Source organism: Paraburkholderia phenazinium, from assembly GCF_900100735.1.
Taxonomy (GTDB): domain Bacteria; phylum Pseudomonadota; class Gammaproteobacteria; order Burkholderiales; family Burkholderiaceae; genus Paraburkholderia; species Paraburkholderia phenazinia.
This window is the reverse complement of the sequence record NZ_FNCJ01000025.1, coordinates 1-57,671: the sequence shown is the minus strand read 5'-3', so window position 1 is coordinate 57,671 and position 57,671 is coordinate 1. Positions and strand designations below refer to the sequence as shown.

Below are 57,671 nucleotides of genomic sequence, written 5' to 3'. Positions count from 1 at the left end.
GATCCGGGTGCTCCGTCTCGATCTGTTGCAGCTCCTTGAAGAGCTTGTCGTACTCCGCATCCGGCAGATCCGGCTGGTCGAGTACGTAGTACGCATAGTTCGCGCGTTCAAGTTCCGCGCGCAACCACGCGGCGCGTTCGGCCGGGCTGCTCATAGCTGGGTTTGGGACGGTGGTTCGGGTCATGCTATCGGAAGATTCGCCGGTGAAATTCAGACGTCAGATTATCTCAGGAACGGCCCGCCGTGGACATTGGCCGGAAGGCCAGTTTCGTATGCAGTGTCATCCAGGCGCTGCATCGATCATGCAGGCAATGCAGACGACGGCGGCGGGTTCAACGAGCAACGGTGTCGCTCCGGCACAGCCCGGGTTAGCCTTGGCCGAACGGCTAACGTTTGCGCCGTCGCATTGACACTCGTGCGGCGCAATGCGACTGTGAGCGCATGTCCCACGTGCCGCATCCGCAGAACTACTAGAGGAGGATTCATGGCAAGCTTCGTCGCGCTCAAGCAAAGCGGCCTCCGCCGCCTCGCCTCGCTAGCCATGGCAGTGTTCGTCACCCTGTTCGTCTGGCACGCCGCGCCGGCCTGCGCGCTCGAACAGGTGGTCAGCTTGCCGGTGGCTGACAACGCCACGATCTCGTACCTGCTCACGCAAAAGGACGGTAGCCACCCGGAATGGATCCTGGTGATGTTCGCGGGCGGCGACGGGGCTTTGCAACTTGCACAGGCGAGCGACGGTGCGATCAGCATGCGCCTGAAGAACAACTTCCTCGTGCGTGCCCGTACGCTGCTGGCCGACGAGCGCTTTGCGACCGCCCTGGTCGACGCGCCCTCCGACCAGCCCGGCGGCTACTCGGACACGTTCCGCGCGTCGCCGCGTCACGCGCAGGATATCGCGCGCATCGCGGCCGACCTGCGCACGCGCTTTCCCGAGGCAAAGCTGGTGCTGGTCGGCACGAGCCGCGGGACGATTTCATCGGCGTTTATCGGCCGCGCGCTGCCCGATACCTGGGACGCGGTAATCCACACATCGACGCTTAGCAGTCCGGCACGCGGTCAGGCGCTGCCGCTAATCGGCTTCAACTACGGGGAGATCCATGCACGGCAACTCTTTGTGCATCACGTCGATGATGGCTGCTTTCTATGCTCGTTCAGTGCAGCGAAGCGTATCGCGGACGATGGGCATGACCTGATTGCCGTCAGCGGGGGAAGCGCAAAAGGCAACCCGTGCGAAGCCATGGGGCATCACGGTTTCTATGGACAGGATGAAGCGGTGGTGGCCGCGCTCAAGGCGTGGATCAGCGGCGCGCAATGGCCGAAGGAGATTGATTGAGCTACGTACCCGCGATGGCGGCGAGATTGGCCTAACTGAGCAGCCGTACCAGAGGAGAGATTGACCAAGCCAGGCACCCGCAACAGTGGGAAGATTGACTGCGCTGTGTACTCGCAACAGCGGCGAGATCGGTTGTCGCTGTGTTTAGCCCTACCGCGCGCGCCCCCTGTCACGGAGGCCCGGCGCGCGTAGCGCAAAAACAGCTTACTGGCTAAACAAGCGCCGCGTGGCCGGCGAGCCCGCCGGAATCCCCGCCTGCTCGAGCTTGGCGTACAACGTCATGAGTTGCTTTTCGATCGCCAGCAGCGCGGTCTCCGGCAGCGGACGACGGCCATCGTCGACCACCCGGCCGCCGATCCGCTCGGACAGCGATTTCGCGTAATCGCACATCAGCCGGAACGGCAGGATGTCTTCGTCGGCCACCGGCACGTCGAGCACCAGCGTAATCATCTGGCCGCCCTTGTAGGTGAGGTCGTCGCGCAGGAAGTTGGTGTCGCCGAACTGCAGCATGAACACCGGGCTTTGCCTGGCGTCGAGCTTCACGAACCGGGTGCCGTCGCGCGAGAGCAGCAGGCCATCCTGCGAGGCCACCGCCTGCACGTAGTTCGCCGACCACGGCGCGCCGTCCGACAGCACGTTGATCGACAGTTGCGCGTCGCACTGGGCGGCAAAACCGTCCAGCTCGCGCGCCATCGCGACCGTCTCCATCATGTCCGGGAATTCGGGCGCCGCGTCGATCGCATCCGCGAACTGCTGCACGCCGGTGACGAACTCGGAAAACTCCAGTTCGTTCAGCGGCCCGCTACGGTTAGCCAGTTGCGCCGCCGCGCGTAACTCTTCGTAGCGCACGCCGTTCTGCAACAGCTCCCACGCGCCACCGCCTTCCGGCTTGCCTTCGATATGCACCGGCTTGCTGCCCGCCCGGCGCAGGCGTTGCGCGAGCGGAATCACCTTGTCGCCCGCCAGCGGGCCCGTCAGACGAAGCGGCACGATGCAATCGATCCGCCGATCGACGATCGCCGGCGGCGCCGAGGAAATCGTGGTAGCGGCCGGCAGAATTGGCTCAACCGGTTCGTCGACACCGCCCCCAGCGGCCTCGCCTTCCGGCTCAGGATAGCCGTTCGGCGTAGTCGTCTCCGCCTGGATATCGGCCGGCGTATCGGCCGGCGCCGCCGTCCCAAAGGTCGGTTCGACACGCGACTCGGTATCGGTGGCCGCGTCATCCGACACGGGCTCGCGCCGCTGAGTGGGCCGGGCCGGTTCGATGAAGGGGCTTTGTTCTTCCTGATCGTCCCGTGCGAAGGCCTCAGCGGTGTCGGCCGGCATCGGCCGCGGCATCCGGCGTCGCACCTTCGCGCCTTGCCATGCGTTGTACACCACCACCCCCCCGACCACCACGGCACCCGCGCCGATCAAACCGAGTGTCAACTCGTCCATGCATGCTCCATCAGCAATTCTTCTGTTTCTGCGGCAAAGAAGCCTGCACCGCGCGGCAAGCTAGCCGCAGCGTGGGCACAGGCTCGCGCCGTCCTGACTCAAACGATATTCTGGGCGAAACCCGCGGCCGTTTCCATGTCGACCGCGACGATCCGCGACACGCCCTGCTCCTGCATCGTCACGCCGATCAGTTGCTGGGCCATTTCCATCGCGATCTTGTTGTGCGAAATGAACAGGAACTGGGTCTTGTCCGACATCGCGCGCACGAGATTGGCGAAGCGCTCCGTGTTGGCGTCGTCGAGCGGCGCGTCCACTTCGTCGAGCAGACAGAACGGCGCCGGATTCAACTGGAACATCGCGAACACCAGCGCGGTTGCGGTCAGCGCTTTCTCGCCACCAGAGAGCAGGTGAATCGTCGAGTTCTTCTTGCCCGGCGGTTGCGCCATGACCTGCACGCCGGCATCGAGAATTTCGTCGCCGGTCATAATCAGCTTCGCCTGACCGCCGCCAAAGAGGCGTGGGAACAGCTCGCCGAAATGCTGGTTGACCTGATCGAAGGTGCCCTGCAACAGCGTGCGGGTTTCCTGATCGATCTTGTGGATCGCGTCTTCCAATGTTTCGATTGCGCTGTTCAGGTCAGCCGACTGCGCGTCGAGGAAGCTCTTGCGCTCGGTGGCGGCCTTCAGTTCGTCGAGCGCGGCCATGTTGACCGGCCCCAGCGCGGCGATGGCGTTGTTCAGGCGCGTGACTTCGCCTTGCAGGTAGGACGGCTTCATGTCCGGCGTCAGCTTGGCCTGCAATTCGGCCTCGTCGACACCCGCTGCGGTGAGCTGCTCGATGAACTGCTCGGCGTTCAGGCGCGCGGCCTGTTCCTTCAACTGCAATTCGGTGATGCGGTCGCGCAGCGGCTGCAGCGCGCGTTCTGCCGTGAGACGCGTCTCATCAAGCGCTCGCAGCTTGGCGGTCAGGTCGTCCAGTTCGAGACGCGCGGCATGCAGCGCCTCTTCCTTCACCGCGCGAATCTCCAGCGCGCCTTGCAGGCCGGTATGGGCGGTCTGCTCGTTGATCGTTTCCAGTTCCGCGCGCGCGTCTTCGAGCGAGCCGGCCACGCGCTCGCTCTGCTCGTGCGCCACCTGGATGCTGCGCTTCAGTTCGTCGATGCGGTTCGCCATGTTGCGCGCGGCAAAGCGTGCATCGGTGGCGGCCCGGTCGAGATCGCGCGACTGCGCACGCGCGGCGGTCAGTTCTTCGTCGAGGGCTTCGAAGGCCAGTTGGTTGTCTTCGAAACGCGCCTGCAATTCGGCGAGCTCGGAGTCGTGGCGTTCGAAGTTCGCCTCCGATTCGCCACGCAAGGCGCGTTGCTCGTCGATCTGTGCGGTGATCTCTTCGAGCTCTTCGCGGATCTGCGTGCTGCGCTGCATGTAGCGCTCGTGCGCTTGCGTGAGCTTGAGCACGTCCATCTGCAGCGCGTGTACGCGCTGGGTCGCGCGTTCGGCTTGCTGACGCACTTCCGTCAAACCCTGCGCCGCTTGCGTGTGAGCAGCCTCGGCGCGAATCGCTGCCGATTTCGCTTCATCCGCGAGCAATGCCTGGGCGCGCACCTGACGGGTCAGGTTTTCGATTTCCTGCTGACGGGCCAGCATGCCGGCCTGTTCGGAATCGGCGGCATACAGTTGCACGCCGACGCGCGTCACCACATGGCCTGCCTTGACGACAAACGACCCGCCTTCCGGCAACTGCGAGCGCATCGACAGCGCCTGAGCCAGATCGTCGGCGACGAAAGCCAGACCCAGCCAGTCGTTCAATACCGCGCGCAAGCCCGCATCGTCGATGCGCACCAGCGACAGCAGCGGCCGCAGCGCGGCCGGGCTTGCGACTGGCGCGCCAGCTACCGGCGGTGCATAGAAGGCGAGCTTGGCCGGCGGCGCATCGGTCGCGAAGGCCTTGACCCAGTCGAGATTCGACACTTCAAGTGCGGCAAGGCGCTCGCGCAGCACGGACTCAAGTGCGGTTTCCCAGCCTGCTTCGACGTGCAGCTTCTTCCACAGGCGCGGCAAGCCGTTGAGCTCGTGCTTCTCGAGCCACGGCTGGATCTTGCCCTCAGTCTGGACGTTTTCCTGCAACTGCTTGAGAGCGGCGAGGCGCGCGTCAAGCTGATGAATCTGCGCGCTTTCCGACTGCACCCGCTCCTGGGCGGCGCGCCGCTCGCCATCGAGGCGCGGCAGCGTTTCCTGGGCATCGGCAAGACGCGCCTGGGCGTCGTGCAGAATCTCTTCGTGCTCGGCCAACTGCATGCGCAGTTCTTCTAGCTGGCCTTCGTCGGGTGCGTCGAGCCCGCCCGCTTCCGACTTCAGACGCTCATGGCGCTGCTGCAACTGCTGCAGTTGCTGGTCGGCGTTGCGCTGGTGCGCGGCTTCGAGCTTGAGGGCCTGCTCGGTCTGGGCAATGCCGCCGCGCTCTTCGTTGAGCTGCGCCTGCGCGTCGCGCCAGCGGGTTTCGAGCGCGGGCATCGCGTCGTGCTTCGCCGCGGCTTCGTCTTCGGCCAGCGCGGCTTTTTCTTCCGCCACCGCCAGTTGCTCTTGCGCGTCTTCGAGGTCGTCCTGAGCCTTCTGGGCCTGCGACTGCCACTGCTCGCGCTGCGCCGTCAGGGCGGCGATCTGCGCCTGGACGCGGTTGCGCGATTCGACGATGAACTTGATCTCGGCTTCGAGCCGGCTGACTTCGGCGTTCGCTTCATAGAGCGCGCCTTGCGCGCCCTGCATGGCGTCGCTTGCCGAATAATGCGCCACCCGCAGCGTTTCGAGCTGCGCTTCGACTTCGCGCAGCTTCGCGGTATGGGCTTCGAGGTCGATCTGCGCCTGTTCGATGGCGCGTTTCTGGCGTTCCTGCTCGCCGCCGGCTTCGTTCTTGCGCAGCAGCCACAGGAGGCGCTGTTTCATTTCGCCGTCGGCCTGCAGCTCCTTGAACTTCGTCGCGACGATGGCCTGGCCTTCGAGCTTTTCCAGGTTCGTCGTAAGTTCGCGGACGATGTCCTCGACCCGCGTCAGATTCTCACGCGTGTCGTGCAGGCGGCTCTCGGTCTCGCGGCGGCGCTCCTTGTACTTCGAGACGCCGGCGGCTTCTTCGAGGAACACACGCAGTTCTTCCGGCTTCGCCTCGATCAGGCGCGCAATCATGCCCTGCCCGATGATGGCGTAAGCACGCGGCCCAAGGCCGGTGCCGAGGAAAATGTCCTGAATGTCGCGGCGGCGCGCCGGCAGGTTGTTGATGTAGTAGCTCGAGGTGCCGTCGCGCGTCAGCACGCGCTTGACGGCGATTTCGGCATACTGGCCCCACTGGCCGGCGGCACGGCCGTCGGCGTTGTCGAACACGAGTTCGACGCTGGCGCGGCTCCCCGGCTTGCGCGCGGTAGAGCCGTTGAAGATCACGTCCTGCATCGACTCGCCGCGCAGCTCGGAGGCGCGCGATTCGCCGAGCACCCAGCGCACGGCGTCGATGATGTTGGACTTGCCGCAACCATTGGGACCGACCACGCCGACGAGCTGGCCCGGAACCTGGAAATGCGTGGGATCGACGAATGACTTGAAGCCAGCGAGTTTGATCGAGGTCAGACGCACGGCGATATCGCTGATTGAAAAGGGGAAATGAAGGTGGACCGCAGGAGCCGCACGAGCCGTTTCCAGCTACAGCGCAACGCCCCATGCGAGCCCCGCGATACGGGCGCCGCGCACGCCCGCTAAGGCGCGCGACGGCAAGCAGGGGCAATCATACCATCGCCCGTGGGCCATCCTGGCCCCTCGCCTCGCGATCGTCGCCGAGAGCGGCCCCTGGCGGCGCCTCTCCGATCGGCTTCGCCTTCGTCCGGTGCACCCAGCTCGACAGCGCCGAGGCCAGCACGATGCACGCGCCGCCCGCCCACTCGCGCGGACCGGGGGTCTCGCCGGCGAACAGCCACGCGGAGAGCGCGGTAATCACGATCTCGAACAGCATGATGATCGACGCCCGGTTGGCGGGAATCCGCGCCACACCGTATTGAACCAGCATGTTGTTCGACGCCAGCAGGAAGCCTAAGCCCAGCACCAGCAGCGCCGCGGTGCCCAGATGAGCGCCGGTGGGCGGCGCCGGCATCGCCTCGAAAAACGACGCACAGGCGCTAAAGAGCGCCGCACCGCCGAAAATCGTCGCGGTGCGCATTTCGCCCTTCATATCCGGCAGCACGCGGCTCGTCTTGAGGATCAGCACGTTGCTCATGGCAAAGCCCATCCCGCCGACGAGACCCGCCCATTCGGCGAGATTGCCGGGCAGCGGCACGCCGAGCTGCGGCGACCACAGCATGGTCATGGCGCCCGCCAGCGACAGCGCCGCCAGCCCCGCGGCCGCCCACGTCAGGCGTTCGCGCAGAATGAAATGGGCAAACAGTGCGGTCCAGGCTGGGGTCAGGTAGAACAGCAGCAGCACCCGCATCACCTGGCCGTGGATCGAACCCCACACGAAGCCCAGGTTGGTGACGCCGGCTGCCAGCGCGAGCGCGGGCAGCAGCCAGTGCCAGCGCACCGTGGCAATGGAACGGTAGCGCACCAGCAGCACGAACAGGCAGCCGGCGCCGCTCGTCAGCGCGCCCGCGGCCGTGCCGGTCACGCCGAGTGCGGCCAGCATGCGCAGCGGATACCAGATCATCCCCCACACCGACGCGCCCAGCATGATGGCGAGCGTCGGCCAGCTCGCGCGAAGCCAGTTGTTCATCGGGCGGCGCTCCTGCCTTGCAGTTCAGGTGCACCGCTCGCGCGCCCTGGTTCATGGTGACCTGCTGTGCCCTCGACTGCCGACTGCATCCTCTCTCCCAGTTTTATTCGCGCAGGCTGCCCGGTGCGGACTGCGCGCGCCGCCGCCCTGCGTTCGCGCTCTGCCGCGGGCCCTCAGCCCAGCACGCGGCGCCTTGCGCCACGCTATAATCATCGGTCCGCCGCCGCTGCCGTCCAATCGCCGCACTTCAGCGATTGTGGCCACCGCGCGTGCCCATCACCTGTCTCTGCCCGTCTTCGATCAGGCTCGATCCGCCAAGTGAACCCGCTACTCGACTCCCTCCAGCCCTATCCGTTCGAAAAGCTGCGTGTGCTTTTCAAGGACGTCACGCCGCCCGCGAACCTTCCGCACATCAGCTTCGGCATCGGCGAACCGAAACATCCGACCCCGGCGCTGATCCGCGACGCGGTAATCGCCTCGCTCGGCGGCCTGGCGGCGTATCCGGCAACCACCGGTTCGCCGGCGTTGCGCGAGTCGATTGCCAATTGGGTGACGCAGCGCTACAACCTGCCGCCGGTCGACCCGGCCACGCAAGTGCTGCCGGTGGCCGGTTCGCGCGAGGCGCTGTTTGCGCTCGCACAGACCGTGATCGACCCGAAGCGCAACGCGGCGGGCGAGCCCGCGATCGTACTCTGCCCGAACCCGTTCTACCAGATCTATGAAGGCGCGGCCTTGCTGGCCGGCGCGCAGCCGTATTTCGTCAATAGCGATCCGGCCCGCAATTTCGCCTGCGATTATTCGGCGATTCCCGCCGACATCTGGGCGCGCACCCAACTGCTGTACGTGTGCTCGCCGGGCAACCCGACCGGCGCCGTGCTGACGCTCGAAGACTGGCGCGAACTGTTTGCGCTGTCCGACCGTTACGGCTTCGTGATCGCCTCCGACGAGTGCTACTCGGAAATCTATTTCGACGAGACCAGACCGCCGCTCGGCGCGCTGGAAGCGGCGCACCAGCTCGGCCGCGGCTTCGAGCGCCTCGTGATGCTCTCCAGCCTGTCGAAGCGCTCGAACGTGCCTGGCATGCGCTCGGGCTTCGTCGCGGGCGATGCGGCGATTCTCAAGCAGTTCCTGCTATACCGGACATACCACGGCGCCGCCTTGTCGACGGTGTATCAAGCTGCGAGCATCGCCGCCTGGAACGACGAGACGCATGTGCGCGAGAACCGCGCCAAGTACGTGCAGAAATTCGCCACCGTCACACCGATGCTGGCCGAGGTGCTCGACGTGCGTCTGCCGGATGCCGCCTTTTATCTGTGGGCCAACGTGTCGCGCACCGGCCTCTCGGATACCGGGTTCGCCCAGCGCCTCTACGCCGACTATAATGTGACGGTTCTGCCGGGCTCGTATCTCGCGCGCACTGCGCACGACACGAACCCCGGCCGCAATTTCGTGCGCCTCGCCCTTGTCGCGGATGTCGACGAGTGCACCCAGGGCGCGCAGCGGATCGTCGACTTTTGCCATGGGCTCGCGCGCTGAGCGCGCGTTCCACGCAGCCCCTCTTCCTCAGACTTCAACTCTTTCATCCACGATAAGCCACGAATATGTCGCAACAACTTCAGCAGATCATTGATAACGCCTGGGAAAACCGCGCAGACCTGTCGCCGAAGGCCGCTCCCGCCGACGTGCGTGAAGCCGTCGCGCACGCCATCGAACAACTCGACAAGGGCGCACTGCGCGTCGCCGAGAAGAAAGACGGCGACTGGGTCGTCAATCAATGGCTGAAGAAAGCGGTGCTGCTGTCGTTCCGTCTGGAAGACAACGCGCCGATGCCGGCTGGCGGCGGGGGTGCCAACTACACGCAGTTCTACGACAAGGTGCCGTCGAAGTTCGCCAACTACACCGCTGAAGACTTCGCTGCAGGCGGCTTCCGCGTGGTGCCGCCCGCTATCGCGCGCCGTGGCTCGTTCATCGCGAAGAACGTCGTGCTGATGCCGTCGTACACCAACATCGGCGCGTACGTCGACGAAGGCACGATGGTCGACACGTGGGCCACCGTCGGCTCGTGCGCGCAGATCGGCAAGAATGTCCACCTGTCGGGCGGCGTGGGCATTGGCGGCGTGCTGGAGCCGCTGCAGGCCAACCCGGTCATCATTGAAGACAACTGCTTCATCGGCGCGCGCTCGGAAGTCGTGGAAGGCGTGATCGTCGAAGAAAATTCGGTGATCTCGATGGGCGTGTACCTCGGCCAGAGCACCAAGATTTACGACCGCGAAACCGGTGAAGTCACATATGGCCGCATTCTGGCCGGCTCGGTGGTGGTGGCGGGCAACCTGCCGTCCAAGGATGGCTCGCATAGCCTGTACTGCGCTGTGATCGTCAAGAAGGTCGACGCGAAAACGCGCGCCAAGGTCGGTCTCAACGAGCTGCTGCGAGGCGACTGATGGCACGCGGCACCAAAACCGTTGTCTATGGCATCCCGAACTGCGACACCGTGAAGAAGGCCCGTGTGTGGCTCGAAGAGCATAACGTCGAGTTCGAATTCCACGACTTCAAGAAACACGGCGTGACCGAGCCGCTCGTGCAGGACTGGCTGAAGGACGTCAAGCTCGACGCGCTGCTGAACCGCCGCGGCACGACCTGGCGAGGCCTGTCCGACGACATGAAGGCCGCCGCGGACACGGTGTCGGGTGCGATCGCGTTGATGATCCACAAGCCTTCGGTGATCAAGCGGCCAGTGGTGGTCGTCAACGGGCGGGTCAAGACGCTCGGCTTTTCCGTGGAAGAGTACGAGAGCTTGTTCGCCTGAGATTGTTGGCCTGAGCGAAGCGAGCGCCTGTGGTCCAGGCGTCGCGCGCATAAGAAGCTGTTGCCGGCTGCGGCGATTCACCCGCAGCCGGCATTTTTTCATTTCAAAGTGGCTTGTACTGAATCCATGTCCGGCACCCTTGCCCTTACCGAACAACTGATCGCGCGTGCTTCCGTCACGCCCGACGACCAGCATTGCCAGCGCATCCTGATCGAGCGCCTCACGGCGCTTGGCTTCGAATGCGAGACTATCGAATCGCACGGCGTGACCAACCTGTGGGCGGTCAAACGCGGCGTCGACGGCACGCGCGGCAAGCTGCTCGTGTTCGCCGGCCACACCGACGTGGTGCCGACCGGCCCGCTCGAGCAGTGGAGCTCGCCGCCGTTCGAGCCGACCCATCGCGACGGCATGCTGTACGGCCGTGGCGCAGCCGATATGAAGACCTCGATTGCCGGCTTCGTGGTGGCAAGCGAAGAGTTCGTGGCGGCGCATCCGGCGCATCGCGGCTCGATTGCGTTCCTGATCACGAGCGACGAAGAAGGCCCCGCCACCGACGGCACCGTTAAGGTGGTCGAAGCGCTCAAGGCGCGCGGCGAGCGGCTCGACTACTGCATCGTCGGCGAGCCGACTTCGAGCGTGCAGTTCGGCGACATGGTGAAGAACGGCCGGCGCGGCTCGATGTCCGGCAAGCTCACCGTCAAGGGCGTGCAAGGCCATATCGCCTATCCGCATCTGGCGAAGAACCCGGTGCATCTGCTCGCGCCCGCGCTGGCGGAACTGGTGGCCGAGCGCTGGGACGACGGCAACGAATACTTCCCGCCTACCACCTGGCAGGTGTCGAACATCCATAGCGGCACGGGCGCGAGCAACGTGATTCCGGGCCATGCCGACGTGATGTTCAACTTCCGTTTCTCGACCGCCAGCACGGTTGAGGGGCTGCAAAGCCGCGTGCATGCGATTCTCGACAAGCATGGTCTCGAATACGATCTGCAGTGGTCGGTGAGCGGCCTGCCGTTCCTGACACCGCGCGGCGACCTGTCGAATGCGCTCGCCCAGGCAATCAAGGACGAAACCGGCGTGAGCACGGAACTGTCGACCACCGGCGGCACCTCCGACGGCCGTTTCATTGCGCGTATCTGCGAACAGGTGGTCGAATTCGGCCCGCTGAACGCCAGCATTCACAAGATCGACGAACATATCGACGTCACCCATATCGAGCCGCTCAAAAACGTGTACCGCCGCGTGCTCGAACAACTGGTCGCTTAACTTAAGCCCGCCAAGGACACCCCAGCGATGACGCTCCCGTTTTCTACCGTTCGCGACCTGCTGCGTTTCGCAGTGACGCGCTTTAACCAGGCCGAACTGTCGTTCGGCCATGTCTCGGCCAACGCTTACGACGAAGCCGCCTACCTCGTGCTGCACTCGCTGCATCTGCCGCTGGACTTGCTCGAGCCGTTTCTCGACGCAAAGCTCACGCCGGCGGAGGTCGACACCGTACTGGGTGTGATCGAGCGCCGCGCCACCGAGCGCGTGCCCGCGGCCTACATCACGCAGGAAGCATGGATGCACGGCTTCCGCTTCCACGTGGACGAACGCGTGATCGTGCCGCGCTCGTTTATCGGCGAGCTGCTGCAGGACGGCCTGCAACCGTACGTCGAAGATCCCGAACAGGTCGGCGCGGTGCTGGAACTGTGCACCGGCTCCGGTTGCCTCGCGATTCTCGCGGCGCACGCATTCCCGAACGCCGACATCGACGCGGTGGACCTGTCGAAGCCGGCGCTCGAAGTGGCGACGCGCAACGTCGACGAGTACAAACTCGACGATCGCATTGCGCTGTTCGAAGGCGACCTGTTCACCCCGCTGCCCGAGCGCCGCTACGACGTGATCATCACCAACCCGCCGTACGTCAATGCGGACTCGATGGCAGCGCTGCCGGCCGAGTACAAGCATGAGCCGGAGATGGCGCTGGCGGGCGGCGCAGACGGCATGGATATCGTGCGCCGGATCATCAGCGAGGCGCGCAACTGGCTGACCGACGACGGCGTGCTGGTGGTTGAGATCGGCAACGAGCGCGCCAATGTGGAAGCGGCGTTCGGCGGCCTCGACCTCGTCTGGCTGTCGACCAGCGCCGGCGACGATAACGTGTTCCTGATCCAGGCAGCCGATCTGCCGAGCTGATCTGCCTGGGCCCTGCTGCCGCTGTCACACACCCGACGCGTTGCCGGCTTCCGGCGCGCGTCTTCCCCTGTTGCCACCGCAACGAACTGCAAAGAATCCGCCGAACCCGACCGCAAGGCCAACGGGTTCGGTAAGATGAGCGCGATCGACTTCCCTGCCCTCCTGCTGGAGGGCAGGGAAGCGCATTGAAAAATCCTTCGCGCGCCTATGCAATTCGACTTGCTTCATATCGCCCCGCTCGTCGCCCTCGCCCATCTGCTCGGCGTGATCGCGGCGTGCCATGCCATTCTGAACACGCGCACCTCCCAGGGCGCGGTCGCATGGGCGGTCTCGCTGGTGGCGATGCCTTATCTGACGCTGGTGCCGTATCTGTTCCTCGGCCGCAGCAAGTTCCAGGGCTACGCCGACGCGCGCCGTCTCGAGAACGAGTCGCTGCGCACCCAGGCCCATCCTCACGCCTGGGACGAACAGGCCTCCTCGGCCGGCCACCCGACCGAGGTGCTCGGCCACCGGCTCGTGCGCTCCCTCACGCACCTGGGCGGGATGCCCTTCCTGCCCGGCAATACGGTACGCACGCTGGTGAACGGCGAAGCGACCTTCGCCGCCATCCTCGAAGCGATCGATCAGGCGCGCAACTACATCATCGTGCAGTTCTTCATCGTGAAAGACGATGCGCTGGGCGAGATGCTCAAGGACGCCCTGCTCGCCAAAGCCGCGCAAGGTGTGCGCATCTATTTCCTCTACGACAGCATCGGCAGCTTCGACCTGCCGCACAGCTACGTGGCCGCGCTGCGGGCGGGCGGCGTGGAAATGCATCCGTTCGCCACCAACCGCCGTTTCGTCAACCGCTTTCAGCTCAACTTCCGCAATCACCGCAAGATCGTTTCGGTGGACGGCGAGCGGGCGTTTGTCGGCGGCCATAACGTCGGCGTGGAATACCTCGGCGCCAAGCCGCCGCTCTCGCCGTGGCGCGATACGCATATCGAGGTACGCGGTCCGGTGGTCGCCAGCATCCAGTTCGTCTTCACCGAAGACTGGTACTGGGCCACCCAGAAACTGCCGCCGCTCGAGATGCCGCCGTATCAGCCGACCAACGAGGGCATGCATTGCATCGTCATGCCGACTGGCCCCGCCGACAAGCAGGAGACCTGTTCGCTGTTCTTCGTCGAGGCAATCAACGCGGCGCGCGAGCGGATCTGGATCACCACGCCCTACCTCGTGCCGGATGAAGCGGTGTTTTCGGCGCTGCGCCTCGCGGTGCTACGCGGCGTGGACGTGCGTATCCTGATTCCGAGCCGGCGCGACCACTACGTCGTGTTCGAAGCGTCGAAGCTGTACGCCTACGATTCGGTGCGCGCGGGCATCCGCATCTTCCGCTACCGGCCAGGCTTCCTGCATCAGAAGGTGGTGCTGATCGACAGCTGCGCTGCCGCGATTGGCAGCGCGAATCTCGACAACCGCTCGTTTCGCCTGAACTTCGAGATCATGGTGCTGACCGTGGACCGCGGCTTTGCGGCCGAGGTCGAAGCGATGCTCACACGCGATTTTGCCGAAGCCTACGAGATCGACCGTAACGAGTACCGCCAGGCACCGGCGTTCAGGCGCGTGACCATGCACGTCGCCAGACTGTTCTCGCCGATTCTTTAGCAACGGATCTGGCAAACGCTTCGGGAAGCGCTTTGGCAACCGCTTGCGAAACCACTTCGGGAAGCGATCTGGCAAGCGCCTTAGCGGCCGTAGACGCGCTTGCCGAAGGGCCGGCGGCCACAGCGCGCAGCCAGAGCCCGCGAAGTCGCGAGAACCTGGCCGCCTCTCGCTGACGGCAAGCAGTTACAACAGCTTCTCGATCTCGTCGGTAATCGCGTCAGGCTTGGTCACCGGCGCGTAGCGCTTGAGCACCGTGCCGTCGCGGCCCACCAGAAACTTGGTGAAATTCCACTTGATGCCCTCGAGCCCCAGCAGGCCCGGCGCTTCGCCGGTCAGATAGCGGTACAGCGGGTGAGCATTGGCGCCGTTCACGTCGATCTTGTCGAACATCGGAAAGGTCACGCCGTAGTTTTTCTCGCAGAAGCTGCCGATCTGCGCCGCATCGCCCGGCTCCTGCTTGCCGAACTGGTTGCAGGGGAAACCGAGAATCTCGAAGTCACGCCCCGCATACGTTTCGTACAGCTTTTGCAGGCCGGCGTATTGCGGCGTGAAGCCGCACTCGCTTGCCGTATTGACGATCAGCAGCACCTTGCCGCGATACTGTTCCAGACTGACTTCCTCGCCGCCTAGCGTGCGCGCCGAGAACGAATAAATCGATGTCATGTGCCCTCTCCCCAATCCCATGCAGTTTATTTCGGCCGAGCGGAGTGAGCGCTAAAGCACCTGCTCCGCTACCGTGCAACGTGTTAGACGAAAGCCGTCAGTCTAAGCGAAAAACCCCGCCGGCACAGTCGGCCGAACGGCCGATCCCTGCCCGGACCACGGCCGGTCTAAAATAGCGTTTTTCCCAAGCCGGCCTTCTCTTTGTGATCCGCTTTAACCAGTTCAGTCTCGCGCGCGGCACCAAGCCGCTTTTCGAACAAACCACCTTCACCCTGAACCCCGGCGAAAAAGCCGGGCTGGTCGGGGCGAATGGCGCGGGCAAGTCGACCCTGTTTGCCGTGCTGCTCGGCGAACTGCATGCGGACGCCGGTGACTTCTCCATGCCGCCGTCGTGGCAGATCGCCCATGTGGCGCAGGAAACCCCTGCCGTCGACAAGACCGCGCTCGCCTATACGCTGGATGGCGACGCCGCGCTGCGCGCCATCGAGGCGGCGATCGCCGCCGCCTCGGCCGCGCATGACGGCGCCGCCGAAGGCGAGGCGCACGCCGCCTTTGCCGACGCCGACGGCTACACCGCCCCGGCGCGCGCCGAAGCGCTGCTGCTCGGCCTCGGCTTCACGCTCGAACAGACCCGTCTGCCAGTGGCGAGCTTCTCCGGCGGCTGGCGCATGCGCCTGAATCTGGCCCAGGCGCTGATGTGCCGCTCCGACCTGCTGCTGCTCGACGAACCGACCAACCACCTGGACCTGGACGCCATCGTCTGGCTCGAAGACTGGCTGCACCGTTATCCGGGCACGTTGATCGTGATCTCGCACGACCGCGAATTTCTCGATTCGGTCTGCAATGTCACGCTGCATCTGGAGCAACAGCAGATCAAGCGCTACGGCGGCAATTATTCGCAGTTCGAAATCCTGCGCGCCCAACAGATCGCCCTGCAGCAGAGCGCGTATGAAAAGCAGCGGCGCACGGTTGAACATCTGCAGAGTTATATCAACCGCTTCAAGGCGCAGGCCACCAAGGCGCGCCAGGCGCAAAGCCGGGTGAAGGCGCTCGAAAAGATGGAACTGATCGCACCGGCCCATGCGTCCTCGCCGTTCACGTTCGAGTTCCGCACGCCGGACTCCGCGCCCAACCCTATGATGGTGATGGAAGGCGTGCGCTGCGGCTATCGCAACGAAAGCGGGGAGATCCCGATCGTCGAGCACGTCAACCTGTCCATCCAGAACGGCCAGCGGATCGGCCTGCTGGGCGCCAACGGCCAGGGTAAATCCACGCTCATCAAGACGCTTGCCGGCACGCTCGAGGCTCTCGGCGGCGGTGTGCGCGAAGGCAAAGGGCTGCGCATCGGCTACTTCGCGCAGCATCAACTCGAAACGTTGCGCCCGGACGACTCGGCGCTGCAGCATCTGGCGCGGCTTGCACCCGATACACGCGAGCAGGAACTGCGCGACTACCTCGGCGGCTTCAACTTCTCCGGGGAAATGGCCACCGCCGCGATCGCACCGTTTTCCGGCGGTGAGAAAGCCCGTCTCGCACTCGCGCTGGTGATCTGGCAAAAGCCGAACCTGCTGCTGCTCGACGAGCCGACCAACCACCTGGATCTCGAAACCCGCCATGCGCTCACCATGGCGCTCGCGCAGTTCGAAGGCACGCTGATTCTCGTCTCGCACGACCGGCATCTGCTGCGCGCCACCACCGATCAATTCATGCTGGTGGCGAAACACCGGCTGCAACCGTTCGACGGCGATCTCGACGACTACCGCGACTGGCTGCTGCAGCACGCCGCCGAGCAGCGCGCCGCGCTGAAAGCAGGAAACCCGGCCAACGCCGGGGGCACAGCGAATGGTGGCAATAGCGAAGACAGCGCCGCGAACCGCAAGGAACAGCGCCGTCAGGACGCCGAAACGCGCCAGAAGCTCTCGCATCTGAAGAAGCCGCTGCAAAGCCGCATCAACAAGATCGAAAAGGAAATGGACGCGCTGAACGCCGAAAAGACGACGCTGGATACCTTCGTCGCCGATCCGGCGAGTTACGATCCGGAGCAGAAGAGCAAGCTGACGGAGGCGATCCGACGTCAGGCGGATGTGAATGCGCGCCTCGAAGCGCTCGAAGCCGAATGGCTCGATACTCACGAGGAGCTCGAACAAATCGGCTAGCGCTCCGCCATACGCGGCCGCACCGGCTGCGCCGGCATCGACGGGCACTTTCTAAAGAGAGAGGTTGGCATTGACGTCTCCCGCTGCATTGCAAGGCCTGCGCGTACTGGACCTGACGCGCCTGTTGCCCGGCCCGGTCGCGGCTCTGCGCCTCGCGGAAATGGGCGCGGACGTGCTGAAGATCGAAGCGCCCGGTGCCGGCGACCCCACCCGCACGATGCTGCAGGCGTCGAGCGATCGCGTCGCCGGCCGCCCCGGCGTGTTCTATCGCATGGTCAACCGCGGCAAGCGCGAAACGCGCCTCGACCTCAAGTCCGAAGCGGGACGCACCGTGCTGCGCGCGCTGGCGCGTGAAGCTGACGTGCTGATCGAGAGCTTCCGGCCTGGTGTGATGGAACGCCTCGGCATCGGCTATGAGAGCCTGAGCGTGCTCAATCCCAAGCTCGTCTACTGCGCGATCACCGGTTATGGTTCGACGGGTCCGTTCGCCAGTCAGGCCGGCCACGATCTGAACTACATCGCCTACGCTGGCGTCCTCGAGCAACTGGCGAGCCGCGACGGCGCACCGATCCTGCCTAACTTCCAGATTGCCGACCTGCTCGGCGGCGCCGCGAGCGCAGTCGCGCAGATTCTCGCGGCGCTGTGGCACGTAGCGCGCGGCGGCAACGGCCGCTTCGTCGACATTTCGATGTCCCACGTCACTCACTCGAACAACTTCCTCGCCCAGGTCTCGCTCGCCAACGACGGTGCCGCCCCGCCGGCAGGCGGTGGGCTGCTGAACGGCGGCGTGCCTTGCTACAACCTGTACCGGACCCGGGACGGCCGCTGGCTCGCGGTCGCGGCGCTTGAACTGAAGTTCTGGGATACGTTGTGCCACGCGCTCGATCGCCCCGAATGGGCGTTTCGGCACTGGAGCGTCGGCCAGTCCATCGGCGGCCCGGATGCGCTCGCGCTGATGCGGGACATGGCAGACCTGATTGCCAGCCGGCCGCTGGAAGATTGGGTAAGGTTACTGGAGCCGCTCGATTGCTGTGTCTCGCCGGTGCTGACGGCAGCAGAGGCCGCGCAGCATCCTCTGTTCAACCCGGACGCTGAGGCCGAGACGAACGCAGAGGCGGATGAGCAAGCGCGTGACGGGGCGAATGAAGTGCCCGACACCGGTGAGGCCAAGCGGCCTCGCTAATGGCGTGCAACCACACTCGCGCGCTTACCGCCGCGGCAAAGTTTGCCGCGGCGCCCGCTCGTCGTCATACAGCATGTATTTGCGGCCTTCGACATGCCGGTCGATGGTGGCGCGCACCTCATCCGGTGTGACGTTTTCGGCGACGACGCGGCGTGAAATCTGGCCGGTGGTGTCGATCCATTCGACGATCCGGCACGCGCCGCCCCAAGGCTGACGGATGGGCGCAGAGACGCGGCAGCCACGCACCAGCATGGGACGCTCGGTCACGGTTTCATAAGACTGTTTCAAGGCGCGATCCTTTTCCGCTTGAGAGGGATGGCAGACCCGCCCAGCTTAGGGAATACGCGTGTTGCGTTGGTTACAGTCCTGGCTCAGTTATTTACGGAGCATTACGCGGCGCTTGCTGCAAAAATGCCCTCTGAGCGACGGATACGACGCCTACTCTAGCGTGCGGATCTTGTCGATGGCCTGTTCGAGCCGGTCGACAGCAATAACCTGTAAGCCGTCGATGGGCTGCTTAGGCGCATTCGCCTTCGGAATCAGCGCAATCGAGAAGCCCAGCTTGGCCGCTTCCTTGAGCCGGTCCTGGCCGCGCGGCGACGGGCGGATCTCGCCCGCCAGCCCCACTTCGCCGAACACGATCAAGCCCTTGGGCAACGGTTTGTTACGCATCGACGAATGGATCGCCAGCAGCACCGCAAGGTCGGCGGCCGGCTCGGTAATCTTGACGCCGCCCACCGCATTCAGAAACACGTCCTGATCGAAGCAGGCAATTCCGGCATGCCGGTGCAGCACGGCGAGCAGCATGGCCAGACGGTTCTGCTCCAGCCCCACCGCGAGCCGGCGCGGGTTCGGCACATTGGCCGCATCCACCAGCGCCTGGATTTCCACGAGCAGCGGCCGCGAACCTTCCTGGGTCACCAGCACGCACGAACCCGGCACGATCTGCTCATGCTGCGAGAGGAATAGCGCCGACGGATTCGCCACGCCACGCAAGCCGCGCTCGGTCATGGCAAACACGCCGAGTTCGTTGACCGCGCCGAAGCGGTTCTTGAACGCGCGCACAAGGCGAAACGACGAGTGCGTATCGCCTTCGAAGTACAGCACCGTATCGACAATGTGCTCGAGCACGCGCGGGCCGGCCAGATTGCCTTCCTTGGTCACGTGGCCGACCATGATGATGGCCGTGCCCGACTGCTTGGCGATGCGCGTCAGTTGCGCCGCACATTCGCGCACCTGCGCGACCGAGCCGGGCGCCGAGGTCAGCGCCTCGGAATAGACCGTCTGGATCGAATCGATCACGGCCACGTCAGGCCTTTCGCTTTCGATGGTCGCCTGGATTTTTTCGAGCTGGATTTCGGCGAGCAACCTGAGTTCGCTTGCCTTCGAGCCCGGATCGAGCAGCGACAGCCGTTGCGCCCGCAACGCAATCTGCGCCGCCGATTCTTCGCCGCTGATATAGAGCGCACGCCGCTCGTGGGCGATTTCCCCGAGCGACTGCAGCAGCAGCGTCGATTTGCCAATGCCCGGATCGCCGCCGATCAGCACCACCCCGCCCGGCACCAGACCGCCGCCCAGCACCCGGTCGAATTCGCTGACGCCGGTTGAAAAGCGCGGTACGTCCGATGCCTCGATGTCCGCGAGGCGCTGCACCGGCGCGCTCTTGGCGAGCGACTGAAAGCGGTGCGCGGAAGGCGATTCGGCCACCGTCTCCACCAGCGTGTTCCACGCCTGGCATGCCGGGCACTGGCCCTGCCACTTGGGCGCCTGCCCGCCACATTCGGTGCAGGTGTACATCGTCTTCTGTTTAGCCACGCGCCCTTGCCTTGCTTATTTGTCGAATTGGTTGAGTGTGTCGAGTTTGTCGAATCGCGGTCTGCGGTACGACTCACCTATGCCGGACCGCTTGCAGCCCGGAACGCCGAACAGGCGCCGCAGAGCCGCTTATTCGGCGCGCACCGGCACGCGCGGCGCCACCGCGCACATCAGCTCATAGCCGATCGTGCCGCAGGCCTGAGCGACATCGTCGATCGGCAGCGCATTGCCCCACAGTTCGACGCGCGAGCCGACGCCCGCCGACGGACACGGCGTCAGATCGACCGTGAGCATATCCATCGACACCCGCCCGACCACGCGCGTGCGCACGCCATCGACGATCACCGGCGTGCCTTCGGGCGCCACGCGCGGATAACCGTCCGCATAGCCGCACGCCACCACGCCAACGCGCATCGCGCTGCGCGCCTTGAAGATCGAGCCGTAGCCCACCGTCTGCCCCTCGGGCACGTTCTGCACCGCGATCAGTTCGGAAGCGAGCGTCATGGCCGGCTGCAAGCCCGTGCCCTCGATAGCCTTGGTGACCCCCGACGGCGACGCACCATACAGGATGATGCCTGGGCGCACCCAGTCGAAGTGCGACGACGGATGCCACAGCGTAGCCGCCGAATTGGCGAGGCTACGCGCTCCCGCTATACCTTGCGCGCCGCGCTCGAACGCCTCCATCTGATAGGCAACGCCACGCTCGCTGTCAGCATCCGAAAAATGGGTCATCAGCGTGATCTGACCGACGCCCTGGCAGGCCCGCGCCCGCTCCCACGCCGCCCGAAAACGCTCGGGCGTGTAGCCCAGACGATTCATGCCGCTATTCATCTTCAACTGGATATTGACCGGCTTCGACAGACGCGCCATTTCCAGCATGCGCAACTGCTCGTCCGAGTGCAGCGCGGTGCTCAGGCTGTAGCGGTCGATCACGTCGATATCGGTGGGGCGAAAAAAGCCCTCGAGCAACAGAATCGGCCCGGCCCAGCCCAATTCACGCAACTTCACCGCTTCTTCGAGGTCGAGCAAACCAAAGCCATCCGTTGCACGCAAACCTGGAAAGGCCCTTGCCAGGCCGTGCCCGTAGGCGTTGGCCTTGACGACGGCCCAGATTTTCGAATTTGGTGCGTAACGGCGGACGACGGCGAGGTTATTGGCGAGTGCTGCGGTGTGGATCGTGGCTGAAAGGGGGCGCGGCATGGGAAATTTTCGTAAAGACGCTTGCGAATCAGGAGCTTACAGTGCGTTTTCAGTGCTCAGGAGCCCGCTGGGCGGTGCGATCAAGGATTCTGCTAGTCCGAATCCAGCTATTTTCATGATATAAAGCCGTGCGCACAACCCATTTCGAACGGAATAAGCCCGGACGCCTTGCACACGGCCGGGGCGGACAGACCGCAGCGAGGACAGCATCGCATCAGATGAAAAAAGGTTTTTACACCATCATGGCCGCGCAGTTTTTTTCATCGCTGGCCGACAATGCGCTTCTGATCGCTGCTATTGCACTGCTGAAAGATCTTCACGCCCCAAACTGGATGACGCCGCTGCTCAAGCTGTTCTTTGTGCTGTCGTACGTCGTCCTTGCTGCCTTCGTCGGCGCCTTTGCCGACTCGCGCCCGAAGGGGCACGTGATGTTCGTCACCAATACCATCAAGGTGGTCGGCTGCTTTACGATGCTGGTCGGTGCGCATCCGCTAATTGCGTACGGCATCGTCGGCTTTGGGGCCGCAGCCTACTCGCCTGCCAAATACGGCATTCTGACCGAACTGCTGCCGCCTGACCGGCTCGTCGCCGCGAACGGCTGGATCGAGGGCACCACGGTCGGTTCGATCATTCTCGGCACGGTGTTGGGCGGCGCGCTGATCAGCCCGCACATCGCCTCGCACATCCTCAAACACCATATTCCGACCGTCAACACGCCGGCTGAAGCTGCGATGCTGGTCATCATGGCCATCTACGTGATCGCGGCGCTATTCAATCTGCGCATTCCCGACACCGGCGCGCGCTATCCGAAACAGGAACGCGGCCCGATCAAGCTCATCACAGATTTCGCCGACTGCTTCCAGGTGCTGTGGCGCGACAAGCTGGGCCAGATTTCGCTTGCCGTCACGACGCTGTTCTGGGGCGCGGGCGCCACGCTGCAGTTCATCGTGCTGAAGTGGGCGGAAGTCTCGCTCGGCATGTCGCTCTCCGAAGGCGCGATCCTGCAGGCCGTGGTGGCCGTCGGGGTGGCCGCGGGCGCCATCATCGCCGCCTCGCGCGTGCCGCTGAAGAAGTCGCTATCGGTGCTGCCGGTCGGCATCATGATGGGTATCGCGGTGATGATGATGGCCTTCTATACCCGCGACCTGTTCCCCGCGCATTGGGGTTTTTACTTCGGTCGCATGCACGTGCCGGGTTATCTGATCCTCGCCTATATCTTCCTGATGGTCGTCGGCGGCCTGTCCGGCTTTTTCGTGGTGCCGATGAACGCGCTGCTGCAGCATCGCGGCCACGTGCTGCTGTCGGCCGGTCACTCGATCGCCGTGCAGAACTTCAACGAGAACCTCTCGGTGCTCGTGATGCTGTGCCTGTACGCGGTGCTGGTATGGCTCGACGTGCCGGTGTCGGCGGTGATCGTGCTGTTCGGCACCTTCGTCTGCGTGATGATGTGGTTCGTGATGCGGCGTCATCAGGCGAACCAGCGCGCCTTCGATTCGGTCGCGTTGATCGGTGAAGTGAAACACTGACGCCGTGCCGGGCGCAGCTTATGCACCCGGCGGCAACCTGCGCACCGAGGTTAAGCGCCGTATCCGCGATTCTCTTCTTCCCGCCTTGCCATGACTCAACCGATTCCCAACGTCCTGACGATCGCCGGCTCCGACTCCGGCGGCGGCGCCGGCATTCAGGCCGACCTCAAAGCTTTTTCGGCGCTCGGCGCGTATGGCGCGAGCGTGATTACGGCGCTGACTGCGCAGAACACGCAAGGCGTGACGGCGATTCATACGCCGGAGCCGGCGTTTGTCGCCGCGCAGCTCGACGCGGTGTTCGACGATATCCGCATCGACGCCGTGAAGATCGGCATGCTGGCGAACGCGCAGATTGCGCGCGTCGTAGCGGAGGCGCTGCGGCGCCATCGGCCGAAGCACGTGGTGCTCGATACCGTGATGATCTCCAAGAGCAACCACGCGTTGCTGTTGCCCGACGCGGTGGTCGTGGTGCGCGACGAACTGCTGCCGCTCGCCGACCTGCTGACGCCGAATCTGCCGGAGGCCGCGGCGTTGCTGGGACTCGCGGCTGCGACCGACGAAGCCGGCATGATCGAACAGGGTGAAGCGTTGCGCTCGCTCGGCGCGCGCGCCGTGCTGATGAAAGGCGGCCATCTCACCGCCGCCGACAGCCCCGACTGGCTGGTGCAGGACAGTGGCACGCTGCGCCTCGGCGCACCCCGCGTGCCGGTGAAGAACACGCATGGCACGGGCTGCACGTTGTCGTCGTCGATTGCGGCGCTGATTCCGCAGCGCGCCGACCTCGCCAGTGCCGTGGCGGATGCGAAGGCCTATCTGACCGGCGCGCTCGAAGCGAGCGGCCAGCTCGACGTCGGCAAGGGCGTCGGACCGGTGCATCATTTTTATCGCTGGTGGTGAAACGCGTGGGTGCCGCCTGGTGCCGTTTAGCGGCGCCTCGCGTGCCCTCGCCTTGTCCTACCGCCAAATAATATGTTTTGCGACCTAATTGCGTCGAAAAAATATATTGGACGTCTTACCGGTGCTCTCGCACTATTCATACCTTCCCAGCGCTGACCGTGCGCCCACCGCCTGCGGGCGATCGGTGCGCCGCCACCGTCCGCAACGGTGAATTGGCCGAACTGGGCACAACTCCAACTTAACGACCCCAATACCTGAGGACACAGATGCCTGACTATCGATCGCGAACTTCGACTCATGGCCGCAACATGGCTGGCGCCCGCGCCTTGTGGCGCGCCACCGGAATGAAGGACGGCGATTTCGGCAAGCCCATTATTGCGGTGGTGAACTCGTTCACCCAGTTCGTGCCAGGCCACGTGCATCTGCGCGACCTGGGCGCGCTGGTCGCGAAGGAAATCGAAGCGGCCGGCGGCGTCGCCAAGGAATTCAACACCATCGCGGTGGACGACGGCATCGCCATGGGCCACGGCGGCATGCTGTATTCGCTGCCCTCGCGCGAACTGATCGCCGACTCGGTCGAATACATGGTCAACGCGCACTGCGCCGACGCCATGGTCTGCATTTCCAATTGCGACAAGATCACCCCGGGCATGCTGATGGCCGCCATGCGCCTGAACATCCCGGTCGTGTTCGTCTCCGGCGGTCCGATGGAGGCCGGCAAGGTCAAGTCGCCGACCGACGGCCAGGTGATCGCCAAGATCGACCTGATCGACGCGATGATCAAGGCGGGCGACTCCAGAGTCAGTGATGCCGAAGTGGCAGAAATCGAGCGCAGCGCGTGCCCGACGTGCGGTTCCTGCTCGGGGATGTTCACCGCGAACTCGATGAATTGCCTGACCGAGGCGATCGGTCTCGCGCTGCCCGGTAACGGCACGATTGTCGCCACGCACGCATGGCGCAAGGGCCTGTTCGAACAGGCCGGCCGTCTCGTGGTGGACCTGTGCCGCCGCTACTATCAGGAAGATGACGCCTCGGTCCTGCCGCGCAGCATCGCCAGCAAGCAGGCGTTTGAAAACGCGATGGCGCTCGACGTCGCCATGGGGGGTTCGACCAATACCGTGCTGCACCTGCTGGCAGCCGCGCAGGAAGGCGGCGTCGATTTCACGATGTCCGACATCGATCGCATCTCGCGCAAGGTGCCGTGCCTGTGCAAAGTGGCGCCGGCTACCGACAAATTCCATATCGAAGACGTGCATCGTGCCGGCGGCATTCCCGGCATTCTGGGCGAGCTGGCCCGCGCGGATCTGCTGGACCTGTCGTGCGGCAACGTGCATAGCGGCACGCTGGGCGAGGCGATCGCCAAGTGGGATGTCGCCGGCGGCGCGGGCGAAGAAGCGCAGAAACTCTTCCGTGCAGCCCCGGGCGGCATTCCGACCACCGTCGCGTTCAGCCAGGAAGCCACCTTCGCGTCGCTGGATACCGATCGCAAGACCGGCTGTATCCGCAGCAAGCAAAACGCGTATTCGAAAGACGGCGGCCTCGCCGTGCTGTACGGCAACCTCGCGGAGAAGGGCTGCATCGTCAAGACGGCAGGTGTTGACGAATCGCAGTGGGTCTTCTCAGGGCGCGCGCGCGTCTTCGAGAGCCAGGACGACGCCGTCGAAGCCATTCTGGGCGACAAGGTCGTAGCGGGCGACGTGGTCGTGATCCGTTACGAAGGCCCCAAGGGCGGCCCCGGCATGCAGGAAATGCTCTACCCCACGTCGTATCTGAAATCCAAGGGCCTGGGCAAGAGCTGCGCGCTGTTTACCGATGGCCGCTTCTCCGGCGGTTCCTCAGGGCTCGTGATCGGGCATGCCTCGCCGGAAGCAGCCGAAGGCGGCACGATCGGTCTCGTGGAAGAAGGCGATGTGATCGAGATCGACATTCCCACGCGCAAGATGCACCTCGCGGTACCGGACGAGGAATTGGCACGCCGTCGCGCAGCCATGGAGGCACGCGGCGACAAGGCGTGGATGCCGGCGAATCGTGAACGTGTGGTGTCGCAAGCATTGCAGGCTTACGCTGCGCTCGCGACCTCGGCCGACCGTGGCGCCGTGCGGGATCTCTCGCAACTGAAACGCAAATAAGGAAGAACGGCTCCGTCGTCGCAAGGCGACTGGAGCCGAACAGATCGACATGCCGGGTATGGCCTATCGGCCGCCGCGCTGATCGGCCTAAAGACATCACCCGGCATCACCCGGCATCAACCCGCATCAACCGGCGTCACTGCCGGGCGAACGCCTGCGCCTTCTGCGGCCAGTCGTCCGGCACGATAAAGCCGCGCGAGCGCTCAACCCAACACCCCGCATCGTCCAGATAGAAGGCCGCCACCATGGTCGGCCCGTTCTGATGCGCGACCCGTTCGCCAAGCGCGGCCACATCGACGAACACAATGCCTTCCGCATCGGCTACCCCCGGCTCATGGCGCCGCGGCGCAAGCCATTCGAGACGCGGCAAAACCCGCCACGCCTGTGCATGCTCAGCCGCGAAAGCCGGCCAGTCCGTGCGTGTCGCCCACCAGCCGCGCGCATGCGCGGGATCGATTTCCATCGGATCGCTGCTCACTTCGCCGTGCCGGTAGAACAGCCAGCCCTTGATAAACATCTGCGGTTCCCACGGGCCCACATGTCCCAGCGTAGCGAACTCCTCCCGCCCGCTGAGCGGCAACTGATGATCGAGCAAGTGGGTCAGCTTCAGATCGAAGCGGTCCTGCAGATTGGGACCAACGTAATCCGACAGTAGCCCCCGCCCATCCCCCGCGTGCAGATAGCACTTGACGGCCAGCTCCCAATGCAGGCGCCGCCCTGCTCGCGTCTGTACCAGAAAATCGCACTCGCCCAGGGTCAGTCCGGCACGCCGCAGCGGCACGTTCGCCGCGATCAGGCGCGCGGTCGGCCCATGCTGCAGAAACCACGCAAGCAGGCATTCCGCGTAACGGCCAAGACGCGTGACGCGGGCCACAGCGAGGTCGCTCCTGAGTGCGCCCGGCTCGGCATCGAGAGCGCGCAGCCAGTCGAGGGTGGCAGCCAGTTCGTCCTGCGTCTCGAACGCGCTGGCGAGCATCCCCACCGGTGGTTGCGCACGCAACAGATCCGCGCTGAACAGCAGCCACGCGAGATCGCGCACCGCGGGTTCGCGCAGCGCATCCCACTGTGCCGGAGGCACAGCGGCCGGAACCAGGGCCGGCCGGGGCGCGTTCATCAGTTGGCCAGCGCGCCGGCCGCCTTGCGCCAGGTATCGCGGGCGAGGCACAGGTCCGTCCAGGCCTTGGCCTTATCGGGCAGGCTGCGCAGCAGATACGCCGGGTGATACGTGACGATCACGGGCACACCTTCGTACTGGTGCACGCGGCCGCGCAACGACGAAATGCTGGCGTCGGTCTTCAGCAGGCTCTGCGCGGCGAAGCGGCCCAGCGCAATGATCAGCTTCGGCTTGACGAGCGCGACCTGGCGCTGCAGATACGGCTCGCAGCGCGCCACCTCGTCGGGCTCGGGATTGCGGTTGCCGGGCGGCCGGCACTTGATCACGTTGGCGATATAGACGTTGGTGTCGCGTGCGAGCGTCAACGAACGCAGCATGTTGTCGAGCAGCTTGCCGGCCTGGCCGACGAACGGCTCGCCCTGGCGGTCTTCGTTCTCGCCGGGGGCTTCGCCGATCAGCATCCAGTCGGCATTGCGGTCGCCGACGCCGAATACGGTGTTGGTGCGCTTCTCGCACAGGCGGCAACCCTCGCAGCCGGCCACGCGTTCGGCGAGCGCATCCCAGTCGAGGGTCGGGACCAAAGGTTCGGCGCGCTCGGCTGGCGCCGTACGCGCTTCGGCCGGAGGCTGAGACGGCAGGTCGTCGAACCAGGCGAAATCGTCATCAGGCGGGGCTGAGGGTGCGGCGGGCTCGGCACGGGCCGGGGACGCTGTTGCATCCGCACGCGAGACCGGTTCGTATGTGTCGCCGCGCGCTCCTGCAGCAGAGCGCTCCTGCGCATTGCCTCGAGCCGCGTCTACCGCCAGGCCATGCGTCAAGCCTTGAACAGGCTTAGCCGCCTCTACACGCCGCGCAGCGCTCTCGTCGACAACAGCTGCTGGCACCGCCGCCTGACCGGCCTCCCCAGCACTCGCCTGCCCCATCCCGCGGCGCACCCACATCGGCGCGAGGCCAAGCTCTTCCAGAGCGGATTCATGCAGCGCCATCTGCGCCCTCCTTGGCAAACGAAAAACGCATCACGATGGCGTCCTCCCGGCTGCGATGACGCGCCGGATAGTAGTTCTTGCGACGGCCGATCGAAGCAAAGCCGAAGCGTTCATAAAGCCGGATAGCCCGGTGGTTCGACGGCCGCACTTCAAGCAGCAGTCCTTCAAGTTTTTCGTTGCGCGTAATACGCACCGCTTCCCGCAGCAACGACAGCCCGGCACCCGCGCCCTGCGCGGCCGGCGCCACGCACAGATTCAACAGATGCATTTCGTCGACCACCGGCATCAGCACGCAATAGCCGATTAACGCGCCGGTGACGTGACGCAGGCAGATGCCGAAGTAGCCGTTGCGCAGCGAATCTTCGAAATTGCCGCGGCTCCACGGAAATTCGTATGCCGCTTTTTCGATGATGGCAACCTCGTCGAGGTCGCCTTCGGTCATTGGCGACATGTAGCGGTCCGCCAGCAACACCCCGCTCATCGTCCGCCCTCGCCTTGGGGTGCGGGATGCGGCGTGACCGGCTCAGTTGCCTGGTTCGGCGCCTGCTGCACCGGGTCTTTCGCCGCGCTCGCCGCTGCCTGCTGCGCGGCTTGTCCCGCCGCCTGCTCTGCTGCCTGTTCTGCTTTAGCCACCTTCTCCGCCATCCGCTCCGCCGTGGTTTGCGCCACCTTGTCGCGCACGTATTCCGGCGCGGCAAGCTCGGCCGGCACCGTGCGGCCCGCGCGCAGCGCGCGCAGCGCCGCGAAGGCGAGCGGCAGCGCATGCGGCAGCGCTGCGCCGTCGATGGCTTGCGCCACCGTGCTGGCCACGAGGCGCGCGCCGAATGCGGCAGCGGCATTGCCTGCCAGCGTAAACGGCTCCTCGGGCAAGCTCAGCCGGTCCGGCGCATCGAGCGAGGCGGACTGGATGGTGCGCCATTCGCCCTGCGCCTCATCCCACGCGTAATCGGCCCAGTAGACCTCATCCATGCGGGCGTCGAGCGCCGCCAGCACGCGCCTGGCAGACGGATCGCGCAAACGCGCGCTCTCGGCGCACGCAAGCAAGGTGCCGATCGGCACCACCGGGCAATTCAGGCCGAACGCGAGCCCCTGCGCAACCCCGGTCGCGGTGCGCAGACCGGTAAACGAGCCCGGGCCCGCGCCGAAGGCAATCGCATCGCAGTCGGCCAGCGCGAGGCCGGCCTCGTCGAACAGTTCGCGGATCGCCGGCAACAAGCGCGTGCTGGACACAGCTCCGGTCGCTTCGTGGCGCACCCAGGTGCGCGGTTCGGAGACAGGAGCGCCCGTCGCATCGACAGCGGCGGACAGAAGCGCGACCGAACAGAATTCGGTCGACGTATCGAGGGCAAGCAGCACAGTTCTGGTCATGACCGCTATTGTAATGCGACGCCCCGCCTTGCCGGGCACGCAGCATGCATGCAGCGCCGCACAATGGCGAAGCGCCGGGCGCGCCCCTCGCCGGCGCGTTTGGAATGAAGGTTCGAGCCTGGTTCGAACCCAGCAAGGATGCCGCTTGATATGATCGTCGGCCTATCTTGAATTCGCCACGGAGAAAAAACATGAGCGACGTCGACGCCCAATTCGCGAAAGCCCACGAAGACGTGCAACAACTGCCGGAACGCCCCGGCAATCTGACGCTGCTGCGCCTCTACGCGCTCTACAAGCAGGCCACCAAGGGCGACGTGCATGGCGACAAGCCGGGCTTCACCGACATCGTCGGCAAATACAAGTACGACGCGTGGGCAGCGCTCAAGGGCACCGCCCAGGATGCGGCCAAGCAGCAGTACGTCGAACTGGTCGAATCGTTGAAAAGCGGCGCCTCCGCTTAACGAATATTCGTAAGACAAAGAAAGAATCAGCACTTTCCTTCACGGAAGTGTCGTAAATGTGGCGCGGTGCAGCAAAACCCTATACAATGCTGCCTGCGCTTCACTGCTTTGCCCGGCTTTTTCCTAGCGGCCCTTGCGGCGCAGCGCCTCGTAGCGTTTTGCTCCAATCCAGTTTAGAACCTGTCCCCTCCTGCCTAGCCCCCTACGGGCGATCATGTACCAGGCTGGCGGCACGCCGTGTTGGCATGTCGCAACCGATACAGCTTCTAACGAAAAGCTCGCCTCTTTAGTGTTGCGAGCTGCCCCCGTTTTTCGATTTGCTCGCTGCTTCTTTGCTCGCTGAATCCGACGACTTGGGTATGCCGATTGGCGCCGACGTATTTATTCCGTGCTTCACCCAGGATCGTTTCAAGGATTCTCATGACTTCGAGCAATACCCCCAGCAGCCCGTTGAACGCCATCGCCGACCAGGCACTCGGTCTCGCCGACGCTCCCGCCCAAGCCGCAGCCGTTGCTGCAGCGCCGGAAGCCGTTGCCGCTGAAACCGCAGCACCGGCCGGCCCGTCGTTCGCGTCGCTCGGTCTGTCCCCGGATGTCGTCTCCGCGCTGACCGCCGCTGGCTACCAAACCCCGACCCCGGTTCAGCAACGCGCTATCCCCGCTGGCATCGCCGGCCGCGATCTGCTGGTCTCGAGCCCGACCGGTTCGGGCAAGACCGCCGCGTTCATGCTGCCCGCTATCGAGCGTTTCTCGCAACTGCAAAAGGCACAAGCCAGCCAGCCGCGCGAGCCGCGTCCGGCTGATGGCGCCCGCACGCGCCGTCCGCAACCGGTTGCCCGTCCGACCATGCTGGTTCTGACGCCGACCCGCGAACTCGCGATGCAGGTCACCACCGCTGCTGCCACGTACGGCAAGCACCTGAAGCGCCTGCGCACCGTCAGCATTCTGGGCGGCGTCGCTTACGGCCAGCAATTGATGCTGCTCGCGAAGAACCCGGAAATCCTGGTGGCGACGCCGGGCCGTCTGATCGACCACCTGGAACGCGGCCGTATCGATCTGTCGCAACTGCAGATCCTCGTGCTCGACGAAGCCGACCGCATGCTCGACATGGGCTTCATCGACGACATCGAAACCATCGTTGCGGCAACGCCGGCTACGCGTCAAACCATGCTGTTCTCGGCTACGCTCGACGGCAAGATCGGTTCGCTGACGGGCCGCCTGCTGAAGGATCCGGAGCGTATCGAGATCGTCCAGCGCATGGAACAGCGCACCAACATCGCGCAAACCGTCCATTACGTTGACGACCGCGATCACAAGGACCGTCTGCTCGACCATCTGCTGCGCGACGAAGGCCTCGACCAGGCTATCGTCTTCACGGCAACCAAGATGGACGCGGACCAACTGGCTGGCCGTCTCGCCGACGCCGGTTTCGAATCGGCCGCCCTGCACGGCGACCTGCCGCAAGGCGCACGTAACCGCACGATCCGCGCCCTGCGCGAGCGCCGTGTGCGCGTGCTGGTGGCAACGGACGTCGCAGCTCGCGGTATCGACATCCCGGGCATCACGCACGTGTTCAACTACGACCTGCCGAAGTTCGCTGAAGACTACGTGCACCGTATCGGCCGTACCGGCCGTGCTGGCCACTCGGGTATCGCCGTGAGCCTCGTGCACCACGCCGAGCAAGGCGCGCTAAAGCGCATCGAGCGTTTCGTGCGTACTCCGCTGCCGGTCAACGTCGTCGAAGGCTTCGAGCCGCGCAAGTCGGCTCCGTCGGGTGGCGGTCGTCCTGGCTTTGGCGGCCGCGGCCGTCCGGGCGGTGGCAATGGCGGTGGCCGTCGCTTCGGTAGCGGCAGCGGTGCTGGCAAGCCGGCTGGTAACGGCGGCGGCGCTCGCAGCGGTAGCGGCGGCAATGGCGGCGGCTGGGCCGGCAAGTCGGCTGGCAGCGGTTCGCGTGAAGGTTACGGCGGCTCGCGTGACGGTGGCTACGGCGCACGCCGCAGCGACGGTCCGCGTACGGCGCGTCGCGGCAGCTAAGAAGAAACAGGACGTTGGGCGGCGCTTAGCCACCCAGGCCTCCGAAGAAACCGGTGCTCATGCACCGGTTTTTTTTCGTCCGCATTTTGGTCGCACCCAAAATTTCACGATGTGGAAAATTTTTTTGCCTCGTAAAAAGTCGTGCTGCGTGGCACAACGAGGACTATTGCAGCAGGGGAAATTGCTTTTCTCAATGCGAAACGTCTATCATAAATACTTGATTTTAAAAAATAAAAAATCTCAGATAAAGCTTATCCTGTATCTATTGCGCGTATCCTGTTTTGCATAGACTCTTATATAAGACTTCGCGAAACGAAACGCCCTCCGGTCCCCTTCAGGCAGCCGGCTCGCAGAAGACAGAGTTCACTGATTCACTTTTCAGGCAATCCAAGGAGCACACCATGACGTCACGCCAGGAACAAGCACAGCAACTCCAGCAGCAATGGGATACCGATCCGCGCTGGAAAGGTGTCAAGCGCACCTACACCGCGGATGACGTGGTGCGTCTGCGCGGCTCGGTGCCGGTTGAGCACACGCTCGCCAAGCGCGGCGCGCAAAAGCTGTGGGAAAGCGTCAACAACGAGCCGTTCGTCAACTCGCTCGGCGCGCTGACCGGCAACCAGGCCATGCAACAGGTCAAAGCCGGTCTCAAGGCCATCTATCTGTCGGGCTGGCAAGTGGCGGGTGACGCCAACGTGGCCGGCGAAATGTACCCGGACCAGTCGCTGTACCCCGCGAACTCGGTGCCGCTCGTCGTGAAGCGCATCAACAATACGCTGACGCGCGCCGACCAGATCCAGTGGTCGGAAGGCAAGAATCCGGGCGACGAAGGCTATATCGACTACTTCGCACCGATCGTCGCCGACGCTGAAGCCGGTTTCGGCGGCGTACTGAACGCGTTCGAACTGATGAAGGCGATGATCGAAGCGGGCGCAGCAGGCGTGCACTTCGAGGACCAGCTCGCCTCGGTCAAGAAGTGCGGCCACATGGGCGGCAAGGTGCTCGTGCCGACCCGCGAAAACATCGCCAAGCTCACCGCTGCGCGTCTGGCCGCCGACGTCTCCGGCACGCCGACCGTGCTGCTGGCCCGTACCGATGCGGAAGCCGCGGATCTGATCACCTCGGACATCGACGATAACGACAAGCCGTTCCTCACCGGCGAACGCACGGTGGAAGGTTTCTACCGTACCAAGCCGGGTCTGGAGCAGGCGATCTCGCGCGGTCTCGCCTACGCACCGTACGCCGACATGATCTGGTGCGAAACCGGCAAGCCGGACCTCGAGTTCGCGAAGAAATTCGCTGACGCGATCCACAAGGAATTCCCGGACCAACTGCTGTCGTACAACTGCTCGCCGTCGTTCAACTGGAAGAAGAACCTCGACGACGCGACGATCGCCAAGTTCCAGCGCGAACTCGGTGCGATGGGCTACAAGTTCCAGTTCATCACGCTGGCGGGCTTCCATGCGCTGAACTACTCGATGTTCAACCTGGCACACGGCTATGCCCGCAACCAGATGACGGCGTTCGTCGAAATGCAGCAGGCCGAGTTCGCCGCGGCAGAAAAGGGCTTCACCGCCGTCAAGCACCAGCGCGAAGTCGGCACGGGCTACTTCGACGCCGTGACCCAAACGGTCGAGCGCGAAGCCTCGACGACCGCGCTGCACGGCTCGACGGAAGACGAGCAGTTCTTCGACAAGAAGGTGGCTTGAGTCACGCCTGAACCGCGGTTTAAGAAAGAGAACAGCCTGAACCGCTAACGCGGATCGGACAGGCAGGCAGACGGAAAGCGGCCCCAGCAGAGGGCCGCAATCAGGGGGGAGACAGTCAGCCGGAACTGACCAGCAAGCCGGACTCATGAGGTCCCAGGCAAGGTCGCCATTCGGGTCCGCGCAGACTGGAATCTGAGAGAGAAGCAGGATATGGCACAGCGCACCGTGCCGTGACGCAAGCGCGCGCCGGCCTCACCCGCCGGCGCGTTTTTTGTGGCGGTGCGCTTCAAAGGTGCTTCAGAAGCGCTTGAGTCGCGCTAGAGAGCGCTACTGAGATGCCATTGCACCCGCCCACCTCAGCGATACACGATCACCGGAATCTTCGTATGCGTGAGAACCCGCTGGGTCTCGCTGCCGATCAGCAGGCTGCCGAGCCCACGGCGCCCGTGCGAGGCCATGAAGATCACGTCGCAGCCGCCCTTCTCGGCCGCCTCGATGATGCCGAGATACGGCGACGGATGCACGCTGGTGCGGCTGGTAACAGCCACCCCGACATTGCGTCCAGCCCGCTCGACCTCCTGAAGATGCACGCGCGCCTCGCGCTCGCTGCGCTCCAGAAAGTCGCCCGGGGGCTCGATCACCACTTCGGAAAACGGCGAATAGGGATATTGCGGCAAGCAGGCATACGCGGTGACGTCCGCGCCCACCGCCTGGGCGAGATCGATAGCGCCTTCGATCGCCTTGCGCGACAAGTCTGAACCATCGGTCGGAACCAGGATGTGCTTGAACATGGTGCCTCCGTCGTCGACTGCGGCTGGACCCGCTCAGGTGGCGGCTTACGCGGCGCAGCGTCGGCAGCCGGCGAGCAGGTCTTCAGGGTGCGGCCGGGCCGAACATCGGTCGAACGGAAAACGGGCCGTCCAATCGATTGTAGTGCGCCTAAATTGCCGCAACGCCCGCCTGCGGGTCTGTCCGCATATCGGAAACCCGCGCGGGACGTCGCTGCCCCTTCGCCTTGGCGTCTCACCCCCAGTAGCCGGGATGACCGTAGGTATGTTTAAGAAAATCCAGAAACAGCCGCACGCGCAGCGGCAAATGGCGGCGCTGTGGAAACACGGCATGAATGCCGATCGGCGGCGCCGCAAACTCATCGAGCACGCTAACGAGCCGGCCGGCGGCGATATCCGCGCCCACCTCCCACCAGGAGCGCCATGCCAGGCCATAGCCATCCAGACACCACTCATGCAGCACGGCGCCGTCCGAGCATTCCATCGTGCCGGACACCTTGATCGACACGACCTTGTCACCCTGCTGGAACATCCAGCCGCGTTGCTGGTTGGCGCTGGCGCCGAGTGCAAGGCAATTGTGATGGGTCAGATCGGCGAGGTTTTGCGGCGCCCCGCGGCGCGTCAGATAGGCAGGCGAAGCGACCAGCACACGGCGATTTTCACCGAGCCTGAGCGACACCAGCGAAGAGTCCGGCAACTCGCCCAGCCGCACTGCGCAGTCGAAGCCTTCGTTGACCAGATCCACCAGCCGGTCGGACAGGTCGAGTGTGATCGAGACATCCGGGTGCGCCACGGTAAACGCGGGCACCAGCGGCGCGACGTGGCGGCGGCCGAAGCCGGCCGGCGCCGAGACGCGCAGGTGGCCGCTCGCCTTCACGCCGCCCGCCGAGACGCTCGCCTCGGCGTTCTGCATGTCGTGAATGATGCGCTGGCAGTCTTCCAGAAAGGCCGAGCCTTCGAAGGTCAGCGTGATCTTGCGGGTGGTGCGCACCAGCAGCTTGACGCCCAGACGCTCTTCGAGCGCATCGATGCGGCGGCCGATGATGGCCGGCGCCACGCCCTCGGCCTGAGCCGCCGCCGACAGGCTGCCCTTGGCGGCGACGGTGACGAAGGTTTCGATCTGCTTGAAACGGTCCATGAGCGAGCCGAGGCCGGGCGCGGACGACAGCGCCAAGGCGCCCCGAAAGTGGGAATGAGCGCCAGATTAGGTGGATGAAAGTAAAAGATCAAGTGATGTTTAGCCTCTTTTTGAGCGTAGAGCATCACTAATACAATTCATCTCGACCTCGAATTGGAGCGCACGGCTATGTCGGCCACAACGACACTCTCCCCTAAAGCAGTGATTTTCGACGCCTACGGCACGCTGTTCGACGTGCATTCGGTCGTCGCTGCGGCGGAGCAGATGTTCCCCGGCCACGGCGACGCGCTCTCGCAGTTGTGGCGGCAAAAGCAAATCGAATACACGCAGTTGCGCACCCTGGCCGACCCCGCGGGCGCGCGCTATCAGCCGTTCTGGAACATCACGCTCGACGCGCTGCGCTTCGCCGCGCACAAGCTCGGCCTCACGCTCAATCGCGCGGCGGAAAAGCGCCTGATGGACGAATATGCGTGCCTGTCCGCCTTCCCCGATGCCGTACCCGCGCTGCGCCAGTTGCATGACCCGCGCAGCCAACGCGAGCGCGGCGTTGCCGACGCAGCGGGCAACCAGGGCGCCCCACTCGGCCTCGCCATCCTGTCCAACGGCAATCCGCAGATGCTCGACATTGCGGTGAAGAGCGCCGGCATGTGCGGCCTGTTCGACCACGTGCTCTCAGTCGACACGGTGCGCGCCTACAAACCGGCGCCCGCCGCCTACGCACTCGGCACCCAGGCATTCGGCGTCGCGCCCAAAGAGATCGTGTTCGTCTCGTCGAACGGCTGGGACGCCGCCGGCGCGAACTGGTTCGGCTATACGACTTTCTGGCTCAACCGGCAAGGCGCTCCCGCTGAAGAGCTAGGCGTCACGCCACACGGCACGGGCGGCAGCATGAACGAGCTGCTCGTGTTTCTGCAATCCCTCGCAGCGCCCGACGGGAGCCGCAGCCGCATGCGCCACAGCCCTGGCGCATGACGGCCCGCACACCCAACGGACACCTGCAACGCAGTACTAAGCAACGACCAGGCAACCTGGTGCAGCAAAGACGCACCTGAAGACGCACCTGAAGCCACCCCTAAACCGCAGTTAAACCGCATTTGACGATCTGCATCTTTGCAATCTGACCGACCAAGGAGAAACCATGGCGCACACGCTTTCATCGTCGCAGTTGCCGCAGGGCATGGAAATCACGGCTGAGATCAAGCCGGGTTATGAAACGATCCTCACCCGCGAAGCGCTCGAACTTGTCGCGGCGCTCCATCGCACGTTCGAGCCGCGTCGTCAGGCTCTGCTGAAAGCGCGCATCGAACGCACCAAGCGGCTCGATGCCGGCGAGCGTCCCGACTTCCTCGTAGAAACGAAGAGCATCCGCGACGGCGACTGGAAGATCGCGCCGCTGCCGCAGGATCTGCAATGCCGCCGCGTGGAAATCACCGGGCCGGTCGAGCGCAAGATGATCATCAACGCGCTGAACTCGGGCGCGGATTCGTACATGACGGACTTCGAAGATTCGAACGCGCCGAGCTGGGACAACCAGATCAGCGGCCATATCAATCTGAAGGACGCGGTGCGCCGCACGATTTCGCTGGAACAGAACGGCAAGTCGTACCAGTTGAACGACAAGATCGCCACGCTGATCGTGCGTCCGCGCGGCTGGCACCTCGACGAAAAGCATGTGACCGTGGACGGCCAGCGCGTCTCCGGCGGCATCTTCGATTTCGCGCTGTTCCTGTTCCACAACGCCCGTGAACTCGTGGCACGCGGCTCGGGCCCCTACTTCTATCTGCCGAAGATGGAGAGCCATCTCGAAGCACGCCTGTGGAACGACATCTTCGTCGCCGCCCAGGAAGTGGTCGGCGTGCCGCGCGGCACGATCCGCGCCACGGTGCTGATCGAAACGATCCTCGCCGCGTTCGAAATGGACGAGATCCTGTACGAGCTGCGCGAACATAGCTCGGGCCTGAATGCCGGCCGCTGGGACTACATTTTCTCGGCTATCAAGAAGTTCAAGGCCGACCGCGACTTCTGCCTCGCCGACCGCTCGCAGATCACCATGACCTCGCCGTTCATGCGGGCCTACGCGCTGCTGTTGCTGAAGACCTGCCACCGCCGCAACGCACCGGCCATCGGCGGCATGAGCGCGCTGATCCCGATCAAGAACGACCCGGCTGCCAATGACCGCGCGATGGGCGGCGTGCGCTCGGACAAGGCACGCGACGCGGGCGACGGTTACGACGGCGGCTGGGTGGCACACCCGGGCCTCGTGCCGATCGCCATGGAAGAGTTCGTCAAGGTGCTGGGCGACAAGCCGAACCAAATCGGCAAGCAACGCGCCGACGTGGAAGTCACGGGCAAGGATCTGCTCGACTTCCGCCCGGAAGCGCCGATCACCGAAGCGGGTCTGCGCAACAACATCAACGTCGGGATTCACTACCTCGGTTCGTGGCTGGCCGGCAATGGCTGCGTGCCGATCCACAACCTGATGGAAGACGCCGCCACCGCGGAAATCTCGCGCTCGCAGGTGTGGCAGTGGATCCGCTCGCCGAAGGGCGCGCTCGACGACGGCCGCAAGGTCACGGCTGAACTGGTGCGCGAACTGTCGAAGCAGGAACTCGACAAGGTCAAGAGCGCAGTGGGCGGCGACACGAAGCCGTATGACCGCGCCGCGGAAATCTTCGCCGAGATGTCGACCTCGGAGCAGTTCACCGAGTTCTTGACGCTGCCTTTGTATGAGGAAATCTGAGGTGCGCGCTCAGGGTGCCCAACTGCATCTGAGCGTACCTCTTGACGCCGGACGCGGATTCCGGCGCCACTGATGTAGCCGCGCCGCTCTTCGCTGTAGCGGCGCGGATCGCAAGGTTGACCGACCGCACGGCCCAGCAGGCTCAGGCTTGCCGGGCCGTTTTTTCGGCCGCTGCGACCCCGGTGCGACCCGTATGGGCTAATGCTAGCTCGTGCGGCTCAGTGCAGGTTAGCGTGAGCGGCGATGCGCCACCCAGTCGCCGCCACGAATCTCGGGCAAGCCCTTCACCGCGCTTTTCGCAACCGGATAGAAGCGGCATGCCAGCGCCGCGCCGTCCACTTCGACCGTGACCTGGCGCGCCACGAACAGACCCTCGACACCGGGATAAATCTCCTCGATTTCATCGAGTACGGCGATCAGCTCCGGATCGATTTCATAGACATCGCCGTGCACCGGCGGCCCCGCCTCGTCGGGCACCAGCCCCGGATAGTTACCGAAGTCGAACAGGTGGCCGCGCACCGTGGTCGTGCCGAGCAGCGTCGGTTCGGCGATGTCGTGCCGCGCGGCGGCCTCGCTGATGTCGTTGATCTCGCCGGCCCGCAGGGTGCCGTACACGAAAACTTTCTGCATCGTGGTGAGTCCTCTCGGTTGGATCAATACGGGTTCCGTGACCCGGGTGGCAGGTTGGTTGAGCAGTGCATTATGCCCCTGCGCCGTGGCCCGCGGCTTGCAAGAACTACCAGCTCGAGCCACAGACAGCCTGACGCCCTACAATGGGAGCCACCTAACCGTTCAGGGTTCCGCCCGGTCTCACCGTCATGAATGGATCCGACGCTTCCACGCTCTCCACCCAGGTCGATTTCGCCGATATTCCGCCGGCATTCGCGCCGACGCCGACCCATCCGATCCGCGTGCGCTCGCGGCCGATGCCGGCCGGCGTGCGCATCGCCCGTCATACCCACGCGTGGGCCCAGGTCGCCTACGCGTCGCGCGGCGTGCTGCGCATCGGCACGCTCGGCACCACGTGGATGGTGCCGCCGTCGCGGGCCATCTGGGTGCCGCCGCATGTGACGCACGAAGTGGTGATCGTCGAGGATGCCTTCTTGCGCACGCTCTATATCGAAGAGAATGCCGTCCCGCCGGGACTGGATGCCTGCCGCGTGGTGGAGGTGTCGAACCTGCTGCGCGAAGTGATTGCAGCACTCGATACGCCCGGAATCTCGGCCACCCGAGAACAGGTGCTCGGGGCCTTGGCGCTCGATGAGCTGACCCGCTCCGAGCCGCTGCCGCTGTCCGTGCCGATGCCCAACGAAAAGCGCCTGCGGGCGCTATGCGAAGCTGTGATCGCGGACCCGGCCAACTCCGATTCGCTCGAACAGTGGGCCGCGAGCGTCGGCGCCAGTACCCGTACGATTGCACGGCTGTTTCGTCAGGAGTTGGGCGTGAGCTTTTCGCAATGGCGCCAGCAGGCGCTGCTGGCCCGGGCGATTCCGTTGTTAAGCCAGGGGCGGCCGCTCGCGCACGTGGCGCTGGAATTGGGCTATCAAAGCCAAAGCGCCTTTTCGGCGATGTTCCGGCGCGCCTTCGGCACGAGTCCGCGCGCCTTCATCGAACGCGGTTCGGAACGTGACCAGCCTGAGATGGATACGCAGGCCGGCCCTTAGACGCGCCGCGCCAGGTGACGGATGGCGCCGAGTTGCGCGAGGCGCGGCCCGGCGAGCTTGTAACCCATGCGCAGATAAAGCCGCGCCGCGGGATTGTCGACGAACACACGCAGTTGCAGTTCGCGCAAGCCGCGCTCGCGCGCCCATTGATGCGACAGTTCCAGCAGATAGGTTCCCGCACCGCGCCGGCGGAAACCGTCGGCAATCTGCACGTCGCGGATATGCAGCGAATCGCCCTCCTCCGTGATGCGCAGCACACCGGCCGCCTGGCCGTCCATTTCGAGGATGTAGTTCTCCGACTCGCGCCAGCTGCCGAGGAACAGATCGCTGCGCCAGACCAGATGGTGCCGGTGATAATAGCCGCCCATGTTGTTGCGGGTCAGCGCTTCGGCAAACGCGAAGTCGTCCATGCTGGCTTTGCGCAACTGGAACGGCGACGGTGCATCGTTAGGAACGAACATGGCACGGCGGGCAAATGGGTGGTCGGCACAACGGTAAAACAGGCTGCCCGTGCTGGCAATGGCTGTTTGTCCCGAGACGGATGGGGACGGATGAAATAGCGCAAAAAGATGACGTTACGCTTACAGATCACATCGCCCGATCATCGCCGGTTCGACCCCGACACCACGTCGATCCACACCGCCAGCACCAGGATGCTGCCTTTGACGATCATCTGCCAGTACGCATCCACGTCGAGCATCGACATGCCATTGTCGAGACTCGCCATCACCAGCGCGCCGATCAAGGCGCCATACACGGTCCCCGAGCCGCCACGCATCGAGGTGCCGCCGATAAAGCATGCCGCGATCGCATCCAGCTCGCCCATCGATCCGGCCGAAGGCGAGCCCGCTGCCAGCCGCGCCGTATTGACGATGCCGCCGAACGCGCACATCAAGCCCATCAGCGCGAAGATCGCCAGCTTCACGCGGTTCGTATTCACGCCCGACAGACGCGTCGCTTCGAGGTTGGAACCCACGGCATAAATGCGGCGCCCGAACACGGTTTGCGTCGCGATCCAGGTGAAGATGCCCAGCAGCGCCAGCAGCAACAGCACCGGCACCGGGATGCCGCCGTAGCGGTCGAGCGTCGCCACAAAGGCGAACAGGATCACGCCCGCCCCGACGATCTTCGCCGCGTCCTGCCAGACCGGCACCACCGGCAACTGGTAGCGCTGCCGGTTGCGCCGCTGCCGCACGGTCAGAAGCGCCAGCAGCGCGAACAGCACCACTGCCAGCGTATCGCCCGCGAGCCTCGGCAGATAACCCTGACCGACGAACACGAAGCTATCGGACACGGGCGCGATGGTCGAGCCGCCGGTCACGCCGAGCAGAATGCCGCGATAGGCCAGCATGCCGCCCAAACCGACGATAAACGACGGCACCCGCCGGTAGGTCGACCACCAGCCGTTGAAAAGACCCACCAGCACACCGAGCACCATCACCACCGGCACGGTGACGCCGATCGGCCAATGACGGTTGACGTCGAGAATCGCCGCGACGCCGCCGAGCAGGCCGAGGAGCGAACCCACCGACAGATCGATCTCGCCCGCGATAATGACGAACACCATGCCGCAGGCGAGCATGCCGGTGATCGACATCTGCCGCAACAGGTTCGACAGATTGCGCGGCGTGATGAACGCCCCGCTGGTCAGAAACGAAAAGAAGATCCAGATGGCCGCCACCGCAAACAGCAACGCGAGAATCTTGTAGCGCGCGAACAGTTGCTGCACGCGCTGCGCCCCGCCGAACGATCCGTGCGATGAGGCGTCTTTCGGGGATTGGGAAGTGACATCGGGAGTCATGCTGCGCTCGCTCCGGTTAGATTCGTGGCTCGCTGCGCCGGACGGATCGCGGCGGTGAGGATGTCCTCCTGGGTCAGGCCGTCGTTGATGAAGTCGCCGCGCAATTCACCCTCGCCGATCACCAGCACACGATCGCTGATGCCGAGCACCTCGGGCATTTCCGACGACACCATCACGATCGACATGCCGCGCTGTGCGAGCTGCACGATCAGTTTGTAGATTTCATATTTGGCGCCGACATCGACGCCGCGAGTCGGCTCATCGAGGATCAGCACCTTCGGGTCGGTCAACAGCATGCGGGTGAGCACGGCCTTCTGCTGATTGCCGCCGGAAAGGCTCGCAATCGACAGCATCGGATGCGCCGCGCGCACCGAGAGCCGCTTCATCTCCGTATGAATCGTATCGAGCTCGGCCGCCGAGTCGATACGCGCGCCCTTGGCAAAGCGCTGCAAGACCGACAAGGTGATGTTGTGCCCGACGCTCAGCTGCGGCACGATGCCGTGACGCTTGCGATCCTCCGGAACCATGCCGATACCGGCGCGAATCGCATCGGCCGGTGCGCGGATCTTCAGAGGCTTGCCGTCGAGCAGCACGGTCGCCTCGCACACGCCGGGATAAGCGCCGAAGATCGCCTGCATCAATTCCGTGCGTCCCGCCCCCACCAGTCCAGCCACACCGAGTATCTCGCCGCGTCGTAAGGTGAACGACACATCGTCGACCCGCTTGCGACGCGGATTGGTGACGTCGAAACAGGTCACATGCCGCGCTTCGAAGATCACCTCGCCAAGCGGCCGCGGCTCGCGCGGAAACAGATTGGTGATCTCGCGGCCCACCATCATCGCGATGATGCGATCGGTGGTCAGCGCGCGCATGGGTTCCGTCGCGACATGGCGGCCGTCGCGGATCACCGTGATCGTGTCGCACACGGCTTCGACCTCGTCGAGCTTGTGCGAGATATACACGCAGGCCACGCCGCGCCGCTTCAGATCGCGCACGATATCGAGCAGAATCTGCGTCTCCGAACTGGTCAGCGACGACGACGGTTCGTCGAGAATCAAGAGCTTTGCGCGCTTGTTGAGCGCCTTGGCAATCTCGATCAACTGCTGATGGCCGCCGCCGTAATTCATCACCGGCTGCGCCACATTGATGCCCACGATATGCAGTTCACGCAGCAGTTCGTCGGCGCGCTGGAACATCGCCGCGTAGTTCATGCGACCGCCCGGCAGCGTGATTTCGTTGCCGAGAAAGATGTTCTCCGCCACCGACAGCTCCGGCACCAGCATCAACTCCTGGTGGATGATCACGATCCCGGCGCGTTCGGTATCGCGCACGTTGGCCGCCTTGAGCGGCTGCCCTTCCCAGAGGATTTCGCCGTCCCAGGTGCCGTACGGATAGACTCCGGAGAGCACTTTCATCAGCGTCGATTTGCCCGCGCCGTTTTCGCCGCACAGGCCAACGCACTCGCCGGGCGCAACCGCCAGATCGATACCGTCGAGTGCCTTCACGCCGGAAAACGCTTTGACGATGTTGTGCATCGCCAGTAAAGGTTGCGTCATACCCATTTGCCTCGCTGCAGGGAGCGCGGCAACGCCGCTGCGTGCAAGCCGCAGCAGGCGCCACCGCGCGTCGATTCCACTTATTGGCTCGCGAGCTGCGCCTGGGTATAGAAACCGTCCTTCACGACGATATCCACGTTACTCCTGGTGAGAAGCGTCGGTTGCAGCAGGATGGTGTCCACCTTCTTCTTGCCGTTGTCGTACTGCGCGTTATAGGCGGGCTTCTCGCCCTTGGCGAGCTGCACGGCAAGGGTTGCTGCCTGGCTGGCGATCAGCTTGAGCGGCTTGTAGACCGTCATTGTCTGTGTGCCGCCAATCACCCGCTTGACGGCCGCAAGGTCCGCGTCCTGGCCCGACACCGGCACCTTGCCGGCCATATGCTGCGCCGCGAGCGCCTGGATCGCGCCACCTGCGGTGCCGTCGTTGGACGCCACCACCGCATCGATCTTGTTGTTGTTCGCGGTCAGGGCATCTTCCATGATGCGCAGAGCTGTCGACGCACTCCACTCCGGCACCCACTGCTGGCCGACCACCTTGATGTCGCCGCGGTCGATCGCCGGCTTGAGGATCTTCAACTGGCCTTCGCGCAACATCTTGGCGTTGTTGTCGGTAGGTGCGCCGCCGAGCAGGAAGTAGTTGCCCTTCGGCTGTGCGTCATAGACGCCTTGAGCCTGCAGTTCACCGACCTTTTCGTTATCGAAGGAGATATAGGCGTCGATATCGGCATCGAGAATCAGACGGTCGTACGACACCACCTTGATACCCGCTTTCTTCGCCTCGGCCACCACGTTGCCGAGCGTCTTCGAATTGAACGGCACGATCACGATCACGTCGACGCCGCGCGAAATCAGGTTCTCGATCTGCGAGATCTGCCGCTCTTCGCTGGCGTCAGCCGATTGCACCGACACCTTGGCGCCGAGTTTTTCCGCGGCAGCCACAAAATAGTCGCGATCGCGCGACCAGCGTTCGACCCGCAGGTCATCGATACAGAAACCGATTTCCGGATGATCCTTGCTCGCGTGCGCAAGCGGCGCGGCGAGCGACAGGCTGGCGAGCACCGCTCCACACACAAGCGAACCCAGAACAGAACGACGCGTTGCGAATTTCATGTCTCACTCCTCTCTCTTATCGCCGGCAATGCCGGATTAACGGCCTGCGCGACACAGCGCGCGGCCGGATACAGACTACTAGGGACTACCAGGTACTACCGCTTGCGGCGCGGCCAGTGCGGCCGCGTGTTTCTTTAGTTTTCTGTTCGACGGGTTGGCAATGGCAGCCCCGTGCGCGGCACGCTAGGCGTGTCCGGCAAACACCGGTTCGAGCGCCCGATACAGCGCATGAAAGGTCGGGCGCCGTTCATTGCGATACCACGCGTGACGCACCATGTCGGGTTCGCGCACGGCGAGAATCTCGGGGGTCGGGCAGATCGCATCGAGCGGTGCGCCGGGCTCCAGCGCCAGATGCGCAAGCCGCGCCGCGCCCAGCGCCGGACCGACTTCGCCACCGGCGCGCAAGGTTAGCGGGCGCCCGGCGAGATCCGCCAGCATCTGAGTCCAGTAGGCGCTGCGCGAGCCGCCGCCGATCACCGAGATCTCGTCGGGCACGAGCCCCGCCGCGTGCAGCGCATCCATGCCGTCGAGCAAGGCGAAACCGACACCTTCGAGGGTTGCGTTCGCGAGGTCGGCACGGCTGGTTTGCGGCGCAAGTCCGTAAAACACGCCCTTTGCGTTGACGTTGTTGTGCGGCGTGCGCTCGCCCGACAGATAAGGCAGGAACCACGGCCGGCGATCGCGCGCCTCGCGTTCGGCATCGGCGAGCAGCGCGGCGACGTCGGCATAGCCTGTTAGTTGCGCGGTGAAGTCGAGGCAGCCCGCCGCGTTGAGCATCACCGACATCAGATGCCACGTCTGCGGCAAGGCATGACAGAAGCTATGCACCGCCGATGCGGGGTTGGCCAGAAAGCCGTCGGATACCGCGAAATACACACCGGAGGTGCCGAGCGACAGCATCGCCTGCTTCGGCCTGACGATGCCCACGCCCACCGCGCCCGCCGCGTTGTCGCCGCCGCCCGCGATCACGGGAATCTCGCGCAGGCCCCACTCGCGTGCGAGTTCCGGCTTGAGCAGGCCCGTCACCTGGTTACCCTCGAACACCTTGGGCATCTGCTTCTGGTACAGGCCACAGGCGCCGAGCAAGGCCGCGCTGTAGTCGCGTTGCGCCACGTCGAGCCAGAGCGTGCCCGCCGCGTCCGACGGATCGGTGGCAAAGCCGCCGGTCAAGCGATAGCGCAGGTAGTCTTTCGGCAACAGCACATGGGCGATGCGCGCGAAGATCTCCGGTTCGTGCTTGCGTACCCATAGCAGTTTGGGCGCAGTAAACCCCGGCATCGCCAGATTACCCGCCACGCTGCGCAGTTGCGGCACGCTCGCCTCGAGTTCGCGGCATTCGGCATCCGAGCGCCCGTCATTCCATAGAATTGCCGGGCGCAATACCTCGCCTTGCGCGTCCAGCAAGGTCGCGCCGTGCATCTGGCCGGTGAGGCCAAGCGCTTCGATCTGCTGCGCGCCGATGCCGGCACCGCGCGCCTGTGCGAGCAGCTCGGCGAGCGCCGCCGTGCTCGCCTGCCACCAGTCCTGCGGCGCCTGTTCGGACCAGCGCGGCTGTGGCCGGCTCACCGTGAGCGGGTGTGAAGCCGTCGCGCGCACCTGTCCGTCGCGGTCGAGCAGCACGGCCTTGACGCCCGAGGTGCCGAGGTCGATACCGATGAACATGTCGCAATCCTCGCTTAGCGCAGACCGTAGACCGCCTGGTTCACGACGTTTTCCAGGCGCTCCTGCTGACCGCTCGCATGCTGCGGATTCAGGCCGCGATCGAGCGCGTCGCTGGCGAGCGTCGCCAGCGAATAGCCACCGGAAAGAATCTTGCGGCCGAACTCGGTGTCCCAGCCGGCGTAACGCTGGCGTTTGAACTGTTCGAGGCGGTCGTTTTCGACCAGCACGGCGGCGCGCTCGACCGCGAGCGCCAGGTTATCGATGGCGCCGATATGCCCATAGAACAGATCCTCCGCGTCGACGCTCTGGCGCCGCACCTTGGCGTCGAAGTTCATGCCACCGGTCGTAAAGCCGCCGTGTCTGAGGATTTCATAGAAGGCAAGCGTCAGTTCCTCGACGCTGTTCGGAAACTGGTCCGTATCCCAGCCGTTTTGCGGGTCGCCGCGATTCGCGTCGACGCTGCCGAAGATGCCGAGCGCAAATGCCGTGGCAATCTCGTGATGAAACGAGTGTCCCGCGAGCGTTGCGTGATTGGCCTCGATGTTGACGCGAATCTCGTTCTGCAAGCCGTATTGCGTGAGGAAGCCGTGCACGGCGGCGACGTCGTAATCGTATTGATGCTTGGTCGGCTCCTGCGGTTTCGGTTCGATCAGGAGCGTGCCCTTGAAGCCGATCTTGTGCGAATGCTCGACCACCATGCTGAGAAAGCGCGCGAACTGATCGCGTTCACGCTTGAGGTCGGTATTGAGCAGCGTCTCGTAGCCTTCGCGGCCGCCCCACAGCACGTAGTTCTCGCCGCCTAGCCGTTGGGTAGCGTCGAGCGCGTGGCGCACCTGGGTGGCGGCGAATGCAAATACGTCGGGATTCGGATTGGTCGCCGCACCGCCGGCATAACGCCGATGCGAGAACAGGTTGGCCGTACCCCACAGCAGCTTGACGCCGGTGTCCTGCTGCTTGCGCGCCAGATAGTCGGCGATCCGCGTGAAGTTCTCGCTGTACTCCTTCAGGCTGCTGCCATCGGGAGCGACATCGGTATCGTGGAACGTGTAGTAAGGGGTGCCGAGCTTCGAGAAAAACTCGAACGCGGCATCGGCTTTCTGGTGGGCGCGCTCCATCGGATCGCCCGGTTGCTGCCATGGGCGTGCGAAGGTGCCCTCCCCGAAGATGTCCACGCCCGGCCACACGAAGGTGTGCCAGTAGCAGACGGCGATGCGCAGATGCTCCTCGAGCGTCTTGCCGAGCACGCGCCTGGTGCGGTCGTAATGGTGAAAAGCGAGCGGGTTGTCCGATTGCGGGCCTTCATAACGGACAGCGGGAATGTGTTCGAAGTAGGACATCAGTGTCTCCTGTCGACCGGAGTTAGTGCTTTAGCTGTCGACCAGAGTTCGCGCTTTAGCGCGTTACTTTGGTGCCATGCAAAGCTCTTACTCCGGTCCCATGAAAGGTGTTGGGTACTTATTGCTGCAGTGCAACCCGCGCCAGGTAGGCGGCCCCATGCAGCATGGCGCTGCATGGGACTGCGCGAGTTCGACAAGCTGACGCCATGCTGCCGCGCGCGGCAGCGCCCCGCAATTGCGAAATTGCGCAGCCCAGCTAATGTTTCTCACCGCTTGCGTCAGCGCCACGCACACGCCACCCAAACCCGGCCTAAAATAACCAGACGCTTAAAAGGAGACAACGGCCCGCCGCCCGCAAGGTCCGCGCGCCGTCACCCGCGATGACCCGACCCCAGACGCCGCAAACGCCGCATCGAATCGCCCTGCTGTTCAACGCGAACAAGGTGTACGACCGCGAGATCATCAGCGGCATCGGCAATTACCTGCTCTCGACCCGCGTCGCGTGGGACCTGTTTCTGGAGGAGGACTTCCGCTGCCGCCTGACCGGCATCGAGCGCTTCGACGGCGACGGCATCATCGCGGACTTCGACGACCCCGCAGTCTGCGAAGCCCTGCGTGATTGCCCGCTGCCGGTGGTGGCGGTCGGCTCGTCGTACGAGGACGAGACGCAATACCCGACCGATCTGCCGTATATCGCGACCGATAACGCCAAGCTCGTCTCGCTCGCCTATACCCATCTGATCGGCGCAGGACTCGCGCACTTCGCCCTCTACAGTCTGCCGCAAGCGCCCGAGAACCGTTGGGCGCAGCAGCGCGAACTGGCCTTTGCCGGCCTGCGCGCCGCTGAAGGGCGCAGCGCCGAGGAGATCGACGCCGAGATCTACCGCGGCCTGTCCACCAGCGCGCCGGCGTGGAATCAGGCGATCGAACAGCTCACCGGCTGGCTGGAAAAGCTGGAAAAACCTGTCGGCATCATTGCGGTGACCGACGCGCGCGCCCGCCAACTGCTGCAGGCCTGCCTGATCGCCGGTATTGCGGTGCCCGAGGAGGTCGCCATCATCGGCATCGACAACGATCCGTTGACCCGTACCCTCACCCGTATTCCACTTTCGTCCGTGATCCAGGGCACCGAAGAAATGGGCCGCACCGCCGCCCACCTGCTGCATCAGATGCTGCATGGCGCGCGCTTTCCGGGCCGGCGCATCCGCGTGCCGCCGGTCGGCATCAATGTGCTCGAATCTACCCGGCACCAGCCGCTCACGAGCCCATATGTGATGCGCGCGCGGCACTTCATCCGTCAGTACGGCTGCCAGGGCATCCGCACCGAACAGGTAGCCGATTACGTCGGCGTGTCGCGCTCTTCGCTGGAAGAATATTTTCGGCGTGAGTTGCAATGTACGGTGCATCAGGAGATCCTGCGGCATAAGCTCGATGCGGCCAAGGCGCTGCTCGCCAAACGCGACGCCTCGAGCGCGGAAGTCGCGATCCGTTGTGGCTTCACGTCGCTGCAGTACATGTACGCGGTATTCCGCCGTGAACTCGGCTGCACGCCGCGCGAATATCAGGAACGCACGAAGTCGACTGCCGCGCCAGGCTAGATACGGCAGGCACGGCGCACACCGCGTTGGCCTTGCATTGGGTTCGCGTTGGCTTTTTTGGAATCTCTTTCTCTCCCACCGATATGATCAGTCAAGCACGCTTCTCGACCGCCCCCTGGGGCACTGTGCCCGGTGGCGACCCCGTCCATCTCTTCACACTGCGCAATGCACACGGCATGAAGGTAAGCGTGAGCGAGCTGGGCGCCACGCTAGTGTCCTGGCATGCGCCGGACCGTACCGGCAAGCTTGGCGACATCCTGCTCGGTCACGACACGCCGGCTGACTACCTTGCGTCGACCACCTATATGGGTGGCCTGATCGGCCGCTGGGCGAACCGGATTGCCGGAGCGCGCTTCACGCTCGACGGCATCGAATACACGCTCGATCGCAACGAGGGCGACAACCTGCTGCATGGCGGCGCGAGCGGCTTTAACCGCCAGCACTGGCAAGCCAGCGAGGATAACGGTGCGCTCGTGATGCGGCTCGAGTCGCCGGAGGGTGACGCGGGCTTTCCTGGCAATCTGTCCGTGCAGGTACGCTACACGCTTGACGACGACGGCACGCTGACGATCGCCTACGAGGCGCTCGCCGATGCGCCGACGCCGCTCAGCCTGACGAGCCATCCGTATTTCAATCTGAGCGGCAACCCGGCCTCCGATGTTCGCGGCCATGTGGTGTCGATCGATGCGGACGCGTTCTTCGAAGTCGATGCAGCGATGATCCCGTTCCAGCGCACCGAGGTCGCAGGCAATGCATTCGACTTTCGCCAGAGCGCCCCCCTGGGCGCACGGCTCGACTGGCCGAATACGCAACTCGCGCTCGCGGGCGGCTTCGATCATTGCTACGTGTTGCACGATGCAGGCGGCATACCTCACCCGGCGCGGCCGGTGCGCGAAGTGGCCCGCGTCTACGAGCCCGGCAGCGGGCGCGAACTCACCGTCCTCACCGATCAATGGGGCCTGCAGTTCTATACCGGCAACCACCTCGAAGGCGAGCCGGGTCGCGGCGGCATCACTTATGCGAAGTATGCGGGGCTGTGCCTCGAGGCCGGTGGCTTTCCCAACCAGATCAATATGGCCGAACCCGATCAGGTGGTGTTGCGTCCCGGCGCGCAGTACCGGCAGCTCACGCAGTATCGTGTGGGAGTCCGTACGGGTATCTGAGCACGGTAACGAGTGCAAGGCGCGGCAGCCCGGCCTCGCCATGCATGGCGCATCAAGAGCCACATTCTCCTTTCGTAGTAGCTGATTTCAAGCGCAAATCGGCGTGATAGAGTCCTGCGGAGCCGCTCAAAAGGCGGCTACTATAAAAGACCTTTACTACACCGCCGCTTAAGCTGAAGGAGAAACAAAATTAACAAGACTCTCAAAGCCGTTGCCGCCGCAACGCTTTCTTTAGCCTCGATCCATGCAGGCGCTGCCGGCTTTGTCAGCGCTGACAGCCACACCCTGCAGAACGCCAACACCGTCAACGTGACCGGCGCCTCCAATGCCAACAACGGCGGCGAAAACAGGGATCGCGAGACGCTCTCGATCGCGGTGGTGGACAGCAACGGCCCCGTTGCGGATGCCAAATGCAGCCTGACCAATTCCAAGGGCGACTGGACGGTAACGGCTCCCGATAACGTCGACGTGCGCCGCTCAGATTCGGACCTGCAGATCAAATGCGAGAAGACTGGCTACGACCCGGTCTCGACGACCATCAAAGCGTCGAAGACCCAGATTCCGCGTCCGCAGTTCCACTTCGCCGCGGGTGGCACCGGCGACGACGATGAGGATGCAATGATTACCGTGCCGCAATACACACCGTCGATCACCGTGACGCTGGGCGGCAGCAAGCAGGCCAGCAGCAACTAGCCCCTTATCCAGCGGGCATGATCTGAAGCGGATTGCGCGCCACCAGGGCCCGCACCAGCGCCCAATCGTCATGCTCGCAAAAGTCGATCATCACCGTCCCGGCCGGGCCGTCGTGCTGGCCGGGTTGTTCATTGATGCGTTCGTTGATGCGCTCAGTGAAGCGCTCGTTCATGCCGCGCACCGCCTGATCGCCGCAGGCCACCGCGTGCGGGTTGGCGGCCATTCCGGTGCCGCTGCAAAAGTTCAGCACCCAGCGCGCAGCGCTCAGCTGCGGCGTACGCGCCAGCAGCGCCTCGATGACCCGCCACTTGTACTCCATCGACACCCGCACCGGTACGCGAAACTCATCCTGAATCGTAAAAGCTGCACCTTCGATGTCGAGATCGAAAGTCGAATTGTCGGGCCACGCCGAGAGATCGATGCCAAGCGGCGTCGCGCTCTCGAAGCGCCTGAGCAGCACGATCGAACCTCGCACGTCGGCGAGGCATGGAGTCGTATTCCCCAAATACCAGCGAACCTCCGGATAGCGCACCAGATACGCTTCGAACGTAGCCTCGAAGCTGCGCGTGCAGGCCCGTGTGCCGCACTCGTCCTTCACCGACATGACGATGCATTCGCTCGGGTGCTGCGCAAGAAAACCAGCGCAGTCTGCGATCACATCATCGAACATCAGGCCGAGCGCGATGCGCGCGTGATTGATGTGAAAGACGTCGTCTTCATGCCGGCAACGGATATCGAGCACGCGCACACCATGCGCGAGCTGCTCCGTCAACGTCGCGCCTTGCGTGCGAGCGAGTGAATCGTCGACCGTATATGCGCAGGTGTCGTGGCTGCCCGGCAGCGTCAGTTGATTGAGCATGCGCTCGTCTGGCAGCGCCGACATCCAGCGCGCCAGAGCGGGCTCTGCCGGCATCAGGTGAGCGCTCATGGTCGTACGCTCAAATGAACGTGAGCACGCTCACGGGGTTGGGCAGGCAGGTTCAATCTAGCTCTCCTTGCAATGCGAAAGCCTAATCATCGCTGAAATCGTTTACGGTCCAATAAACTTTGCCGCGCCGCGTTTTTGCGCCTATTCCGACGAATAAGTTGCGGTAAGCTTGTTGGCATCACGTACTTACATCATGACATGACTCAAAAGCAGAGACTGTGGGTCACGGCGTCGGACGTCGCGCGCCGGGCCGGCGTGTCGCGTTCGGCCGTTTCGCGTGCGTTTACTCCCGGTGCCAGCATTGCCCCCGAAACACGCGAACGCGTGATGAAAGCAGCCAACGCGATGGGCTATCAGGTGAACATGATTGCGCGCGAAATGATTCAGCAGCGCAGCAGTCTAGTCGGGGTCGTGACCGCGGGCTTCGAGAATCCGTTTCGCGCACGGCTCCTCGCGCATATCTCGCTTGCCCTCACCCAGCATAACCTGTCGCCGCTCGTGATGAACGCGGAAGACCCCGCGCAAACCAAGCACTCGCTGGAAATGCTGCTGAGCTATCGGATCGCCGGTGTCATCATGACGTCCGCCTCGCCGCCGCTCGATCTGGCGCGCCAGTATCTGAAGCTCAAGGTACCCGTCACGATGATCAACCGGGGCGCCGATCTCGACGAAGCCGACGTGGTAGTGAGCGACAACGCAGGCGGCGGCGCGATGGCCGCCCGCATGCTGGTCGACACGGGCGCCACCCGCCTTGCCTTCATCGGCCCGAGCAAGACGAGCTATAGCGGCAAGTCGCGCCGTGCTGCATTCGTGCGTGCCGTAAAAGGCGTGGTCGGTGCGAGTGGCGAGCCGGTCGTCACGGTCGTCACCCCCGCCGACGATTACGCGAGCGGCGTGAAGGCCGCGCTGCAACTGCTGGGCGAGCCGCAACAGCAACGGCCCGACGGCGTGTTCTGCTCGTCGGACCTGCTGGCGCTCGGTTTTATCGATATCGCGCGGCAGCGCTTCAATCTGCGCGTGCCGCAGGATATCGCCGTGGTGGGGTTCGACGATATCCCGGCGGCGAGCTATGAGAACTATGAGCTGTCGACGATTCGGCAGGATACCGAAGGACTGGCCAACGTCGCGGTCGAGATGCTGCTGGAGCGGATGGATTCGTTTCGCGGCGCATCGCGAGTGCGCGCGGTGCCCGTCTCGAGCGTCGTGCGGCGCACCTGCGAGTAAGAGAGTCGCTTAAAAGCAGTCCCTCAAAGACAGCCGCTCAGGCGACCCGGCGCCCGCTGTGCGCGTCGAAGAAATGCATCTGCGCTGGCGGCAGCAGCACCTGCAGCACCGCGCCGGGGTCCGGCCGCTGATGATGAGGCAAGCGCACCACGAGGCTTTGCCCCTGCCATTTTCCATGTGCGAGATTGTCCGCGCCGAGCACCTCGCAGACCTCCACCTCCAGTGAAACGCACGCGTGAGCGTCTGCCGCCGCGCGCTCGCCGCACACAATGTGCTCCGGGCGGATCCCCAGCACATATTCGCCGTCGGCTTGCAGCGTCACGCCTGACTGTTCAACGCCCGCGAGCGGCAAGCTCGGGCCGCCCGCTACCGCGAAGGTCTGCCCCGATGCGCTGAAACGCCCCCTGAGCAGGTTCATCGCAGGCGCCCCCATGAAGCTCGCCACGAAGGTGCTGGCGGGCCGTTCGTAGATTTCCGCCGGCGCGCCGATCTGCTCGATGCGGCCGCCATTGAGCACCACGACCCGCTGCGCCAGCGTCATCGCTTCGACCTGATCGTGCGTCACGTACAGGCTTGTGGTGCCGAGCCGCGCATGCAGCTTGCGCAGCTCGACACGCATCTGGCCGCGCAGCTTCGCGTCCAGATTCGAGAGCGGCTCATCGAACAGGAACAGCGCCGGCTCGCGCACCATCGCGCGGCCCATCGCCACCCGCTGCCGCTGGCCGCCAGAGAGTTCACGCGGCCGGCGCGCGAGCAACGGCCCCAGTTCGAGCATCGCGGCGGCAGCCGCGACGCGCTCGCGGATCGTCGCGGCCGGTGTGCCGCGGATCTTCAGGCCGTAGGCAATGTTCTCTTCCACGCTCATATGCGGATAGAGCGCGTAGTTCTGAAACACCATCGCTACATCGCGCTCTTTCGGCTCCAGGTTGTTGACGACCCGCGAGCCGATCGCGATCTGCCCCGCCGTCACGCTTTCGAGCCCCGCCACCATCCGCAGCAGGGTCGACTTGCCGCAGCCCGACGGGCCGACCAGCACGACGAATTCGCCATCGGCGACGTTCAGATCAATGTCCTGCAAGACCGGCTGCTGACCGGCGTATGCTTTCTGCACCGCGCTGAATGTAAGAGTTGCCACGCGTAGGTTTCCTTGGAATTGAGCTTTCGAGTCAGGCTGTGCTGCGCGCGGATCACTTTTCCGCGTCGACGAGACCTTTGACGAACCAGCGCTGCATCGCCAGGATCACGACCAGCGGCGGCAGCATGGTGAGCAGCGTGGCGCTCATCACGAGTTGCCATTCCGTCGCCGTGTCGCCGCTCGCGATCATGCTTTTGATGCCGACCACGGCGGTCGTCATCGAAGTGACGCTCGTCGTGAGAATCGGCCACAGATACTGGTTCCAGCCGTAGATAAAGGTGATGACGAAGAGCGCCGCGATATTCGTTCTGGAGAGCGGCAGCACGACGTCGATGAAAAAACGCACCGCCCCGGCGCCATCGATGCGCGCGGCTTCGAGCAATTCGTTGGGCAGCGTCTTGAAGAACTGGCGAAACAGGAAAGTCGCGGTCGCCGAAGCGATCAACGGCAAGGTGAGGCCTGCATAGGTATCGGTCAGATGCATCGACGAGACCACGGCAACCGTCGGGAAGATGCGCACTTCGACGGGCAGCATCAGCGTCGCGAAGATCAGCCAGAACGAGGCCTGCCGCAGCGGGAAGCGGAAAAACACCACTGCGTACGCCGAGAGGATCGACACGGCGATCTTGCCGAGCGAAATGACGAGCGCCATCACGAGGCTATTGAGCAGCATGCGGCCGAACGGATTGCCGGCATACCCAGTGCCCGCGCGCAGCACCGTGGCGACGTTCTCGAACAGATGCGTGCCGGGCACGAGCGGCATCGGCACCGTCAGCACCTCGCGAGCGCTGAGCGTGGCCGCGCACAGCGCGATATACACGGGAAAAACCGTGATCACGACACCGGCGATCAGCAACGCATGACAGAACACGTCGAACCATTTGCGATTCTCGATCATGTGTACTGCACCTTTTTCTCAATGAAGCGGAACTGGACCACGCTCAACGCCACCACGATCAGCATCAGCACGACCGATTGCGCGCCGGAGCTGCCGATATCCAGTCCTTTGAAACCTTCGTCGAAGATCTTGTAGATCAGCGTGCGGGTGGACTGCCCCGGACCGCCGCCGGTGGCGGCATCGATGACGGGAAACGTATCGAATAGCGCGTACAGAAGATTGACCACCAGCAAAAAGAAGCTGGTCGGCGACAGCAACGGCCACGCAATATTGAAGAAGCGCCGCACTGGACCGGCGCCGTCGATGGCAGCCGCTTCGATCAGCGAGCGCGGGATCGCCTGCAGCCCCGCATAGAAGAACAGAAAGTTGTAGCTGACCTGCTTCCAGACCGAGGCCAGCACCACCAGCGTCATCGCCTGGCCCGGGTTCAAGGCGTGATTCCAGACAATGCCAAGCTTCGCCAGCCCGTAGGTGACAAGACCGATACTCGGGTTGAACATGAAGCCCCACAACACGGCGGCAATTGCCGGCGCAACCGCATACGGCCAGATCAGCAAGGTCTGATAGACGCGCACACCGCGCGTCACGTGATTAGCCGCGGCGGCGAGCAACAAGGCCGCGAACAACCCCAGAAACGTGACCAGCGCCGAAAACACCAGCGTCGTGCCGAACGAGGCGAGATACAGGGGATCGTGGAATAGCCGCGTAAAATTGGCGAAGCCGACAAATTCGCTCGAGGTGCCGAATGCGTCCTGCACCTGCGTCGACTGCCAGAGCGCTTCACCGGCCGGCCAGACGAAGAACACGAGCGTGATGATCAATTGCGGCGCGAGCAGCAGATACGGCAGCGGACTCGCGGTAAAACTTGAGCTGATGCGGGAGCGACCCTTGAAGCTGGCTGGCATCGAAGACAAGCGCTTGTAGAAAGTAAAAAACGGCGGCCGCACGGATGCGCAGCCGCCCAACGGAGAAGCCCAGATGAAAAAGTTAGCTTGACTGACTAGTTCTGCTGCTGCTCGAAACGGCGCAGCAGTTCATTGCCACGTGCGACGCTCGCATCGAGCCCTTGCTGCGGGGTCTTGGTACCGGCCCACACCTGCTCGAGCTCTTCGTCGACCACGGTGCGGATCTGCGGCATGTTGCCCAGACGCAAGCCCTGCGTGTACGGCAGCGGCGGCTTGTTCAGCATCTGCTTGATGGCCGTCTCGGCGCCGGGGTTTTTGGCGTAATAGCCTTGCTGACGGGCGAGTTCGTAAGCGGCCTGAGTCACCGGCAGATAGCCGGTGTCTTCATGCCACCTGGCGGCGACTGCCGGGCTCGAGAGATAGGCGAGGAACTTCGCTACGCCCTTGTAGACTTGCGGGTTCTTGCCGGCTAGCACCCACAGGCTCGCGCCGCCAATGATCGCGTTTTGCGGCGCGCCCTTCACCGACGGGTCGTACGGCATCATGCCGGTGCCGAAATCGAACTTCGCCGACTTGCGAATCGTGGCAAGCGCACCCGACGAGTTGATCACAATGCCGCAATCGCCGCTATAGAACTTCGAGTTTGCTTCGTCCTTGCGACCCGCGTAGGTAAACGTGCCCTGCTTCGCCATGTTGGCCAGGAAGGCAATGTGATTCACCTGCAGCGGCTGGTTGAATTCGAGCGACGCATCGAGACCGTCGAAGCCGTTGTTCTTCGTGGCAAACGGGGCGCCATGCCATGCGCTGTAATTTTCAAGCTGGGTCCAGCCCTGCCAGGCCGTCGAGAAGCCGCAGGCCATGCCGCTCGCCTTCAACTTCGCGGCGTCGGCGGCGACTTCGTCCCAGGTCTGCGGTGCACGGTTCGGGTCAAGCCCGGCTTTGCGGAACGCGTCCTTGTTGTAGTACAGGATCGGCGTCGAGCTGTTGAATGGCATCGAAATCAGGCGGCCGGTCTTCGCTTCGCTGTAGTAGCTGGCAATCGCCGGCACGAAGGCGTGCGTATCGAGCGGCACGCCGGCATCCTGGAACACCTTCCACACCGGCACGACGGCTTTCTTCGCGCCGATCATCGTCGCGGTGCCGACTTCGTAGACCTGCAGGATCGCCGGCGCGTCACCACTACGATAAGCTGCGATGCCCGCCGCCAGGGTCTGGTCGTAATTGCCCTTGAAGACCGGCACGATCTTGTACTCGCTTTGCGATGCGTTGAAATCGTCGGCGATGGCGTTCACGCGCTCGCCGAGCGAGGCTTCCATCGCATGCCAGAACTGAATTTCGGTGGCTGCCTGCGCGGCCTGGCCGGCAAACAACGCAAGGCCGCTCGCAGCGGCCGCGGCCACCGCCTGGCGGAGCCATTTTGCTTTCAACATAGGTCTGTCCCAATCGTCTTGTGCGTCCGCCGCGCGCTCGCTGCTATCGCTCTCGCGCGGCGGGCGGACCGTATGCGGCCGCGGCAAGACCTCGCCGCGGCCGCTATGGCTGCGTGTTTTAGAACGTGTGACGGATACCCACACGCACCAGCGTCTGCGTGTCGCCGGCCGACGAAATGCCGTTCGCCACGTCGCCGATCGACGCCGTCGCGTTCACGATGTTGCCGTACTGGTCGAGAGTCTTGCCGCTCGCCTTCTGATAGCCGACCAGACCGTACAGCGCCGTACGCTTGGACAGGAAGTAGAACGTCGACAGGTTGAACTGGTTGTACTTCGGACCCGACTGGCCCTGGATCGACGTGCCCGCCGTGTAGTCGTAGCCCGCCGCGACGCGCAGCGCCGGGTTGACCTGCCACGAGGCCGTCGCGCCCGCCGAGTTGAAGGTCTCCTTGCCCTTGAAGAGAGAGAAGCTGCTCGCCTTGTACTGCGTGTTGCTGTACGACACGCCCAGCGTCAC

The 57,671-nt window shown here is 64.2% G+C and carries 49 protein-coding genes (1 of these 49 running past the window's edge); 22 read left to right on the top strand and 27 right to left on the bottom strand.

The genetic code is table 11. From position 1 onward, the window contains the following. Positions 1-184, bottom strand: partial view of an NAD-dependent DNA ligase LigA gene (gene ligA / locus BLQ92_RS34780; RefSeq protein ID WP_090694041.1) — the 5' end (the start) only. The gene continues 1,868 nt to the left of window position 1, outside the view; the window shows 184 of its 2,052 coding nt (coding positions 1-184); the start codon lies at positions 182-184; its stop codon lies beyond the left edge, outside the window. A gap of 300 nt (positions 185-484) precedes the next feature. Here ligA and BLQ92_RS34775 point away from each other — a divergent pair, with 300 nt between their 5' ends. After that, complete coding sequence (locus BLQ92_RS34775) at positions 485-1,333, top strand: hypothetical protein (protein WP_090694036.1); 849 nt, start codon at positions 485-487, stop codon at positions 1,331-1,333. 204 nt (positions 1,334-1,537) lie between these two features. Here the strand turns inward: BLQ92_RS34775 and BLQ92_RS34770 are convergent, their stop codons facing one another. The 3 genes from BLQ92_RS34770 to BLQ92_RS34760 form a co-directional block, all read right to left on the bottom strand. After that, positions 1,538-2,770, bottom strand: a complete 1,233-nt coding sequence (locus tag BLQ92_RS34770; RefSeq protein WP_090694033.1) for a cell division protein ZipA C-terminal FtsZ-binding domain-containing protein — start codon at positions 2,768-2,770, stop codon at positions 1,538-1,540. Between the two features lie 98 nt (positions 2,771-2,868). Then, on the bottom strand, positions 2,869-6,387 hold the full coding sequence (gene smc / locus BLQ92_RS34765; RefSeq protein ID WP_090694030.1) for a chromosome segregation protein SMC: 3,519 nt from the start codon (positions 6,385-6,387) through the stop codon (positions 2,869-2,871). A 148-nt stretch (positions 6,388-6,535) separates the two neighbouring features. Further along, positions 6,536-7,513, bottom strand: a complete 978-nt coding sequence (locus BLQ92_RS34760) for a DMT family transporter (RefSeq protein ID WP_090694027.1) — start codon at positions 7,511-7,513, stop codon at positions 6,536-6,538. Positions 7,514-7,831: 318 nt separating this feature from the next. Here BLQ92_RS34760 and dapC point away from each other — a divergent pair, with 318 nt between their 5' ends. The 6 genes from dapC to cls all read left to right on the top strand — a co-directional run bounded on the left by dapC (position 7,832) and on the right by cls (position 14,144). Further along, a complete protein-coding gene (dapC, locus tag BLQ92_RS34755) occupies positions 7,832-9,049 on the top strand; it encodes a succinyldiaminopimelate transaminase (RefSeq protein ID WP_090694021.1) in 1,218 nt (405 codons plus the stop codon). 65 nt (positions 9,050-9,114) lie between these two features. Next, positions 9,115-9,954 (top strand): 2,3,4,5-tetrahydropyridine-2,6-dicarboxylate N-succinyltransferase, encoded by an 840-nt coding sequence (gene dapD / locus BLQ92_RS34750; protein ID WP_090694017.1) that lies wholly within the window; start codon positions 9,115-9,117, stop codon positions 9,952-9,954. After that, entirely contained in the window at positions 9,954-10,319 is a 366-nt protein-coding gene (locus BLQ92_RS34745) for an ArsC family reductase (RefSeq protein ID WP_090694012.1), read from the top strand. Before dapD ends, BLQ92_RS34745 begins: the two co-directional genes overlap by 1 nt. Positions 10,320-10,445: 126 nt before the next feature. Further along, positions 10,446-11,585: a succinyl-diaminopimelate desuccinylase gene (gene dapE / locus BLQ92_RS34740; RefSeq protein WP_090694008.1), complete on the top strand. Its 1,140-nt coding sequence runs from the start codon at positions 10,446-10,448 to the stop codon at positions 11,583-11,585. A 27-nt stretch (positions 11,586-11,612) separates the two neighbouring features. Further along, a complete protein-coding gene (gene prmB / locus BLQ92_RS34735; RefSeq protein WP_090694004.1) occupies positions 11,613-12,497 on the top strand; it encodes a 50S ribosomal protein L3 N(5)-glutamine methyltransferase in 885 nt (294 codons plus the stop codon). A gap of 207 nt (positions 12,498-12,704) precedes the next feature. Next, positions 12,705-14,144 (top strand): cardiolipin synthase, encoded by a 1,440-nt coding sequence (gene cls / locus BLQ92_RS34730; protein WP_090694000.1) that lies wholly within the window; start codon positions 12,705-12,707, stop codon positions 14,142-14,144. Between the two features lie 183 nt (positions 14,145-14,327). On the opposite strand, the gene BLQ92_RS34725 is transcribed toward cls, so the two are convergent. Continuing rightward, positions 14,328-14,807 carry a glutathione peroxidase gene (locus BLQ92_RS34725; RefSeq protein ID WP_090693996.1) on the bottom strand — a complete coding sequence of 160 codons (480 nt, stop codon included), beginning with the start codon at positions 14,805-14,807 and terminating at the stop codon, positions 14,328-14,330. 203 nt (positions 14,808-15,010) lie between these two features. Here BLQ92_RS34725 and BLQ92_RS34720 point away from each other — a divergent pair, with 203 nt between their 5' ends. Then, a complete protein-coding gene (locus BLQ92_RS34720; protein ID WP_090693992.1) occupies positions 15,011-16,963 on the top strand; it encodes an ATP-binding cassette domain-containing protein in 1,953 nt (650 codons plus the stop codon). Between the two features lie 88 nt (positions 16,964-17,051). After that, positions 17,052-18,146, top strand: coding sequence for a CaiB/BaiF CoA transferase family protein (locus BLQ92_RS34715; protein ID WP_090693987.1), 1,095 nt, complete (start codon positions 17,052-17,054; stop codon positions 18,144-18,146). 24 nt (positions 18,147-18,170) lie between these two features. Here BLQ92_RS34715 and BLQ92_RS34710 read toward each other — a convergent pair whose 3' ends face one another. The 3 genes from BLQ92_RS34710 to alr form a co-directional block, all read right to left on the bottom strand. After that, entirely contained in the window at positions 18,171-18,434 is a 264-nt protein-coding gene (locus tag BLQ92_RS34710; protein ID WP_090693984.1) for a DUF2866 domain-containing protein, read from the bottom strand. Positions 18,435-18,584: 150 nt separating this feature from the next. Beyond that, positions 18,585-19,961, bottom strand: coding sequence for a DNA repair protein RadA (gene radA / locus BLQ92_RS34705; RefSeq protein ID WP_090693980.1), 1,377 nt, complete (start codon positions 19,959-19,961; stop codon positions 18,585-18,587). 129 nt (positions 19,962-20,090) lie between these two features. After that, positions 20,091-21,161, bottom strand: coding sequence for an alanine racemase (alr, locus tag BLQ92_RS34700; RefSeq protein WP_090693976.1), 1,071 nt, complete (start codon positions 21,159-21,161; stop codon positions 20,091-20,093). Positions 21,162-21,379: 218 nt separating this feature from the next. On the opposite strand from alr, the gene lplT reads away from it, so the two are divergent. The 3 genes from lplT to ilvD all read left to right on the top strand — a co-directional run bounded on the left by lplT (position 21,380) and on the right by ilvD (position 25,713). Next, positions 21,380-22,687 (top strand): lysophospholipid transporter LplT, encoded by a 1,308-nt coding sequence (lplT, locus tag BLQ92_RS34695; RefSeq protein ID WP_090693973.1) that lies wholly within the window; start codon positions 21,380-21,382, stop codon positions 22,685-22,687. 90 nt (positions 22,688-22,777) lie between these two features. Further along, complete coding sequence (thiD, locus tag BLQ92_RS34690) at positions 22,778-23,584, top strand: bifunctional hydroxymethylpyrimidine kinase/phosphomethylpyrimidine kinase (RefSeq protein ID WP_090693969.1); 807 nt, start codon at positions 22,778-22,780, stop codon at positions 23,582-23,584. A 266-nt stretch (positions 23,585-23,850) separates the two neighbouring features. Beyond that, entirely contained in the window at positions 23,851-25,713 is a 1,863-nt protein-coding gene (gene ilvD / locus BLQ92_RS34685) for a dihydroxy-acid dehydratase (protein WP_090693965.1), read from the top strand. A 136-nt stretch (positions 25,714-25,849) separates the two neighbouring features. On the opposite strand, the gene BLQ92_RS34680 is transcribed toward ilvD, so the two are convergent. Genes BLQ92_RS34680 through tsaB form a run of 4 tightly spaced genes read right to left on the bottom strand, consistent with a single transcriptional unit; the run spans position 25,850 to position 29,181 of the window. After that, positions 25,850-26,827 (bottom strand): DUF1853 family protein, encoded by a 978-nt coding sequence (locus BLQ92_RS34680; RefSeq protein WP_090693961.1) that lies wholly within the window; start codon positions 26,825-26,827, stop codon positions 25,850-25,852. Then, positions 26,827-27,813 (bottom strand): uracil-DNA glycosylase, encoded by a 987-nt coding sequence (locus tag BLQ92_RS34675; RefSeq protein WP_090693957.1) that lies wholly within the window; start codon positions 27,811-27,813, stop codon positions 26,827-26,829. Before BLQ92_RS34675 ends, BLQ92_RS34680 begins: the two co-directional genes overlap by 1 nt. Further along, positions 27,800-28,294: a ribosomal protein S18-alanine N-acetyltransferase gene (gene rimI, locus BLQ92_RS34670; protein ID WP_090693954.1), complete on the bottom strand. Its 495-nt coding sequence runs from the start codon at positions 28,292-28,294 to the stop codon at positions 27,800-27,802. The genes BLQ92_RS34675 and rimI overlap by 14 nt, the downstream gene beginning before the upstream one ends. After that, positions 28,291-29,181 carry a tRNA (adenosine(37)-N6)-threonylcarbamoyltransferase complex dimerization subunit type 1 TsaB gene (gene tsaB, locus BLQ92_RS34665; protein WP_090693951.1) on the bottom strand — a complete coding sequence of 297 codons (891 nt, stop codon included), beginning with the start codon at positions 29,179-29,181 and terminating at the stop codon, positions 28,291-28,293. Before tsaB ends, rimI begins: the two co-directional genes overlap by 4 nt. 191 nt (positions 29,182-29,372) lie before the next feature. On the opposite strand from tsaB, the gene BLQ92_RS34660 reads away from it, so the two are divergent. The 3 genes from BLQ92_RS34660 (at position 29,373) to aceA (ending at position 33,385) form a co-directional block, all read left to right on the top strand. Beyond that, positions 29,373-29,642: an acyl-CoA-binding protein gene (locus tag BLQ92_RS34660; protein WP_090693948.1), complete on the top strand. Its 270-nt coding sequence runs from the start codon at positions 29,373-29,375 to the stop codon at positions 29,640-29,642. Between the two features lie 420 nt (positions 29,643-30,062). Beyond that, positions 30,063-31,676, top strand: coding sequence for a DEAD/DEAH box helicase (locus BLQ92_RS34655; RefSeq protein WP_090693945.1), 1,614 nt, complete (start codon positions 30,063-30,065; stop codon positions 31,674-31,676). 401 nt (positions 31,677-32,077) lie between these two features. After that, positions 32,078-33,385 (top strand): isocitrate lyase, encoded by a 1,308-nt coding sequence (gene aceA, locus BLQ92_RS34650; protein WP_090693941.1) that lies wholly within the window; start codon positions 32,078-32,080, stop codon positions 33,383-33,385. A gap of 356 nt (positions 33,386-33,741) precedes the next feature. Here the strand turns inward: aceA and BLQ92_RS34645 are convergent, their stop codons facing one another. Together BLQ92_RS34645 and BLQ92_RS34640 are read right to left on the bottom strand one after the other, a co-directional pair. Further along, positions 33,742-34,176 carry a universal stress protein gene (locus tag BLQ92_RS34645; protein WP_090693937.1) on the bottom strand — a complete coding sequence of 145 codons (435 nt, stop codon included), beginning with the start codon at positions 34,174-34,176 and terminating at the stop codon, positions 33,742-33,744. Positions 34,177-34,408: 232 nt separating this feature from the next. Continuing rightward, entirely contained in the window at positions 34,409-35,311 is a 903-nt protein-coding gene (locus BLQ92_RS34640; RefSeq protein ID WP_090694179.1) for a LysR family transcriptional regulator, read from the bottom strand. A 168-nt stretch (positions 35,312-35,479) separates the two neighbouring features. On the opposite strand from BLQ92_RS34640, the gene BLQ92_RS34635 reads away from it, so the two are divergent. Continuing rightward, entirely contained in the window at positions 35,480-36,283 is an 804-nt protein-coding gene (locus tag BLQ92_RS34635) for a (S)-2-haloacid dehalogenase (protein ID WP_090693933.1), read from the top strand. A 166-nt stretch (positions 36,284-36,449) separates the two neighbouring features. Then, complete coding sequence (gene aceB, locus BLQ92_RS34630; protein ID WP_090693929.1) at positions 36,450-38,051, top strand: malate synthase A; 1,602 nt, start codon at positions 36,450-36,452, stop codon at positions 38,049-38,051. Between the two features lie 228 nt (positions 38,052-38,279). On the opposite strand, the gene BLQ92_RS34625 is transcribed toward aceB, so the two are convergent. Beyond that, the gene (locus BLQ92_RS34625) at positions 38,280-38,681 is read right to left on the bottom strand and encodes a gamma-glutamylcyclotransferase family protein (protein WP_090693925.1); all 402 of its coding nucleotides are present in this window, start codon (positions 38,679-38,681) and stop codon (positions 38,280-38,282) included. 188 nt (positions 38,682-38,869) lie between these two features. On the opposite strand from BLQ92_RS34625, the gene BLQ92_RS34620 reads away from it, so the two are divergent. Further along, positions 38,870-39,715 carry an AraC family transcriptional regulator gene (locus BLQ92_RS34620; RefSeq protein WP_090693921.1) on the top strand — a complete coding sequence of 282 codons (846 nt, stop codon included), beginning with the start codon at positions 38,870-38,872 and terminating at the stop codon, positions 39,713-39,715. Here BLQ92_RS34620 and BLQ92_RS34615 read toward each other — a convergent pair. The 6 genes from BLQ92_RS34615 to xylA all read right to left on the bottom strand — a co-directional run bounded on the left by BLQ92_RS34615 (position 39,712) and on the right by xylA (position 47,180). Further along, complete coding sequence (locus BLQ92_RS34615) at positions 39,712-40,176, bottom strand: GNAT family N-acetyltransferase (RefSeq protein WP_090693918.1); 465 nt, start codon at positions 40,174-40,176, stop codon at positions 39,712-39,714. The two genes, BLQ92_RS34620 and BLQ92_RS34615, sit on opposite strands and share 4 nt — an antisense overlap. A gap of 140 nt (positions 40,177-40,316) precedes the next feature. Then, complete coding sequence (locus BLQ92_RS34610; RefSeq protein ID WP_090693914.1) at positions 40,317-41,516, bottom strand: sugar ABC transporter permease; 1,200 nt, start codon at positions 41,514-41,516, stop codon at positions 40,317-40,319. Next, positions 41,513-43,072, bottom strand: a complete 1,560-nt coding sequence (gene xylG / locus BLQ92_RS34605) for a D-xylose ABC transporter ATP-binding protein (protein ID WP_090693911.1) — start codon at positions 43,070-43,072, stop codon at positions 41,513-41,515. Before xylG ends, BLQ92_RS34610 begins: the two co-directional genes overlap by 4 nt. Before the next feature lie 80 nt (positions 43,073-43,152). Then, positions 43,153-44,181, bottom strand: coding sequence for a D-xylose ABC transporter substrate-binding protein (xylF, locus tag BLQ92_RS34600; RefSeq protein ID WP_090693907.1), 1,029 nt, complete (start codon positions 44,179-44,181; stop codon positions 43,153-43,155). Between the two features lie 183 nt (positions 44,182-44,364). After that, positions 44,365-45,843 (bottom strand): xylulokinase, encoded by a 1,479-nt coding sequence (xylB, locus tag BLQ92_RS34595; protein ID WP_090693904.1) that lies wholly within the window; start codon positions 45,841-45,843, stop codon positions 44,365-44,367. 14 nt (positions 45,844-45,857) lie between these two features. Next, positions 45,858-47,180, bottom strand: coding sequence for a xylose isomerase (gene xylA, locus BLQ92_RS34590; RefSeq protein WP_090693900.1), 1,323 nt, complete (start codon positions 47,178-47,180; stop codon positions 45,858-45,860). 380 nt (positions 47,181-47,560) lie between these two features. Between xylA and BLQ92_RS34585 the strand changes: the two genes are divergently transcribed. From BLQ92_RS34585 to BLQ92_RS34575, 3 genes are all read left to right on the top strand, one after another. Next, the gene (locus BLQ92_RS34585; RefSeq protein WP_090693896.1) at positions 47,561-48,778 is read left to right on the top strand and encodes a XylR family transcriptional regulator; all 1,218 of its coding nucleotides are present in this window, start codon (positions 47,561-47,563) and stop codon (positions 48,776-48,778) included. A gap of 83 nt (positions 48,779-48,861) precedes the next feature. After that, complete coding sequence (locus tag BLQ92_RS34580) at positions 48,862-49,941, top strand: aldose epimerase family protein (RefSeq protein ID WP_090693893.1); 1,080 nt, start codon at positions 48,862-48,864, stop codon at positions 49,939-49,941. Positions 49,942-50,250: 309 nt separating this feature from the next. Then, positions 50,251-50,634, top strand: a complete 384-nt coding sequence (locus tag BLQ92_RS34575) for a hypothetical protein (protein WP_090693888.1) — start codon at positions 50,251-50,253, stop codon at positions 50,632-50,634. Positions 50,635-50,638: 4 nt separating this feature from the next. Here the strand turns inward: BLQ92_RS34575 and BLQ92_RS34570 are convergent, their stop codons facing one another. Further along, complete coding sequence (locus BLQ92_RS34570) at positions 50,639-51,562, bottom strand: phosphatidylinositol-specific phospholipase C (RefSeq protein ID WP_175772188.1); 924 nt, start codon at positions 51,560-51,562, stop codon at positions 50,639-50,641. A gap of 198 nt (positions 51,563-51,760) precedes the next feature. Here BLQ92_RS34570 and BLQ92_RS34565 point away from each other — a divergent pair, with 198 nt between their 5' ends. Beyond that, positions 51,761-52,786 (top strand): LacI family DNA-binding transcriptional regulator, encoded by a 1,026-nt coding sequence (locus BLQ92_RS34565; protein WP_090693884.1) that lies wholly within the window; start codon positions 51,761-51,763, stop codon positions 52,784-52,786. Between the two features lie 37 nt (positions 52,787-52,823). Here BLQ92_RS34565 and BLQ92_RS34560 read toward each other — a convergent pair whose 3' ends face one another. From BLQ92_RS34560 to BLQ92_RS34540, 5 genes are all read right to left on the bottom strand, one after another. Then, the gene (locus BLQ92_RS34560; RefSeq protein ID WP_090693881.1) at positions 52,824-53,921 is read right to left on the bottom strand and encodes a sn-glycerol-3-phosphate import ATP-binding protein UgpC; all 1,098 of its coding nucleotides are present in this window, start codon (positions 53,919-53,921) and stop codon (positions 52,824-52,826) included. Between the two features lie 52 nt (positions 53,922-53,973). Next, on the bottom strand, positions 53,974-54,819 hold the full coding sequence (gene ugpE, locus BLQ92_RS34555) for a sn-glycerol-3-phosphate ABC transporter permease UgpE (RefSeq protein ID WP_090693877.1): 846 nt from the start codon (positions 54,817-54,819) through the stop codon (positions 53,974-53,976). Beyond that, complete coding sequence (ugpA, locus tag BLQ92_RS34550) at positions 54,816-55,724, bottom strand: sn-glycerol-3-phosphate ABC transporter permease UgpA (RefSeq protein WP_090694172.1); 909 nt, start codon at positions 55,722-55,724, stop codon at positions 54,816-54,818. Before ugpA ends, ugpE begins: the two co-directional genes overlap by 4 nt. Positions 55,725-55,819: 95 nt before the next feature. Beyond that, a complete protein-coding gene (gene ugpB, locus BLQ92_RS34545; RefSeq protein ID WP_090694168.1) occupies positions 55,820-57,154 on the bottom strand; it encodes a sn-glycerol-3-phosphate ABC transporter substrate-binding protein UgpB in 1,335 nt (444 codons plus the stop codon). 118 nt (positions 57,155-57,272) lie between these two features. Continuing rightward, on the bottom strand, positions 57,273-57,671 hold a 399-nt coding region (locus BLQ92_RS34540; protein ID WP_143016731.1), incomplete at its 5' end, for a porin.

Coding starts and splice junctions, on each gene's coding strand:
- prmB (WP_090694004.1), top strand. CDS start 11,613: ATGACGCTCCCGTTTTCTACCGTTCGCGACCTGCTGCGTTTCGCAGTG.
- BLQ92_RS34620 (WP_090693921.1), top strand. CDS start 38,870: ATGAATGGATCCGACGCTTCCACGCTCTCCACCCAGGTCGATTTCGCC.
- dapD (WP_090694017.1), top strand. CDS start 9,115: ATGTCGCAACAACTTCAGCAGATCATTGATAACGCCTGGGAAAACCGC.
- ugpB (WP_090694168.1), bottom strand. CDS start 57,154: ATGTTGAAAGCAAAATGGCTCCGCCAGGCGGTGGCCGCGGCCGCTGCG.
- lplT (WP_090693973.1), top strand. CDS start 21,380: ATGAAAAAAGGTTTTTACACCATCATGGCCGCGCAGTTTTTTTCATCG.
- BLQ92_RS34580 (WP_090693893.1), top strand. CDS start 48,862: ATGATCAGTCAAGCACGCTTCTCGACCGCCCCCTGGGGCACTGTGCCC.
- aceA (WP_090693941.1), top strand. CDS start 32,078: ATGACGTCACGCCAGGAACAAGCACAGCAACTCCAGCAGCAATGGGAT.
- BLQ92_RS34645 (WP_090693937.1), bottom strand. CDS start 34,176: ATGTTCAAGCACATCCTGGTTCCGACCGATGGTTCAGACTTGTCGCGC.
- dapE (WP_090694008.1), top strand. CDS start 10,446: ATGTCCGGCACCCTTGCCCTTACCGAACAACTGATCGCGCGTGCTTCC.
- BLQ92_RS34640 (WP_090694179.1), bottom strand. CDS start 35,311: ATGGACCGTTTCAAGCAGATCGAAACCTTCGTCACCGTCGCCGCCAAG.
- BLQ92_RS34775 (WP_090694036.1), top strand. CDS start 485: ATGGCAAGCTTCGTCGCGCTCAAGCAAAGCGGCCTCCGCCGCCTCGCC.
- BLQ92_RS34615 (WP_090693918.1), bottom strand. CDS start 40,176: ATGTTCGTTCCTAACGATGCACCGTCGCCGTTCCAGTTGCGCAAAGCC.
- BLQ92_RS34625 (WP_090693925.1), bottom strand. CDS start 38,681: ATGCAGAAAGTTTTCGTGTACGGCACCCTGCGGGCCGGCGAGATCAAC.
- BLQ92_RS34585 (WP_090693896.1), top strand. CDS start 47,561: ATGACCCGACCCCAGACGCCGCAAACGCCGCATCGAATCGCCCTGCTG.
- BLQ92_RS34770 (WP_090694033.1), bottom strand. CDS start 2,770: ATGGACGAGTTGACACTCGGTTTGATCGGCGCGGGTGCCGTGGTGGTC.
- BLQ92_RS34725 (WP_090693996.1), bottom strand. CDS start 14,807: ATGACATCGATTTATTCGTTCTCGGCGCGCACGCTAGGCGGCGAGGAA.
- cls (WP_090694000.1), top strand. CDS start 12,705: ATGCAATTCGACTTGCTTCATATCGCCCCGCTCGTCGCCCTCGCCCAT.
- tsaB (WP_090693951.1), bottom strand. CDS start 29,181: ATGACCAGAACTGTGCTGCTTGCCCTCGATACGTCGACCGAATTCTGT.
- ilvD (WP_090693965.1), top strand. CDS start 23,851: ATGCCTGACTATCGATCGCGAACTTCGACTCATGGCCGCAACATGGCT.
- BLQ92_RS34655 (WP_090693945.1), top strand. CDS start 30,063: ATGACTTCGAGCAATACCCCCAGCAGCCCGTTGAACGCCATCGCCGAC.
- BLQ92_RS34680 (WP_090693961.1), bottom strand. CDS start 26,827: ATGAACGCGCCCCGGCCGGCCCTGGTTCCGGCCGCTGTGCCTCCGGCA.
- aceB (WP_090693929.1), top strand. CDS start 36,450: ATGGCGCACACGCTTTCATCGTCGCAGTTGCCGCAGGGCATGGAAATC.
- ugpA (WP_090694172.1), bottom strand. CDS start 55,724: ATGCCAGCCAGCTTCAAGGGTCGCTCCCGCATCAGCTCAAGTTTTACC.
- BLQ92_RS34675 (WP_090693957.1), bottom strand. CDS start 27,813: ATGGCGCTGCATGAATCCGCTCTGGAAGAGCTTGGCCTCGCGCCGATG.
- alr (WP_090693976.1), bottom strand. CDS start 21,161: ATGCCGCGCCCCCTTTCAGCCACGATCCACACCGCAGCACTCGCCAAT.
- xylA (WP_090693900.1), bottom strand. CDS start 47,180: ATGTCCTACTTCGAACACATTCCCGCTGTCCGTTATGAAGGCCCGCAA.
- xylB (WP_090693904.1), bottom strand. CDS start 45,843: ATGTTCATCGGTATCGACCTCGGCACCTCGGGCGTCAAGGCCGTGCTG.
- ugpE (WP_090693877.1), bottom strand. CDS start 54,819: ATGATCGAGAATCGCAAATGGTTCGACGTGTTCTGTCATGCGTTGCTG.
- BLQ92_RS34635 (WP_090693933.1), top strand. CDS start 35,480: ATGTCGGCCACAACGACACTCTCCCCTAAAGCAGTGATTTTCGACGCC.
- BLQ92_RS34760 (WP_090694027.1), bottom strand. CDS start 7,513: ATGAACAACTGGCTTCGCGCGAGCTGGCCGACGCTCGCCATCATGCTG.
- xylF (WP_090693907.1), bottom strand. CDS start 44,181: ATGAAATTCGCAACGCGTCGTTCTGTTCTGGGTTCGCTTGTGTGTGGA.
- thiD (WP_090693969.1), top strand. CDS start 22,778: ATGACTCAACCGATTCCCAACGTCCTGACGATCGCCGGCTCCGACTCC.
- BLQ92_RS34570 (WP_175772188.1), bottom strand. CDS start 51,562: ATGAGCGCTCACCTGATGCCGGCAGAGCCCGCTCTGGCGCGCTGGATG.
- BLQ92_RS34610 (WP_090693914.1), bottom strand. CDS start 41,516: ATGACTCCCGATGTCACTTCCCAATCCCCGAAAGACGCCTCATCGCAC.
- BLQ92_RS34565 (WP_090693884.1), top strand. CDS start 51,761: ATGACTCAAAAGCAGAGACTGTGGGTCACGGCGTCGGACGTCGCGCGC.
- xylG (WP_090693911.1), bottom strand. CDS start 43,072: ATGACGCAACCTTTACTGGCGATGCACAACATCGTCAAAGCGTTTTCC.
- BLQ92_RS34745 (WP_090694012.1), top strand. CDS start 9,954: ATGGCACGCGGCACCAAAACCGTTGTCTATGGCATCCCGAACTGCGAC.
- BLQ92_RS34660 (WP_090693948.1), top strand. CDS start 29,373: ATGAGCGACGTCGACGCCCAATTCGCGAAAGCCCACGAAGACGTGCAA.
- rimI (WP_090693954.1), bottom strand. CDS start 28,294: ATGAGCGGGGTGTTGCTGGCGGACCGCTACATGTCGCCAATGACCGAA.